Origin of the sequence: Sphingomonas sp. Ant H11 (genome assembly GCF_000797515.1) — a bacterium.
GTDB lineage: Bacteria > Pseudomonadota > Alphaproteobacteria > Sphingomonadales > Sphingomonadaceae > Sphingomonas.
Genome location: NZ_JSBN01000061.1, coordinates 1 through 49,261 on the forward strand (window position 1 = coordinate 1; position 49,261 = coordinate 49,261).

Sequence of the window (49,261 nt, forward strand, 5' to 3'; positions counted from 1 at the left end):
CGCCGCCCGCAGCGGCTCCGGCCGCCACCGGCAACAGCGTGGGCTGAACCGAACTGCGCCGTTCCGGCCGCGCCAGGGCAGGCGATCAACCCGCCTTGCGCGCCGGAATGGCGGGTGTCGCAGCGGCGAGCCGGTCAAGGTCGAAGGCTTCGAGAAATTCGAGACCGGCCTTGCCGTCCGCCGCCCAGCGCAAGCGCGCCGGGAGCATCTGGCCTTCCAGCAACTCGATCATGACGTCGAGCGCGCCCGCGTCGTCCTCGACATCGATCCCGTCGATCATCGCGCCGCCGCTGGAAATGTTGCGGATGCGCACGTCGCCGTAGACGTCGCCCGCTCGGATGCGCGCCTTGCGCAGCAGCGAGGTCCGGGGTGAGCGGCTGCTGCGGAAGCCGCAGGCGGTGGCCATATCGCCTGCCAGGGCCAGACGCTCCCGCACCTCCGCCGCGCAGGTAGGTTTGCCATAGACATACCCCTGGATGTGGCTGCAGCCGAGTTCGACAATCAGCGCGATTTCGTCATGCGTTTCCACCCCCTCGGCAGTGGTTTCCATGCCGAGCGTATCGGCCAGCGTGACGATCGCCTTGATGATCGCGGCGTTGCGATTGCCCGCGATTGCCGCCCCGCGCACGAAGCTCTGGTCGATCTTGATCTTGTCGAACGGGGCCTTGCGCAAATAGCCGAGCGACGAATAGCCGGTGCCGAAATCGTCCAGCGCCAGCCGCACGCCGCATCCCTTCAGCGCCTTGAACATCTGTTCGGTGGCGGGGCTTTCATCGACGAACACGCCTTCGGTGATCTCGAGCTCGAGCCGGTCGGGCTTGATCCCCGATGTCGCGAGCGCCGAGGTGACGATGGTGGACAAAGCGGGGTTGGCAAACTGGATCGGCGACACATTGACCGCGACGCGGATGTCATGCGGCCATTCCGCTGCTTCCATGCACGCAGTGCGCAACACCCATTCCCCGATCGTTTCGATCAACCCGCACTCTTCCGCGACCGGGATGAATTCGCTCGGGCTGACCAGCCCGCGCGTCGGGTGTTGCCAGCGCAACAGTGCCTCAAAACCGACAATGCGTTGGGTGCGGGTGCTGACCACCGGCTGGTATGCGACGAAAAACTGGTCGGCGGCGAGCGCCCCGCGCAAATCGTCCTCAAGCTGTTTGCGGCTTTGCGCGCCGATCAGCAACTCGCTGCGGAAGAAGCGGTGCACGCCGCGGCCGTCGCCCTTGGCGGCATAGAGCGCGAGATCGGCGTTGCGGACAAGTGTCTCGGCATCGGTGCCGTCGGTCGGCGCGATCGCCACGCCGATCGAGCAGCCGATGCTGATCGCCGAACCATTGATGCTATAGGGTTGCGAAAGTTCGCTGATCACCCGCCGCGCGAGTTCGGCCAGCGCCTCGCGGTCGGGCGCGAAGGGGATGATGACCTTGAATTCGTCGCCGCCGAGTCGTCCGACCAGCCCGACCTCCCCGATCGTGCGTTGCAGTCGCAAGGCGACTTTCTTGAGCAGCGCGTCCCCGGTCTGGTGGCCCAGCGTATCGTTGACGCTTTTGAATCGGTCCAGATCGAGCAGGAAGAGCGCGGTCTTGCGCGGCACGGAGCCTGGCTGATGGAGGGTCTGTTCGAGCGAGAGCCGCAAACGCTGACGGTTGGCAAGCCCGGTCAGGCTGTCGAACAGCGCCAGGCGGGTGATTTCCGCATCGACGCGGCGGCGCTCGGTCAAATCGCTGCCGCTGCCGACAAAACCCAGAAAACGCCCGTCCGCATCGGATATCGGGCGCCCCGAAATCGACCACCAGCGGTCTAGCGTCGTGTCGTTCGCCGGCCGGACCGAATAGTTGGAAAAGGCGGTGCGCGAGGCGAGATGAAAGGCGAGCGTTCGCTCGGTTTCGGGCGAAGCGCTATCCATGCGGAACAGCTTGTTCAGCAATTGTCCAAGGGCGGGGGCATCGGGGCGATCGAGGCCGCGCGCCACCTTGTCGGAAAGATACAGCACGTGACCGTCGGCGTCGGTTTGCCAGAACCAGCCATTGGTATGCGCTTCGAATTCATGGATCAGCAATTGCGCCCGCTGACTTCGTGGTTCGGAAAGGTCGGCATCGCGAATCCGGCGCGACGATTGCGCGCGCGCCCAGGCCGCTGCGGTTACGCCGATGACCATGAAGGTGCCCGATGCGATCAATATAAGAAGGGTTCCGAAGTTCATACGCCCCCGGGTAAGGGGGCATCCTTTCTGAATTCCTTGTATCGCGGCGACCTCACCCAAAATGAGTATGCGGCGGCGGGGCGACGGACGCGGTCACCCCCCGCGCTTGGCGTGGCCGCAACATCGGCTTAAGGCGCGGCGCAAGACAGGAGTTCATCATGACCACCATCATCCGCGAAGCCGATCTGATCGAGAGCGTGGCCGACGCGCTGCAGTTCATCTCTTTCTATCACCCGATGGATTATATCCGTGCGCTCGGCGAAGCGTATGAGGCCGAGCAGGGCCCCGCCGCCAAGGATGCGATCGCGCAGATCCTGACCAACAGCCGGATGTGCGCCGAGGGGCACCGCCCGATCTGCCAGGATACCGGCATCGTCAACGTCTTCATCAAATGGGGTATGGATTGCCGGTTTGACGACACCAGCCGATCGCTGCAGGAGATCGTCGATGAAGGCGTGCGGCTGGCGTATCTGAACCCCGACAACAAATTGCGCGCCTCGGTGCTGACCGACCCCGCTTTCACCCGCCGCAACACCAAGGACAATACGCCGTGCGTGCTGCACGTCGAGATGGTGCCGGGTAGCCGCGTCTCGGTCGATGTCGCGGCCAAGGGCGGCGGCAGCGAGAACAAGTCGAAGTTCAAGATGATGAACCCGTCCGACTCGATCGTCGACTGGGTGATCGAGATGCTGCCGCAAATGGGGGCTGGCTGGTGCCCGCCGGGGATGCTGGGCATCGGCATTGGCGGCACGGCCGAACATTGCGTACTGCTCGCCAAGCAAGCGCTGATGGAGCCGATCGATATGGGCCCGCTGAAGGCGCGTGGGGCCAAGACCGATATCGAGGCCTTGCGCATCGAGATTTTCGACAAGGTCAACGCGCTCGGCATCGGTGCGCAGGGGCTGGGCGGCTTGTCGACCATCCTCGACGTCAAGATCCTCGACGCGCCGTGCCATGCTGCGGGCAAGCCTGTCGCGATGATCCCCAATTGCGCCGCGACGCGCCACGCGCATTTCGTGCTCGATGGTTCGGGCCCGGCCTTCCTCGAAGCGCCCAAGCTCGACGAATGGCCGAAGGTGGACTGGAAGCCCGACAGCGCTGCGATCCGCGTCGATCTCGACACGCTGACGCCCGAGGTGGTGCAGGGCTGGAAGCAGGCGACCGGCTGTTGCTCAACGGAAAGATGCTCACTGGCCGCGATGCCGCGCACAAGCGCATCAAGGACATGCTCGACGCGGGCGAGCCGCTGCCGGTCGAATTCAAGGGCCGCGTGATCTATTATGTCGGCCCGGTTGATCCGGTCGGCGAGGAAGTGGTCGGCCCGGCTGGCCCGACCACCGCGACGCGGATGGACAAGTTCACGCGCATGATGCTGGGCCAGGGCCTGCTGGCGATGGTCGGCAAGGCCGAGCGTGGCCCCGATGCGACCAAGGCGATCGCCGAGGGCAAGAGCGCCTATCTGATGGCGGTCGGCGGGGCAGCCTATCTCGTCGCGCGCGCGATCAAGGGCTCGAAGGTCGTCGGCTTTGCCGATCTCGGCATGGAAGCGATCTACGAATTCGACGTGGTCGATTTCCCGGTGACGGTGGCGGTCGATTCGACCGGCGCCAACGTCCACCAACTCGCGCCCTTGGTGTGGAAAGAAAAGATCGCGCGCGAGGGGTTGCTGGTGTGATTGGCGATCGGGTTTGATCGCTCCGATCTGGCTCCCCGCCGCGCTGATCGGCGGGGCGCTGCAGGCGTGGCGAACGGCGGTGCAACGGCGTGTGTCGCGCACGCTCTCGATCAACGCCGCCGGCTTGGTGCGCTATCTCTACGGCCTGCCGGTCGCGGTTTTGTTGGTGATAGCCTATGAAGCGGTGTTTGCGCGCACGCCGTTTCCGGCGTTGGGCGTGTGGTTCGTGCCCTTCTGCCTCGGCGGGGGACTGGCGCAGATCATCGCCACCAATTTGTTGCTGATGGCGTTTGGCGAGCGCAATTTCGTCGTCGGCACGGCCTATTCCAAGACCGAGGCGGTGCAGAGCGCGCTGCTGTCGGTGTTTCTGCTCGGCGATCATCTGAGCCTGCCGACCTGGGTCGGCATCGGCTTCGGCGTCGCCGGGGTGATGGTCCTTTCAACTGGCGGCAAGCGGATGGCAGCGGGAGCGTTTCTCCGTGCGCTCGGGCAACCGGCGGCGCGCTATGGCATCGCCTCCGGCTTCATGTTCGCATTGACCACGATCGGTATTCGCGCGGCAACGCAGGCGGTGGCCACGCCAGACCATATCCGGGCCGCGCTGATCGTGCTCGCCACGACCGTTGCGGCGCAGACGGTGGCACAGGGGGCGTATCTCCTGCTGCGGGAACGGGATCAGGTCGCGCGCGTCTTTTCGGAATGGCGCGTGGCAGGGCAGGTCGGGTTGATGTCTTCGGTCGCGTCGGCGTGCTGGTTCACCGGCTTTGCGTCGGCACCGGTGGCACTGGTGCGGATCGTCGGCCAGATCGAAGTTGCCTTCACCATGGCGTTTGCCCATTTTTATCTCGGCGAGAAGACCAGCCGGAGCGAAATCTTAGGGCTCATATTGGTGGCGATCGGCGTCGTCTTCGCGCTGGTCGGCAGCCTGTGAGGCGCGCAGGCTTGCGCCGCGCAGGGTCATCCCACAAGGAACGCTGATGCGATTTTTCCGTCTCCTGGGTAAGGCGATCCTGTGGATCGTCATCGTGCTGTGCCTTGCGGTCACGATCATCCCGCGCTTTCTGGATGCGCGCTATTATGCGGGTCTCCCGACCGCGCACTATAATGGCGAGCGCTTCTTCAATCCCGATGGGGCCGAGGACGACATCGCCCCGCCCAACGGTGGCCGCGGGAATTTCCTGTGGCGCTATCTCACCAATAGCGACGGACGGCCGGAATGGCCCGATCATGTCGCCGTCCACCCGGTTGCACCGCCCGCGCGGGTCGAGGGTGCGCGGATGGTCGCCACCTGGGTCGGCCATGCGACGGTGCTGGTGCAGACGCAGGGGCTTAACATCCTGACCGATCCGGTGTGGAGCCGCACCGCCGGGCCGCTCGGCGTCGGCCCCGCGCGCGTCGCGGAGCCGGGGATCGCGTTCGATAAACTCCCCAGGATCGACCTCGTGCTCGTCAGCCACGATCACTACGATCATATGGACCTGACCACGCTGAAACGGCTGTGGGAGCGTGACCGCCCGCTGATCGTCACCAGCCTCGGCAATGACAGCGTCATCGGCCAGGTGGGCGTGCCCTCCAAGGCGCTAGACTGGGGCGGGAAGATCGCCGTGAAGCCAGGCGTCGAGGTGGTGGTCACGCGCAATCACCATTGGGGCAGCCGCTGGTTCTCCGATCGCAACCGCGCTTTGTGGTCGAGCTTCGTCGTGCGCTTGCCCGGCGGCAATCTGTTCTTTGCGGGTGACACCGGTCCGGGGGACCTCAATTGGGCCAATCAGGCGGCGGCGTACGGCCCGGTTCGGCTTGCGCTGCTGCCGATCGGCGCCTTCCGCTTCGCGCCGGGGCAAATGGTCGCGGGCAGCCATATCGGGCCGATCGACGCCGCCGAGGCGTATCGTCGGCTGGGCGCATCGAGCGGGATCGGGATCCATTGGGGCACGTTCCGTTTGTCCTACGAAGGCTATGACACGCCGCCGCGCCTGTTGGCGGCGGTGACGCAGGTTACGGGGCTGCACGGTTTCGGCACGGTTGCGCTTGGCCACCCTACGGAAATCGCTCCCTTCCACCCCGCGCTGCCGGTCGTGCCGATCGAGCGCGGGCCAATCGAACGCGCGTTGCCGAAGGCTGCCCTGGCGCTGCCATGAGACCAAGGACGCGGCGTTCCGCCCCTGCACGCCGCTCGAATGGCGGACTTGGGAGGTCTGCCGCGCGATGCTAAGACCCCGCCCCGGGGAGAATCGGGACGTGGCGTCGAAGGGGAGTTTGTACCGTTACGAGGCGACGCTGGACCGGGCGGGGCTGGCGCTTACCGCCGGTGGCCTGGTCGGCGGCGTGTTCGCGACCGTGCTGGTGTTGATCGGCAGCGGTGCTGCACCGCTTGAGCTGTTGGCCGGATTCTTGGTCGGTGCGGTGATTACGGCGATGGCGGCGGTGGCGATTGGTGGCCCGGTCTGGCTGCTATGCCACGCCTTTGGCCAACGCGGACCGTGGATGGCGATTCTGGTCGGCGCGCTGGCCGGGTTCGCGCTGTTCCTCGGCGGGCAGACCTATGGCTTTGGCGTGTTCGCAATGCCGGTCACCGACAGCGAGACGCTGCTGTTCCGCTGGATCAGCGCGGTCGCGACGAGCCTGATCCTGGCCCTGGTCGCCGCGTTGATCGGCTGGACGATGTGGCGCGTGGCGTATAGGCGGGTGGCGTAACTATACTTTTCTTTTTGTTCTCAAAATTGCTGTAAAGTTCTGTGCCGATTTGGGGTAGGCGCGGCACAGGAAGTCTCGACGAAACGGAGAAGTTTCAAGACGCGATCGATCCGGGTGCCAAGAACCTATAGGTCAGGAAACAGCCTTGCTGGGAAATGATTATCCGATTGTGGTTCAAAATGCGGGGCTCGTGCTGCTTGGTCCGTTTCTTTACACGCTGTTCAATCGCCTCGACATGTTGACAGATGATGGCGATGGCTCAGCTCATTTTGTCGGGATCGAAGGTGCGTCCCGCGCTGTCCATCTGCTGCAATATCTAGTGGACACACGTCTCGATGCACCGGCGGAGGCGTTACCGCTCAACAAGCTGCTATGCGGACTATCACCAGATGCACCGGTCTGGCCCTCACTGACCCCGGCCCAGGCGGATCTCGATGTGTGTGATCAGCTTTTGGAAGCTGTGCTCGGGCAATGGCAGTCCATCGGCCACTCTTCCGTGCCAGTGTTGCGAGAGAGCTTTCTGCAACGTGGCGGATCGTTGTCGCCGGACGGCGGCAAATGGAACCTGACGGTGCAGAAGCTATCGTTTGACATTCTCCTGGATCGGATTCCCTGGCAATTCTCCGTGATCGCGGGATCGTGGATGCCGAAGCCGCTACATGTTACGTGGTAAGAATTTTGCAACGGGAAGCGCTGGCCCCATTCTTTCGGAAATAGCTGCGCGTGTATCGAAAATTGCTGGGCCCGGGGCGGGGGGATGCATTTCTATATGCCGAGGCTGATGACGGGTGGGTTGCTCCGTTCGTTTTCAAGGATCTGGCGGAAAGCGTCGCGTACCGAATGTTGGAAGAAGACACTCTCTGCGCCGAGCTATCGGGTGAAATTCTGAACCTCTGGTACTCGGCACCGCCCGACCAGAAATGGAACGCCGTGATTATGACGGTGTCGGGCAATACATTCGACGCGCGTTTCCAATATGCGGAAGGTTGGGACGAGTCCGAGGACGAGGCCGACCGGTGCAACCGCATGGTCAAGGCGAAATTCGGCGACAAGCCGATCACATATCCGACCGATCCGTTATGAGGGCAAAGAGGATGGCGGGCAAATTCGACATGATGGGCCCGATTTTCGAGCAGATCGGCCACGAACTGGGTCGGATTGTGGGTGGCGACCCCGATAAAACATATCTCTACGCCGAGCTGCAGGAGGGTGTGGTCGGTGCCGGAGTCTTTAAGGACGAAGGAAACCACGTCCGCTATTTCGACCCAAGTCGCGCGTTGATCGATTTGCTCGTCGAGGCGTGGGAAACGGAAGAGCCGAGCAAGCGCTGGGAAGTGATCGAGTATGAGGTGCTCGGGACGAAATTCAACGCAGTGTTCAAGTTCCCGGACGAGCTGAACCCCGATGACTATGAAGACGAGCGTCGAGACGTGGCTCTCCACGCTCGCTATGGCGACAAGCCAGTGATCTATCCGCCGATCCCATATCCCACTCGCCCGCTTTAAGGGGCGAGAAGACGCACCGGATCCCATAGCGCGCGGGTCCGGTGCGTCCCTTCGCGTTTACGGCTTGGCCGGTGCCGGGCCGGTCGCGGGCGCTTCGGGCGGGGTGACGTCGGTCGGCTTGCACTCGCCGTTGCGCGTCGATTTGACGTGCATTTCCATCGTGCCTTCCTGCGTGCCATTGGCGGCGAAGCCTTCGGTCTTCATCGTCATGTCCTGCGCGGTCGCGCTATTGGTGCCGGTCATCATCATTTTGACCGTGCCGCCATTGGGCTGCTTGCAGGTCGCGTCGATCGCGATGCTGGCGCCGGTCACGTCCTTCTTGGCGAAGGTGCAATTCTGGCCGCGCGCGGACATCTGTTCCATCGCCTTGCCCATGTCTTCTTTCGCGGCCGCGGCCGGGGGTGAGGCACACCGACATCGTGCTCATCGCATCGAACATCTTCTGCATCTGCGTCTTGGTTTCGGGGGTTGCGCCCTTGCCTTCGAACTTCACGATCTCGATCTTCTGCGACCAGCTCCCCGCTTGGCGCTTGACCGGCGCGTCGGGGGGAACAGGCGCTCGCGGCGAGCGGCAGCGCGAGCAGCGCCATGATACGGAAAGTCATGTGGAAAGAGTCCCCCGGGGATGTGCGCTGCGGGCGCCGGTGTGTGATTGTGTGTGGCGCATTCCTTCCCATATTGACGAGCTATGGCAATCCAGATTCGCACCACGCTCGACGAACCTGAAACCGGCGTCAGCTTCGTGCCGCACCGCCCGGCGCGCCCGCCCAAGGCGGAAGGGGGCAAGCCGTTCAAGCTCGTCTCCGAATATCAGGCAGCGGGCGACCAGCCGACCGCGATCGCCGAACTCGTCGCGCAAACGCAAGCGGGCGAGCGCGACCAGGTGCTGCTCGGCGTCACCGGCTCGGGCAAGACCTTCACTATGGCCAAGGTGATCGAGGCGGTGCAGCGCCCCGCTTTGATCCTCGCCCCCAACAAGATCCTGGCGGCGCAGCTTTATGGCGAGATGAAGTCGTTTTTTCCCGGAGAATGCGGTCGAATATTTCGTCAGTTATTACGATTATTATCAGCCCGAGGCCTATGTCGCGCGCTCGGACACGTACATTGAGAAGGAAAGCTCGACCAACGAGGCGATCGACCGGATGCGCCACGCCGCCACCCGCTCGCTGCTTGAACGCGACGATGTGATCATCGTCGCCTCGGTGTCGTGCCTTTACGGCATCGGCTCGGTCGAAACCTATTCGGCGATGATCTTCGACCTCAAAAAGGGCCAGACCGTCGACCAGCGCGAAATCGTGCGCAAGCTCGTCGCCTTGCAGTATAAGCGCAACGATGCGGCGTTCCAGCGCGGCAATTTCCGCGTGCGCGGCGATGCGCTGGAGGTGTTCCCGTCGCATTATGACGACACCGCCTGGCGCGTGTCGTTCTTCGGTGATGAGATCGAGGATATCGTCGAGTTCGACCCGCTGACCGGCAAGAAGGTGGCGAGCCTCGACTCGATCCGCATCTACGCCAACAGCCACTATGTGACGCCGGGGCCGACGCTCAAGCAAGCGATGGAGGCGATCAAGTTCGAGCTGCAGGAGCGGCTCAAGGAACTCGTGCCCGAGGGCAAATTGTTAGAGGCGCAGCGGCTGGAGCAGCGCACCAATTTCGACCTGGAGATGATCGCGGCGACCGGTTCGTGCGCGGGGATCGAGAATTACTCGCGCTTCCTCACCGGCCGCATGCCGGGCGAGCCGCCGCCCACTTTGTTCGAATATCTGCCCGAGAACGCGCTTTTGTTCGTCGATGAGAGCCACCAGACGATCGGCCAGATCAACGGCATGTCGCGCGGCGATCACCGCCGCAAGCTGACGCTTGCCGAATATGGCTTCCGCTTGCCGTCCGCGATCGACAACCGGCCGCTGCGCTTCAACGAATGGGACGCGATGCGCCCGCAGACGACCTATGTCTCGGCGACGCCGGGCGCGTGGGAGATGGAGCAGACCGGCGGCGTGTTCGCCGAGCAGGTCATTCGCCCGACCGGGCTGATCGACCCGCCGATCGAGATCAAGCCGGTCGAGGAGCAAGTGCAGGATCTGATCGTCGAGGCGCGCAAGACCGCCGAGCTTGGCTATCGCACGCTGGTGACGACGCTGACCAAGCGCATGGCCGAGGATCTGACCGAGTTCATGCACGAGGCGGGGCTCAAGGTCCGCTACATGCACAGCGACGTCGAGACGCTGGAGCGTATCGAGTTGATCCGCGATTTGCGGCTTGGCGTGTATGACGTGCTGATCGGCATCAACCTGTTGCGCGAGGGATTGGATATTCCCGAATGCGGGCTGGTCGCGATCCTCGATGCCGACAAGGAAGGGTTCCTGCGCTCGGAAACCTCGCTGATCCAGACGATTGGCCGCGCGGCGCGCAACGTCGATGGCCGTGTGATCCTCTATGCCGATCGCATGACGGGCTCGATGGAGCGCGCGATCAACGAAACCAACCGCCGCCGGGAAAAGCAGCGCGCCTATAACGAGGCGCACGGCATCACGCCGACGACGATCAAGCGCAACATCGGCGACATCATCCAGGATGTGTCGAGCCGTGATCAGGTGACGGTGGAGATCGATGAGGACCGCCCGCACATGGTCGGCCACAATCTGCGCGCCTATATCGAGGACCTCGAAAAGAAGATGCGCGCGGCGGCCGCGGACCTGGAGTTCGAAACCGCCGGTCGCCTGCGCGACGAGATCCGGCAGCTGGAGCAGGAAGAACTGGGATTGCCGGTCGACCAGCAAAAAGCCCCGGTGATGGGCCGCTCGAACGAGGGGAAGCCTGGCACGCGCAAGACGCGCTACGGCAAGAGCCAGAAGATGCGCGCTGGGATGGCAGGGAGTTCGCGGCGGGCGAGGTGAGGGCGATCAAGGTATGGCCAGCTTTTGTGGTTGTGACGCGATGGTGTAATCTCGGATGATCTCGGGAAAGGAGCTTCCCGGTGACCGACGACTTTGACAGGCGCAAATCTGTCCTTTATAAAGGACAGATAAATGAGGTTTGGCAAACTTCCGAATTCCACGAATGGCTCACATCCCTGCGCGACCTTCGAGGTCGGGCGCGGATTTTCGATCGACTGCTGCGCGTTGCCGATGGCAATTTCGGCGATGCCAAGTCGGTCGGTGAGGGTGTCGAGGAGTTGCGGCTGCATTTTGGCCCAGGGTATCGGGTCTATTTCAAGCGGCAGGGTAGCGCGATCGTTCTATTGTTGGCAGGCGGTGACAAAAGCGGACAACGCCGTGACATTGCAACGGCGATCGAACTGGCGAGGCGAGAAGAGTATGGCGCTGAAAACGACGATCTTTGATCCGGCCGAATATCTCGACACCGAAGAGGAAGTGATTGCCTTCCTCGACGCATCGATGGACGGTGGGGACGCCCAACATATTGCGCGCGCCCTTGGCATTGTTGCCCGTTCCAAAGGCATGACCGAAATCGCGCGGAAGACAGGTGTTGGACGGCAGGCGCTGTATGCGGCGCTCTCCGAAAACGGAAACCCGACGCTGGAAACACTGACGGCGGTGCTGGGCGCAATGGGCTTGCGATTGAGCGTTGCGCGCGACGCCGCTTAGCCCAGCGACAGATCCTCGCCCGCCACATCATAATATTTCGACACCCGGTCGGCATAGGCCTGGTCGAATTCGGGCGGGTTGGCTGCCCAGCTCGGGCCGCCTTCCAGCACGCGGCGGTCGATCGTCACGATATAGGTGTCGTTGACCGGGTCGAACTGCAGCAGCGAAAAGGGCAGCGGATAATAAGCGCGCCCCATGCCGAGAAACCCGCCGATCGTCAGCACGGCATACAGCGTGTGCCCGGTGCGCTTGTTGACCATCATCGCATACACGCTGCCGATCTTGTCGCCATCGCGGCTCCGCACCTGCATCGTGTCGGTCTTGTTCGATTGCAGCAGCAATTGCGTGGGTTCGGTCTGGGCCATGGTGGTTCCTTTGATGCGCAACCGAAACGGCGCAATGGCCCTGAGAGTTCCCTCAATCCTCCACGATCAGGCTGGTCTGCCGCGTTTCCGGCAGCAGCCAGAAACACACGCTGGTCAGCGCCAGCATCCCGCTGACATACCAGTAGAAGGCGCTTTCGATGTGCCAGCCCTTCAGGCTCAATGCGACATATTCCGCCGTGCCGCCAAAGGCCGCGTTGCCGATCGCATAGGGAAAGGCGACGCCGAGCGCGCGGATGTGCGCGGGGAACAGCTCGGCTTTCACCAACGCGCTGATCGAGGTGTAGGCCGCGAGCAGCAGCAGCGGCACCAGCACGATGGCAAAGGCGGCACCGGGCGTGTGCACGTTTTCCAATGCGCTGAACACCGGCACCGAGACGATCGCCCCGCCAATGCCGAACAGCAGCAGCATCGGCTTGCGCCCGACGCGATCGGCCAGCGCACCGAAGAGCGGCTGCACCAGCATGAACACCACCAAAGCGGCGGTCATGATCGCGGTCGCGGTCTGCACCGAAAAGCCGACGGTGTTGGCAAGGAACTTCTGCATGTACGTGGTGTAGGCATAGAAAGCGAGGCCACCGCCCGCGCTGATCGCACCGACCAGCAGAAATTCGCGCGGATGCGCGCGCCACAAGGCCGCCATGCCCGAGGCCGGGCGATCCACCGCCAGCGCCCGGAAGGACGCGGTCTCCGCCAATCCACGCCGCAGCAGATAAACGCCAAGCGCCAGCGCCGCGCCCAGCGCAAAGGCGATGCGCCAGCCGAAACTGTCCATCTGCGCCTTGGTAAAGACCGCCTGCAGCAGCAGTGTTACCGCCAGCGCGCTCAGCATCCCGCCGATCAGCGTGACATATTGGAAGCTCGACCAGAAACCGCGATGCCGCCGCGTCGCCATTTCGGAAAGATAGGTCGCGCTCGCGCCATATTCGCCGCCGACCGACAGCCCCTGCAGCAGCCGCGCGACCAGCAGCAGGATCGGCGCGGCGATCCCGATCGTGGCGTAGGTCGGCGCAAACGCGATCATCAGCGAGCCTGCACACATCAACGCCACCGACACCGCCAGCCCGGCCTTGCGCCCATGCCGATCGGCATAGCGGCCCATCAGATAAGCGCCGATCGGCCGCATGAAGAAACCGACTGCGAACACCGCCGAGGTGTTCAGCAATTGCGCTGTCGGATCGCCCTTGGGGAAGAAAGAGGCGGAGAAATAGAGCGACAACGCGGAATAGGCGTACCAGTCATACCATTCGACCAGATTGCCCGCCGATCCGCCGATGATGGCGCGCAGCCGCTTCGCCTCGAGTGCCATGCGTCTCTCCTTGCCGGGCACCAGAGGCGAAATCGCGACGGGGTGCAAGACCGGCGGTTGAGCGCGGCCTCCGCTTCGCGCATACACCGTTACATGCCCAAATTTTCCGTTCGTTCCGCTGTTCTTGCCGCCGTGCTGGCGGTGGGCGGTTGCGTCAGCCCGCCCGCGTCGCCGCCCTCGCCGCCAGTCGCGGTGCCGCGTCCGGTGCCCGTGCCGCCCACGCCGTCCGCGCCGCAACCGCTCGACTGGCGCGATTGGGCGGTAACGCCCGGCGATTGGAGCTATCGCGCCGATGTCGCCGGATCGGTGGCCGCTTTCGGCCGATCCGGGGGCGAGGCGTTGCTGACACTGCGGTGCGATCGCGGGTCGAGTATCGTGTCGCTGTCGCGATCAGGATCCGGGACCGCGCCGCTGCTGGTACGCACTACCAGTCTTGCACGCACTTTGACCGCGCTTCCTGCCAACGCCGATTCTGCGCAGGCAACGGTCGCGCTGGAAGCGCGCGACCCGCTGCTCGATGCGATGGCGTTCAGTCGCGGGCGTTCATTGTCGAGCAACCCAGTGCACCGACCCTGGTGGTGCCCGCCTGGGCCGAGATCGGCCGGGTGATCGAGGATTGCCGTCGCTGAGCAGGGCTCTCGGTCGGCCGTGGAACCCGCAATCGATGTCCTTCGGGCAGGCGAAAGAGAATCGTCGAAATCTTCGAACATTACAAGACTTGTTTCGTAAATTTATATGATTCAAACACGAGTCGTGACCGGTCTTGGTCACGCTGTTTTCAACTAGCGAAAGGAGGTGATCCGATGTCTCATGGTTCAGCAATGGGGTCGGTTCAGTTCGTTCGGGGGACGCACCGCTAAGCTTTTCGGGGTAACCCGTTGACGGTAGGGGCGGGGGGTATTTTCCCCCAGACAACGCCATCCCCGTCGAAGCTGATGCGGTCCGCATGGTCTCCCAAGCTGGAGCTTCCGGCCGCTGACCATGTCAGGAGGTTGCCGGGGTGCCGTGAGGCCCCCGGCAGCCTCTTTTCATTTTGGGTAACGCCGAGGGGCGAGTGTCCCGTAATGGCCCTCCAAATCGTATATCTTAACGCGACCGAAACCATGATTTTCGCTAGATGCTGCGCTGCAACGTGTTGCGTGTGAGTCGTTGGGGGCGTAAATATGGCTATCTTTGCGGGTATAGCTGCCTGTGTAATTGCGTTCGCGGTTTGGGAGGTGTTGCAGCTGCTGAAGCAGCGTCGCGCTGCCGTCAGGCGGGGTAAGCGCAGGCAACGCAACCTCGCTTACCAACAAGCGTGGGACGCCGTGTTCGGGCGTGGCGGACAGCGCCGCCTGACGGTCCAACCACCCGAGGCCGACAAAGAGTGATCTATAGAGTGAGCGCTTGCCGCGTCGCCTGAGCGACGGCATGATCCAGGGTGCGTTCGGTTGGATCGCGGCCCTGGAGAAACTGATGCGGATCCCTATCGCTTCGTTGGTGCTGTGTGCGTTTGCTGTCGCACCGGCGACCGCCCAGGTTTCGAAGGAGGCGTTGCCAACGATCGAAGAGGTTTCGATCGAGCAGTTGCAGGCGCTGATGGCGCACGGGACGGGCAGCGCCGCAATCACGCAGGCGTATCTGGCGCGGATTGCGGCGATGGATCGCAGTGGACCGAAACTCCGCGCGGTGATCGCGATCAACCCCGATGCGCTGGCGCAGGCGCGCGCGAGCGACGCGCGGCGTAAGGCGGGCAAGGTGCTGGGCCCGCTCGATGGCGTGCCCGTGCTGATCAAGGACAATATCGAGACCAAGGATCCGATCGCAACCACTGCGGGCAGCCTGGCGCTGAAGGACAATGTCGGCTTGCGCGACGCGCCGCTGGTGGCGGGGCTGCGGCGGCAGGGCGCGGTGATCCTGGGCAAGACCAATCTCAGCGAATGGGCCAATATCCGCTCGAGCAATTCGATCAGCGGGTGGAGTGCGGTCGGTGGGTTGGTGCGCAACCCCTATGCGCTGGACCGGACCGCGTGCGGCTCGTCGAGTGGATCCGGCGCGGCGGTCGCGGCCAGCTTTGCGGCGGCGGCGGTTGGAACGGAAACCGACGGATCGGTGGTGTGCCCCTCCTCGATGAACGGGCTGGTCGGCCTCAAACCCACGCTAGGTCTGGTCAGCCGCACCTATGTCGTGCCGATCAGCCACAGCCAGGATACGCCGGGGCCGATGGCGCGCAGCGTACGCGACGTGGCGATCCTGTTCGACGCGATGGTCGGCTACGATCCCGCCGATGCAGCGAGTATCAATATCGCCTATGCGATCGCGCACAGTTATGCGGGCGACCTGGCGCGCGCGTCGCTGAAGGGCGTGCGGGTGGCGGTGCTCCATCCCGAGATGCCCGATCTTCTCAAGACCAAATATGAGGCCGCGCTCGCCGTGCTGAAGGCGCAGGGCGCGGTGCTGGTCGATGTCGAAGCACCGAAACTATCCGGGGTCGGCGAGGCCGAGTCGCTGGTGCTGCACACCGAATTGAAGGCAGATCTGAACGCCTATCTGAAGACGACGCCGCCTGCGGTAAAAAACGCGCACGCTGGCCGATGTGATCGCCTTCGATACTGCCACTGCTGCGACCGAAATGCCGTTCTTCGCGCAGGAAACCTTTGAAGCGGCGGAGAAGACGCGCGGCCTCGCCGACCCCGAATATCTCGGTGCGCGCGCGAAATCGCTGCGGCTGGCGGGCAAGGAGGGCATTGATGCGATGCTCGCCAAGGCGCAGGCGACGATCCTGGTGGAGCCGACTTACGGTATGCCGTGGCTGTCCGACACGGTCTATGGCGATCAGTTCAGCGGCCCAAGTGCCAGCGAGCTGCCCGCGATCGCTGGCTATCCGCACCTGACGGTGCCGATGGGCCTGGTGCGCGGCGTGCCGGTCGGGCTTTCCTTCATCGCGACGGCGATGGGGGATTCGACGGTGCTGCAGGCGGGCTATGTCTATGAACAGGCGGCCAAAGCACGGGTTGCGCCCACCTATGCCGCGACCAACGATGCCGGGCCGGGGCTTGATGGCGCGCGTTAGCGCCTAGCGTTCCAGCAATTCCGGGCGGATGTGGATCGCGGTCAGCGACATGCGCACTTCGATCAGGAACGACACCAGCGCCGAGATCAACAATCCCATCGCCAGGATGAAGGATAGCGCGACGATGGTACCGATGTGGAGCTTGATCAGCACCGCGACGAACAGCAAGGCCACCACCAGGCACGTCATTACCGCGCTCGACACAGCCATCACCAATGCCGCGTTGATTACCGACATGCGGCGGTCGAGCAGCCGCAATTCCCAGACGTGGCGGTCATGTTCGGGCCCGACCGAGCGGGGGTGAAGGTCCTCCACCGCGCGGGCGCGATCGACCACCCGGGAAAGCCGTCCGGCCAGCACGTTGAGCAAGGCACCGATTCCGGCCAGCATGAACACCGGGGATAGCGAAAGCTGGATCGTCTGCGCGATCGTGTTGACAGCGGGGATCGAGAACATCGTTCGACATTGGGGGGTGTCGCCGCGCGACGCAAGCGGTGCTCTGCACCGAATGGTAACCCAGTTGCGCTAACGCCGTGCGCCATGACCAAGCCGATGCTGCTCGCGGAGTTCACGCGCCTGCCGTCGCCGACCCGGGCGAGCGTGCTCGATGGCCTGTCGGGCGCGATCGATGCAGTGGCGGAAGCCGCCCCTGCCGCGCAACGTTTCCTGCGCTATCAATGGTATGCGGCGGCGCTGGAGGCTTATGGCGGCGCGGCGCGCACGATTGTGGTGGAAGACGACGACGAACCGGTGATCGCTCTGCCGTTTGTCGGTGTCGGGCCGACGTTGGCGCGCGTCGCGATGGTGCCGGGCTGTTATTGGCCGTTCCGCGGCTTTCCCATGCACGCGCGGGTTGCACCCGCGCGGTCGATGCGCTGCTTGACACGCTCGGGCGCTCGGTCAACGCGCTGCGGATCGGGCCAGTCTGCGACGGCGATCCGACGATCGAGGCGTTGCTCGCGCGGGCCCGGGCGAAAGGGTGGGCGGCGCTCGACCGCTTCGTCGCCAACAGTTTCGTGCTCGATTTGACGCAGGACGATTGGCCGCGCGGATCGACGCTGCGCAAGAATCGCTTCCATGAAAAGCATTTGGCCGAACATGGTGTGCTCGACTGGCGCTTTGTCGGCGCTGGAGAGTGGGAACTTGCCTTCGATGCCTTCGCGCAGGTCGAGGGACGGAGCTGGATCGGGGCGAAGACTGACGGGCGCGATGCCAAGTTCACCCGCACCGGCCATGGCCGGTTCTGGCGCGCGGCAGCGCGCGATCCGATCCTGGCGGGAATGATGTCGGCGGCGCTGCTGACCATCAAGGGTGTGCCCAGCGCCTTCTCCTTCGATCTCGATTGCGGCCCGACGCGCTACGCCATCGCCAACAGCTATGACCCTGCTGTCGCCAGACATTCGCCGGGCAAGCTGCTCGCGTATCGCAATCTCATGCATGCACGGGGAGCGGGGATTCGAATGGTCGATTGGGGCGCGGGCGACAGCGGATACAAACAGACGCTGGGTGCCGTGCAAGGTCCGGCGTTGCGCGATTGGCTGCTGGTGCGGCCCGGTGTCCCGGCGGCGTTGGCGCGGCTGTTGAAAGGGCGTTGGGCCGCCAGCGGGCAGGGGTGACGGATCCCCGGCGCTGCGCACTGCGTTGAACACGGATGGACGAACTGGCCGATCTTCAGGCACGGATGGAAGCAGCGGCGGCGGCGCTGGATTTCGAGGAAGCGCGGAGGCTGCGCGACCGCATCAGCTTGCTCCGCGGCGGTGCGGATGCCGCTGCAGCGGCATCGGCCGACACCGCAGGTCTGACGCGGCAACAGCCGGGCGCAATGGGGCTCGGTTCCAGTCAGCAGCGCGTCAGCCCACCGCCCGGATGGACGCCGCCGCGTAAGCCCGATCCGATGACGCAAGGACGATCGCGCAAGCGGTGATGCCGGACGAGTCGGTGTACTGACAGCCGCCTTTTTCGAAACGAGAAGACTGGACCCAATACGGTTTCCCGAAGATTGCGTCTGAGAGGTAGCCGCACTCCCTCCCACGTCTCCTTTGCGAATATACGCAGGCTTTCTCGTAAAAATTCAGCGATGTAGTTGAAATATACAGTCGGCGATCGTGGTACAAGAAAAGTCATGAGGACATAGACGGCGTATCGTCCCACTCCTCCTATTTGCGTTGTGGGCGTGTAGAATATAAGTGATATGGCGTTAAGGTTAATATTGTGCGGTCGCAAATCTTCCGGTCCAGTGTGGCGTTGGTCAGGACTAAAAATGAAATCCGCGATTTTCAGGTCTAGGTTTGCAGCCGCGCTACCCGGGTTATGCGTTTTTTTGGGCGTGCTCTGCGGAAGCTCCTATGGCAGATCTGGGCCGAGGTGTCGGGTAAGGCTCCCCCGCTATCGTTTTCACTGGGCATTGGCGTCGCATCGCTTATTCTTGTCGGTCTGCGATATTGGCCGGTGGTGGCAATCGCGGCGATCGGGACAACGGTGTTCGCCGAACCGGTGCATCCCGTTCTGCAAAATGTCGCGCATGGTGCGGGTCTCACGCTTGGTGCGGTCATCTCCGCATTCCTTATCGAGCGGTGGCGGATCAGGCCAAGTGACCTCCTGGATCCAAAGTCGGTGTGGCGGACCTTGGCGGCGGTCGTCGCGGGGACGTTCGCGGGTGCAGTGTCGGCGACTACGGTGGTAATGCTCGTCGGCGGGCCTGGTACTTTTGCGGCGGGCGTCGAGGATCGTGCGGCGCGCGTTTTGGATTGGGCTTAATTCTCGCGACGCCGCTGGTCTTGTCATGGGCAGCGCCTCCTGCGGAGCGCTGGACGCGCGTCGCGTGGTTTAACTTCGTTGCGTTGATGGTGCTTTGCGCCGCCGTCGCTGCGGCCATCAATTTCGGTTCGGGGACTGCTTCCTTCGCGTGGGTTATGTTTCCGCTCATCATCGCCGCCTTGCGCTTTCATTTGCGCGGAGCTGCCACATCGATGGTGCTTGTCGCGGTCATCACGCTGTGGGCCGCCGGACAAAATTCTTTCCAAGCCGTGGGGGAGCTGGCCAGTGGCCAGGTGCGCCTGGCGCAGTTGCTGGTCGCCGTGACCGCCGCGACGATGTTTGTCCTCGCCGCGACCGCCGACAAGCGTCGCGAACAGGAGCGCGCTCGGGATGCGGAGCAACGCTATCGCGCCATTTTCGAACAGGCCGGTGTCGGCGTGGCGGTCCTGTCGGCCGATGGCGAGTATCTCGCGGCGAACGAGCGCTATCTCGAGATCGCGGGATATGGCCGCGATGAGCTGCTTGGAAGCCACTATACCGCGATTCTCGACGACACCGAGGCAAGCGCGAGCCGAAACGTTCTCGCCCAACTTTCGGGTGGCACACCCCCCATCATATCGCGTGATCTGAATATCCGAACCAAGGGTGGCGAAAAGCGGTGGATTCGGGCGACGTCGAGCAAGATTGTCGGGGCTGCGGGCGCGGTCGATCAGGTCGTGACCGTGGTCGAGGATATCTCGGAGCGCGTAAAGGCAGAGGTTGCGCTTTCGGAGAGTGAAAAGCGTTTCCGCCTGGCCCAGCAATATGCGGGCGTCGGTGTGTTCGACATCAACCTGACCGAAGAAAGCGCGCTGCATTCGCCGGAAAGTGCGGCACTGTTTGGAGTGCCCTGGCATCCCGGCGCATACAGACTTTCGGAATTTGTCGACCGCATCGGTCAGTCGCAATTGCACGAGATGCGGGCAAAATTGTTCCGGTCTGCGGTCGACGAAGCCCCGTTCGAAATGTCCCTGCGCGTCTCCATGCCGGATCGCCGCATTCGCTGGATCCGTTTGCACGGCCGATACGATCCTTATGAGGAGCGACCTCGTCTTCTCGGCCTGGTCATCGATATCACCAGCGACGTTGAAGCGAAGGCGCAATTGCGCGAAGCAAATGAGAAGTTCCTGCGCGTTACCCGCTTGAGCGCGATGGGTGCGATGGCCTCGACCCTGGCGCATGAGTTGAATCAGCCGCTATCGGCCATCACCAATTATGTCGAAGCGGGACGCTACAAGCTCTGCGACGCTGAAGCGGTCGACGGGAAGCTGCTCGCGATCCTCGATTCCGCGCGTGATCAAGCGCTGCGCGCGGGCGAAATCATCCGCAAGATGCGGGCCTTTGCCGTAAGTGGCGAGGTCGTGTTCGAACGGGTGTCCCTGGGGCCGGTCCTCGCGGCGGCGTGCGCTGGTGTGCAGCAACTCAAAATGGCCGATGATGTGACCCTCATTTGCCATCCCGTGCGGCCCGACCTCTTGGTGGTTGGCGATCCGGTGCAGCTCGAGCAAGTGATGTCGAATCTGGTCCGCAACGCTGTCGAGGCAACCGAGGGGGGTGGCGCGTCGGGAAATCGTGGTGTCCACCGATATCCGTCAGCGCGACGTATTGATCACAGTGTCCGACAACGGGTGCGGTCTTCCCCAGGGGATGCTCGAAAACCTGTTTGCACCGTTTCGGACGAGCAAATCGAACGGTGCCGGCCTGGGACTGGGCCTACCGATTTGCCGAACTATCGTCGAGGCGCATGGCGGCAAATTGTGGGCGGAAAACAATCCGCAGGGTGGCGCGACCTTCAGCCTTGTCCTGCTCTTGGAAGAGGGCTGGGCGCATCTCGGGAAAGGCGAGATCGCGTCCGAGCCATACGGGCAACGCGACGACCGGGCCGCCTAGAGCCGCAGATTGCGGAAGGACCGTCCTGTTTTCGCGTGAATGTCGCGTTGTTGTAAGAATGCCGTCCTAAGCGCGCTCCGAGCCGTTTGGAGCATAGGTTGAGCTGGCTGCGTGACATCGATCGCTGGTTCATGGCCGAGGTGCTGCCGCACGCAGCCGCTTACCGGGCCAAGGCGGCGCATTTTTGCGGTCGTGACGATGCCGATGATCTGGTGCAGGAAGCCTATGCGCGCGTCCTGAAGACGCCGGACTTTCGGGCGATCGTCAGCGCGCGCGGGTTCGTCCTCACGATCGTGCACAATCTCGCGCTGGAGCGGCTGCGGCGGGCGAACGTGGTGCGGATCGAACTGTTGGCATCGCTGGACATGCTTGATGTGGCGGATCCCGCACCCGACGCCTTTGCGGTTGCAGCCGGGCGTTCCGACTTGCGACGCCTGCTCCAGCTGATCGATGACTTGCCGCCGCAATGCGCGCGCGTCCTGCACATGCGCAAAATTCAGGGCATGCCCCCGATTGCAATCGCCGAGGCGCTTTCAATATCTGTCTCGACGGTGGAAAAGCATATCGCTAAGGGGCTTGCCCTCGTAACAAAGGCCCGTCGCGACAGCGAAACCCAGGTGGAGGAAGTTTGTCCGGCCTTTCCGAAATCCCGCAGCGGCACGCTGACCTGACCGACGAGGCGGCCGCCTGGCTGGCCGCGCTGGACGCGGGATCGGCGGACATAGCGGCATTCGAGGCCTGGCGTGACGCGGATATCCGCCATGCCGTTGCCTTCGTCGAGGTGGCCGGCACGTGGCGCGACATGGACGCTTTGCGCCTGGCAAACGGGGACATGCAACGCGGCAACGTCGCCGAACCGATCGCCGCGGAGCGACCGAGCCGACGCCACCTCCTGCGCGCTGCTGCCTCGGTTGCGGTTGTAGTGGTCGTCGGCGGCGGCTTCGCATACCGCGCCGCTGCCCGCGCTTCGGCAACGACTGCCGTCGGCCAGCGCAAGACCGTCGCCGCTGCACCCGGACTGTCGCTCGATCTTAACACCGACACGAGTGTCTCCTGGAAAGACGGCATGCCTGCGCGGGCCTGGCTGGAACGGGGCGAGATCGCAGTGCGCCTGGCTGCGTCGCACCGGCTGGAGTTGTTGACGCCCGGCGGCCGGTTTCTGCTCGAACCGGGCGCGTACAATGCTCGGGTGCGCGGTGCTGGCTGCGAACTGGCGATCCTCGCCGGAGGCGGTACGTTCGAGGGTACTGGGCGGCGCATCGGCTTGGGCACGGTCGCGCTGGCGAACGCAGGCCAGTTGGCGCTGCGAGACGCGCCCGATCTCGGTCCGATCAGCGCATGGCAGCACGACACGCTCGTGCTGAACGGGCAAAGCCTCGATTACGCGGTGTCGGAGATGAACCGCTATCTGCCCGAGAAAATCGTGATCGGTGATCCCGATCTGTCGCGCCTGCGCCTCGGCGGCACTTTCGCCACCACCGACCCCGCCGAATTTCTGCAGGCGCTGCGCACGTCGTTCGGTGTACGGGCGACCACGGGTGCGAACGGCGGCATCGTTCTCACCCGGATTTGAACTTTTTTTACACGGCGAATGGCGGTTCGTCCGCGCTGATCCATCCTTGCCCCGACAATCGCATAGAGTGTGGGGACTTCCATGATACGATATTTGACGACGACCGCCATCGTGGCGGTCGCGATGACCAGTGCTGCATCCGCGCAGGCCGAGCCGGCGCGCATCCGCTTCGATATCAGGTCGTCCGATACGGCCACCGCGCTGAACGGCTTTGCGCGGCAGGCCGGTGTGCACCTTGTCTTTCCGTACGACGCGGTTGCCGGTCGCCGTGTTGCCGCGCTGCACGGCAGCTTCACCCGCGACGAGGCGCTGCGTCGCTTGATTGCGGGGCAGGGACTGGTGATTGCGGAGCAAACCGCATCGATGATCTCGCTGAAGGTCGCGCCGGTCGAACCCCCAAAGGAAACCGCAAGCACGACCGGAGCGGACATCGTCGTGCTGGGGCAGGGCCAGTCTCGCCAGGTGCAGACCGTCTCCGCCAAGGCGATGGAAAAGACGACGGCGGGCTCGTCGCCGCTGCGCTCGCTCAGTCGACTGCCAGGCGTCAATTTCGACTCGTCCGACGCGCGCGGCACCTATGAGGCGGCGACCCAGCTTTCGATCCGCGGCTTCCTGACCGACCAGATGGGGTATACGCTCGACGGCGTCCCGCTCGGCAATATGCAGTATCGCAACAATAACGGCCTTTCGATCAACCGCGCGCTGCTGACCGAGAACAACGGCGCTGCCACGCTCTCCCAGGGCAGCGGCGCGCTGGGCACGGCGTCGACCAGCAATATCGGCGGCACGGTGGACTTCACGTCGATCGACCCGACCGCACGCTTCGGTGTCGATCTCGAGGCGAGCTACGGCAGTGCCAATTCATGGCGCACCTTCGTTCGCCTCAACAGCGGCGATCTGCCATGGGGCGGACGACTGGCGCTCTCCTATGCGCACGACCGGCAAGGCAAATGGAAGGGCTGGGGCAAGCAGGTTCAGGACCAGATCAACGCCAAATACGTCCAGCCGCTGGGCGATAGCGTGACCTCGACCACCTTTCTCGACCTGATCGACCGGCGCGAAGACGATTATAACGACACCTCGCTGGCGCGGCTGAAGACCTATGGCTGGGATTTCGACAATATCCCGACTTTCGCGCTGGCTGAACAACTCGCCACGATCACCCAGAATGGCGGCACACCGCCCGCGCCTTATGTGAACGCGGACGACAGCGTGTATCAGGGTGGCGGCGTTCGGCGCGATCTGCTCGCCTATGAAAAGCTCGGCTATCAGCTTTCGTCGCGCCTGTCGGGCTTCACCACCGGCTATATTCACCTCGACAAGGGTATCGGCACCTGGGCCGATCCCTATGATCCCACGCCCGCAGCCTATGGCGGCTCGCCGATTTCGGTTTCGGCAAACCGTTACGACATCGATCGCAAGGGCATCATCTCGCGCCTCACGTTCAAGGCCGGTGACCACAAAATCGAGGGCGGCGTGTGGTATGAGCGCAACGCGTTCAACCAGGCGAACTATCTCTACGGACTTCAGGCGGGCGTCGCGCCGCAGGAGTTTCAAAAGTTCTACACCAACCCATTCCGCACGACTTATTCGAACCAATATACCACCGACACCGTGCAACTCGACATCAGTGACACCTGGCAGGCGACGGACCATCTTCGCCTGAACGCGGGCGTGAAGGGTGTCGTTTCCACCAATCACGCGCACAGCATCGTCAGCACCAAGCCGATCGACGGCTCGATCAAGGCGGAGAACTGGTTCCTGCCGACCGCCGGCCTTCTTTACACGCTGGACGGCCACAACGAACTTTTCGCGGATTACACCCGCAATATGGCGGCGTTCGTCGCGTCCACATCGAGCGGCCCCTTTTCCAGCAGCTCGCAAGCCGGTTTCAACTATATCCGCAGCGACCTGAAACCGGAGATGACCAACACGTTCGAGGCCGGTTACCGCTTCCACAATCGCGATTTGCAGCTTTCGCTGACCGGCTATTACGTGAAGTTCACCAACCGCCTGCTCGCGTCTTCGATCAGCGCGACCGTCGTCGGCAACCAGAACGTGTTGCAGAATGTCGGCAGCGTCTCGTCGCGCGGCGTCGAGGCGGCGGCGAACTGGCGGTTCGCGCCGCATTGGTCGCTGTACGGCAGCTGGGCTTATAACGATGCGACCTATGACGACAATGTCCAGCCGCTGGGCGGGGCCGTTGTCGCCACCAAGGGCAAGCAGGTGGTCGCGTCGCCGAAGAACGTCGCAATGCCGAGCTGAATTATGACGATGGCACATTATGGGGTGGGGTGACTGCGCATTATCGCAGCGCGCGCTACTACAGCTATCTGAACGATGCTGTGCTGCCCGGCGCGGTCAATTTCAACCTTTCGGCCGGCTATCGCTTCAGCCGCCTGCTCGACGTTCAGGTCAACGTGATGAATCTGTTCGACGCGCATTATATCGCTTCGACCGGCACCGCCGGTTTCGTGACCTCCGATCCCAACGGCACCTATACCACGCTGCAGGCCGCTGCCCCGCGACAGGTGTTCGCGACGGTGCGCGCGCACTTCTGAGCCGTTTCTCCGGAAAGGGGCGCTCCCTCGTATCGGGAGCGCCCCTCGACCGTCTTTTCGATGGAGGCCTTATGGACCGTCGCACGCTTCTGAAGCTCTCGATGGGCGCGCCGCTTCTGCCGCTGGCGGCGCGGGCGGCGTCGGCCGCGCCGACGCAGACCGCCGACGCGTTCCGTTTCGTCCTGATGGGCGATTGCCATATCCGGCCTGAACTGGACGCCGCCCGCGCCTGCGCGATGTGTTTCGAACAGGTCTCCGCGTCCGACTGCGATTTCGTGATCCAGGGCGGCGACCATATCGAGGACGCGTTGGAAACCGGACGCGATCGCGCGACGATGCTGATGGATCTCTATCAACGGACCGAGCGCGCGCATCTGCGCAAACCGGTGCATCACGTCATCGGAAATCACGATTGTCTCGGCGTCTTCCCGAAGAGCGGGATCGATCCTTCCGCGCCCGATTATGGCAAGCACTTCTACATCGATCGCTTCGGACCGCGATATTACGCCTTCGACCATAAGGGCGTGCATTTCGTCGTGCTCGATTCGATCGGCCTGACGGCCGACCGAAATTACGAGGGGCGCGTCGATGATGAGCAACTGGCCTGGCTGCGCGGCGATCTCGCGGCGCAGCCCAAAGGTGCTCGCATTGTCGCCGTGACGCACATTCCGCTGGTTACCGCGATGCAATGCTATGAGCCGGAATCCTGGCTCGACACGCCGCACAACTGGACGTTCGTGGTCAATGGCCGCGACGTGCTGCGGGTCCTGCGCGACCACGATGTTCTCGCGGTGCTACAGGCACACAGCCACGTCTATGAGCGGATCGAGCTGAACGGCATGTCCTTCATCACCACGGGTGCCGTCGCAGGCGCGGATTGGCGCGGATCATTCCTCGGCACGCCGGAGGGCTATACCGAGATCGCCGTCTCCGGCCGCACCGTGACGAGTTGCTATCGAACATACGGCTTTTCCAGCGTCGCTCGGCAAGACGTGCCGATCTGAATGCCGATCAGCGACAGCGTCGACCGTCCGGGCACTTGCCGCAGGCGCTGACAAAATCGGGGATGTCGAATGTGCTCTCTGTTATCGGCAGGGAGGGGCGCGACCCTGATCTTTCCGGAGAACGATGGTCACCCATCTACGCCGGTCAGGCCGGGATAGTCCTGCGGGCGCGGCGCGGGGGCATTCCAACGGAAGCGGCGCTCCTGCTCCGTGATCGCCAGATCGTTCACCGACGCCTCGCGGCGGCGCATCAGCCCGTTTTCGGCGAACTCCCACTGCTCATTGCCGTAACAGCGATACCACCCACCGGCGATGCGGCATTCGTACTGAAACCGCACCGCGATCCGGTTGTCGGTAAACGCCCACAGGTCCTTGACGAGGCGATACTCCTCTTCGCGCGCCCATTTGGCCCTCAGCAACGCGACAATGGCGGGCCGACCCGTGACGAAGCAGTCTCGGTTCCGCCATTCGCTATCGATCGTATAGGCCAGGGCCACACGCTCGGGGTCGCGGCTGTTCCAGGCATCTTCCGCGGCGCGCACCTTGAGCAAAGCGGTCTCGCGAGTGAAGGGCGGCATCGGCGGCCGAGGGATTTTGAGCGGGCTCATGCTGGGATGTCCTTTTCGGCGAGCGCTGTGCGCAGCGCGGCGTTTTTCGGCCTCGAGCGCGGCGAGTCTGGCGTGGAGAGGAGCCGAGGCTGCAACGATCTCGGCCTCGGTAAAACGCGGGGTGATGTGTTGCGGGCAATTCCAATCGAATGCCTCAAGGTGCAGCAGGAAGAAGCGTTCGGGCAGGCCGCGATAGTTTGCGAGCTCGAGTTTCGTCGCCAGTGCGGCATCGGCGGAGAGATCGCGCACCTCGATCCGGGCATAGAGCTTCAACCGGCGACGGCGCGGATAGTCCATCAGGAAGATCGCGACACGGTCGTTCGCCGCGATATTGCCGAGACTGATATATTGGCGATTGCCCCGAAAATCGGCGAAAGCGAGCGTGGTCTCGTCCAGAACCTTGAGGAAGCCCCGGGGGCCGCCGCGATGCTGGACATAGGGCCAGCCGCTTTCCGATACGCTTCCCAAGTAGAAGCTGTCGCGGCTGGCGATAAATTCGACTTCGGCTGGTCCGAAGCGGTCCGACGGGCGGTGCCCGCCGACTGCGTCGTAAAGCCCGGCACTGCCGTTTGCCAGCTGTGCCGCTAGCACGCTCGGCGTCGTTGCGAGGGTGAGGAAGGCATTGGCCATGATCCGACTCCCGGAGGGCTGGAAAAGGGGACATCGTTGGCGGGCGCACGGTGCGCGGCCCGCAACGGGGGCGTCACGCGGCCTGGGCGGCCAGGACGACCGGGAAGTCAATGTCGGTTTCGGCGACATTGTTGATGTAGTTGGTCAGCACGTTGAGCGCGACCGACGCCACGATCTCGATCACCTGGGCGTCGCTAAAGCCGGCCAGACGCACTGCGGCGAGGTCGGCGTCGCTGACGCGGCCGCGCGCGTCGAGCACCTTTCGCGCGAAGACAAGGGCGGCGTCGGCCTTGGCGTCGCCCGAATGACCGGTACGGTTCAGCGCGACCTCGGCGTTGTCGATCTTGGCGAGGTTGAGGCCGAGATAGGTGTGCGCCGACAGGCAGTAATCGCAGCCATTTGCCTGCGCGATTGCGAGCGCGATGCGTTCGCGGGTCTTGGCGTCGAGCGTGCGGCCCAATGCGCCGTTGAGGCCGAGATAACCCTCGAGCGCTGCGGGGCTGGTGCCGACGAGACGGAAGAGGTTGGGGATCGTGCCGAGCTGTTTCTGGACGGCATCGAGCAGCGGCTGCGACTTTGCGGGGGAATCTTCGCGCGTGGGGATAGCGATGCGGGACACGTCTTTTCTCCTGGGTAGGCGGCTGGGTGCGGCCTGCCCAATTAAAATGCCCTTTCGAGCCGTCTGTGATAATCGGTTCAATCGACACTTCACTCATGCGAAGATCGGGATAATCATGGATCGGCTGGAAATGTTGCGCACCTTCGTTGCGGTGGCCGATCATGCGAGTTTTGCCGAGGCCGCGCGCCGCCTGCGCGTCTCGCCCACGGCGGCCAGTCGAGCGGTGGCGGCGCTGGAACTGTCGCTCGGAACCCCCTTGTTGCGGCGGACGACGCGATCGGTGCGGCTGACAGACGAGGGCGCCGCCTATCTCGAGCGCTGCCGTGCCGCGCTGATCGAACTCGACGATGCAGCGCTGGCTTTGCAAGGTGCGGGCGCACTGCCGGGGGGCAGTCTTGTCGTCACCGCGCCGGTTACCTTTGGGCGTCTCCATATCCTGCCGATCGCCACCGGCCTGCTGCGCGATCATCCGCGTCTGGATGTAGAACTCACCTTGATCGATCGCGTCGTGCGCCTGGTCGATGAAGGGATCGATGTCGCCGTGCGGATCGGCGATTTGTCGGACAGTTCGCTCCATGCCCTCAAGGTGGCGGAGGTACGGCGGGTTCTTGTCGCCAGTCCTGGCTATCTGGCGGCGCATGGAGCGCCCGGGAACGTGCCGGCGCTACATGGACACGCCTTGATCTCTTTTACCGAGATCGACCGCGCGCACGAGTGGCGCTTCGGAACGACCGGCAAGACCGCCATCCGGATCGAGCCAAGGTTGACGGTCAACACCGCCGATGCGGCCATTGCGGCGGCGACCGATGGCGTGGGGATCGCGCGCGTTCTGTCCTATCAGGCGCTTGCGGCCATCGCGTCGGGGCGGTTGGTCACGGTGCTCGACGGGGCCGCGCCGCCGCCCGCACCGGTTCACCTGGTCTATCAGGCCAACCGACGCGCTTCGGTCAACGTACGCGCCTTCATCGATGCAGCGCGGGCGCATTTCAGTGGGTTGGATCTGACAGGTGGCGCGGCGTGACCAGTACGGCCGATCCGCCAGCGTTCGCTCACCAGCTTAGCCCAAGAGTTCCCCGCAATGGGGCAAGCTACGAACCGGCAAGGCCTGTTCTCCGCTCTCCACCGCTTGGCGCTGTTCGCGGCGCGCCATTGGGACTCCCAAACCAGCCATAAGCGGGAGCCGAACGAACGGCAGGTTCCAGCCGCGTCGGGCGCGCAGCCCGATCAGCGTTGCTTCTTGGCCGTAGTCGCCGTGAAATCGGGAGCCTTGTTTGCTACCCAATCGACGAACTTGCGCACATTGGGGTTGGCCAGCAAGGCCTCCACATCGGCTCCATGGCGCTGGAGCTCGGAGTTGCTGAAGTTGGCGATCAGCGTTTGCTGGCAGATGGGGTGCATGGGGACAACATCGCGCCCGCCCCGGCTCTTGGGTACGGGATGGTGCCAGACTATGGTCTTGCCGGTGGGCCGACCGCAGAGCCAGCAGGGCACTATGGCCGGTGGGGCGTCATCGTCTCGATCCGAATCCAGATATGGATCATGCTTGGAATGTTTACGTGCCATGCGTCTATCGTGTCTGTCTGAAATCGCGCTGCCCCAAGCAGCAGTGCGTCAGGCTTGATAGCGCAACGTGTTCGAAAACCCATCATTCGCCTTTGTCATCTTCGCGATTTTTCGAAGGTTGGCTCGGATGTTGCGATCAAAGCGGCGGTCGTCATAGATGCCCGTGATCGGATACTCGTCCTGGGCGAGCAGTGTCTTGATGCGCGCAGCGAATGCCGCCTGGTCATCGGTGCCCCCAGGGGCATTCAGGCGGCGGCAGACCCATTCCTCGGCGGCGGCTTTGTCATAGTCGTCTTGGGCCTCATATCCTCGCTTATCCGCAGCCGCTTGCTCGAGCGTCGCAGCCTTGAGGCGGCTTTCCAACCACTTGCGAACGAGTTCGCTATCCCATGCCTTTGTCGAACTGCTCATCCTGCTTTCCAATCCTGATCCCGCGCTGAACCGGATCGCATCGAGTCGGGCGCGCCAGCCGCCGCTATAGACGTTCCAGCATGGCATGGTGAGGCAGGGGACCAGAGGACGGCATCCCTTGCTTTTCCGTCAGCAGGTGCGCGGCGTTCGGCGGTTGTCATCGGAACCAACATCATGGCAACCGCCTGCTTCAACAGTCCCTCACATCAGCGTGTCGGCTCCGGAAAGCGCGCAAGCTTCCCAACGTCTGCCGGGTCGTGCTGCACAATGATGGTCGCGCCGGTATTTGCTGCGAGCCTTTGCAAGCGATCCATCGACGCCAGGCTATCGGCGCGCTCGGTGTTCCAGATCGGCACTGCCGAAAGCGGCCATTGGGCTTCCAGGTGCACGACATCGCCGGTGAGGATCACGGCACCGGTCCTGGGGAGACGCACCAGCAGCGAGGATTCGCCGGGGGTGTGCCCCGGCGTGGCAAGCATCACGACCGAGCCGTCCCCAAAATATCCCGATCGCCTTCGATCAGGTCGACCTTGCCCCCACCGGTAAACCAGGGAGCGAGCAGGTGCGGGTCGGCGAACGGGATCGTGCCCCTATGCAGCGCCGCCCAATCCCGCGCGCGATCAGCAGCGTTGCTTTTGGAAAGCTCGCTGCCTGTCCGACATGGTCGAAATGATAGTGGCTGATCGCCAGCCGTCCAATATCGTCCGGGCGAATGCCGATCCGCGCAAGCTGGGTCGGCAAATCGACCGCGAGCGTCGGGCTGATCGGTTGCGCGTCAATCGGCGCGCCGCGTACGGTGACGGGCAACCCTGCGTCCCACAACAACAGCTCTTTGCCGTGGCGGATCAGGTAGCAACCGTCGGTCAGTCGGCGTGATTTCCCGGCATAGCTGCCGGCATCGGATAACGGCGAAGCGTCGTTCATTTCGATCTCGCCGCAATCCAGTCGCCACAGCTCGACCTCGGGAGCGGTCGGAGCGGCTTGAACGGGGGCGCTCGGCAGGAGCGAGACGCAACTGGCCAGCACATGCCACAACGTGAATTTCATGACGTGATCCTCGATTGATAGATGTCCGGAATGACGGCGCGTGCTCAGGGGCGTGGACCCGAACCGCTCGGTGATGCGCCCGAAACGCTCTGTCGGCCCTTGTTCGTGTCGCGGCGGACGCCGATGGTCAGCCCATGACGAATTACGACCCCACCCAGGAGGCACAGCGCGGCGATGTCGCACAGCGTTTTCCGCGCGGTGTGCCCTTCGCGATCCCCGCAGGTCTGAAAATCGATCTGGTCAACATTCCCGATCCGCAGAGCGGGCGGTACGAATCGATTTGCATCACGGTCGATGCGCCGCTGCGCCAGTCGCTGCGCGCCAGTCTGAACGGCTTGCCCGATGGCCCCAGCATCCCGGGCAGCTTTGGCATTGCGCTGTCCGCCGATCTGGTGGAGGCCTATGGACATGCTGCGAGCGCGCTGGCGGCCCCAGAGGCGGCCACGGCCGAAGCCGTGGCGCGCCATCGTATCGTGGAAATTCTGTTGTTGCTCAGCGGCACGCATGTCGGGCGGATGCTCGTCGCTGTCGATCGCGCCGAACAGCTCGAAGCCATCGTATATGCGGACCCTTCCTATGCCTGGCGGGTCGAAGAGGTCGCCGGTATGCTTGGCATGGGGGCCTCTACGTTGCGCCGTCACCTGAAACAGGCAGGCACGTCGTTTCGCCAGGTCTGCCTGTCCGCGCGCATGGCGACGGCGGGATCGCTTCTCAGCGCGCCGGGCTATTCGGTGACCCAGGCCGCCCAGGCTGCGGGCTATGCGTCACGCTCGCATTTCGCGCGTCAGGTTCGGGCCGCGCACGGAGTGGCACCGGGGCGGTTGCGCAGCGTGGCTTAGCGCGAGCAAGCGGCCCTCGGGACGATTTGCCCCGCCATCGGCGCCGTCACCGGGATGGGCGGTCCCGTTCCCGCCGCTTTGGGGAGTCGCCGCGCCGGTGTTGCCGGTGCCACTGCCGGGCCGACTGCGGCTCGCGCGGTGGTCGCGGCATTCTCGACCTCGACCTGCGGGCTCCGGCAAGCTTGGCGGATCTTGGCAACCTTACACCCGGCGATTTCGCGGTGGTGGCGCGTCAGCAAGGCGGGAACTTGTCGTATGGCTATGATATAATTACCAAAATCCTGCGATATTGCAGCCTTATTTACGTCGAAAGGTGAAATACCACACCTCGCGCCCCTGGCGGCGCGCCTTGCGTTCGTAGCGGGTCTCGGGCCAGTCCTCGGGGCGGTTGAGGAAGTCGGCGGGCTCCCGCGCGGTCCACACGAAATCGCGGCGTTGCCCCATCACCATCATCGCCCAGCGGCAATAGGTCGGGTCGTCGGTGCCGAGGCGGAACTCCATGCCCGGCTTCAGCTTGGCCGCGATCAGATCGAGCGGGCCGTGATTGACCATGCGTCGCTTGGCGTGGCGGGCTTTGCGCCACGGGTCGGGGTGCAACAGGTACACGCGCGACAGCGAGGCATCGGGCAGGCGCTCGAGCACGTCGAGCGCGTCGCCCATGTGCAGGCGGACATTGTCGAGATCCGCGTCGCGGACGTGCCCCAGCGCGCCGACCACGCCGTTGAGGAAGGGTTCGCAACCGATAAAGCCCGTGTCGCGCCGCGCGGTCGCTTGCCCGGCGAGATGTTCGCCCGCGCCAAAGCCGATTTCGACTTCGAGCGGGCGATCGCTGCCGAACAGCCGTGTCGCGTCGAGCGGCCCGTCGGTCGGCACGCTGATTTGCGGTAGCAGGGTTTCCACCAGGTCGGCCTGGCCCAGGCGCAGTTTATGGCCCTGGCGGCGGCCATAGAGGCGGCGGGTCGTCATCGGATCGGTCATCGGCGCAGGCTCTAGCGAGCGCGCAGGCGGCTGGAAAGCGCCGTTTCCTTCGCGGGCGCGGTCGCGGTCAGGCTGCGTGCGCGAGCTCGGGGCGAACGAGGCGCCCGATCTGCGGTCGCGCGAAATAATAACCCTGCATGTAGCGCACACCGATGCCGCGCAATTTGTCATATTCGGCGCGCGTCTCGACCCCCTCGGCAATCACCTTCACGCCCAGTCGCGAAACCAGATGGAAGGTTTCCTCCACCACCAGCCGCCGCGCCCAACTGCCGCACAAACCGCGGATCAGATCGGGCTGGAGCTTGACGGCATCGGGCAGGAAGCGGCTCATCAGCGTCAGCCCCCAATCGCCCGATCCAAAATCGTCGATGATGGTGGTCATTCCCATCTTGCGATAGGCGCGCGCGACACGCTCCAGATGCGCATCGTCGAGCCGCTTGCACTCGCTGAATTCGAAGGTCAGTCGCTCGGGCGGGAATCCCGTCTCGCGCGCTGTCCGCAGTGTGCGCTCGCTGTCGGCGACCGGATCCTCGATCGCCTCGGGCAGGAAGTTGATCGATAACAATGCGCCGGTGGACATGATCCCGGCGGCCACGGCCTGGCGGATCGCAGCCACGCGGCATTGCTGGTCGAAGGCATAGCGGGTCTCGGGCGTCACCCGCGCCAGCATTTCCGGGGCACCTTCGCCGTTGGGACCGCGCACCAGCGCCTCATAGGCACAGGTACGGTTCGCCACGACATCCATGATCGGCTGGAACGCCATGACGAGGTGAAAGTCATGCTCCTGCTCTGCATTTGGACGTGCGTGTTGACCGGACAAGAGACGTTTCCTCTGGTGACCCTTGTCTATTGATAGACGCTACGACGCCGTAACGGTCGGCTCGTGCGGTGGTTATTTTCGGGGTAAGTTTGCAGTACGCGACGATCGGCGGATATTTTCGGCGATCGCGGTGCCCAAAGACGTCGGCCGAGAACAGGCCGGCGATATTAAGATAATCTTCATCGTGAACGCTAAGTATTGGTAGAATAAGTAAGTATAAGCCCGTCGGTATTGGCAACGGGGGCTTATCGATGAAATTTTCCCATTGGGCGGGAATCGTGTTCGCGTCATGCGCACCCGCGATTGCCGAGGCGCAATATACGGTACAGTGGGCGGCTCCGGCTGCGGTCACCTCCACCACGGCGTATTTACCGATGGGAACGCCGCTGCAATTGACCACGCGCACCGAGCTTAACACCAAGGACAATCATGCGGGCGACCGCTTCTATCTCGAAGTGGCCGAACCGCTCGTTTATCGCGGGCAAGTGGTGGTGCCGGTCGGGTCGATCGCGGTGGGCGAAGTGATGCGCGCCGAACGCAACGGGCATTTCGGCAAGCGCGGCCAGCTCGATATCCGGCTCGATTATGTGCAGACGCCGAACGGACCAATCCGCTTGTCGGGCCGCACCGCGCGGCAGGGCAACGGGCAGGGCGCGCTGGCAATTGGCGGTGCGCTGTTCATTTCCTGGCCGATGCTGTTCATTCACGGCACCAGCGGCAGGATGCCCGCCGATACGGTGGTGACAGCGTACCTCGCGGACGATCTGCGTTTCAATGTGCAGGCAGCCTCGACGCAAGCGGTGGCGGTCATGCCGGATAGCGAGCAACAGGCGCGCCGAGCGCCGCCCGCGCGGTTTGATCCGTCGGTTTTTTCGTCAAACCGACCGTAGGGGCTTAACCGGGGCTATTTCATCACCCCGCTATCGATCTGAATGTCGCGCTTTTCGCCCCAGGTCGTGGCCTTGCTTGCGAAATGTTCCTTGCCGACGATTTTGAGGGCTTGGTCGGGGGGCGGCAAGCGATCGCGCGGGATGTAGCTGCCCGCCGCGGCAACTTCATATTCGGTCACCGACCAGGATGCCTTCGCTTTGGTGTCGAGCAGCGCCGAGAGCGTGTCGGGCTCGACCATCAGGCCGCGACCGGCATCCTGATAGGCGATGAGATAGCGATCGGTGGTGCCAACCGGGCGATACACCCCGCTGCTGCCCATGCCGATCGAGGCGGCGAGGTCGCGGCACCAGGTCACGGGCGGTGGCGGAGGTTCATCCTTCGCCATCTTCTGCTTCTCGTCGGTCGATGCGCTCGACAGCAAGGCACCGAACAGCAGCGCACTGCCCATCGCCTTGCTACGGTTGATCGGTTTCGCGTCGCCCGACAGCGCGAGCGCGGACGTACAATCTGCGACCGGCACGGCGGCGGGCTGTGGCGCGATCTTCTGCGGCCAGCCGAGCGCCGCGACGACCGCGCGGATATGCGTTTCCAATGTCGCGCCGTCCAAGGTCTTCGACGAATAGCGCACCGACACGTACCAGTCGGCCCCCAATGGCATGAAGGCGATTGCCGTGCTGCGATACGGGCCCTTGCTGACGCTGTAACTGTCGATCAAGCCGCTGGCAGTGCCCTGGCCGGGCGGCGTGAACGCGGTCGGGGTGTGCAGCGGCACCAGCCCGCCATAGATGTCGCGGTGGCTTGCGACCCAGTCGATCCGGTCGAACCACAGCGGCACCGATCCGCTGACATTGCGGAACACATAGACCGTCAGCGTATCGCTATTGCTGGGATTGTCGAAGCTCAGCGCCTCGTCGAGATCGGGGACGTAAGCGACCGCAGACGTGCGCTGCAAGCCATCGAGCGTGGTTGGAACCGACAGGCCGGAGGGTTTGTGACGATAGGGCTCGGTCGCGCCGAGCGTCAATTGCGGGGGCTGTTGGGCGATTGTGGGCGAAGCGACGCACAGCGCGATTGCAGCCAGTAAAAGGCGCATGAAAAACTCCCCCGGAATCGCCAAGCGATACCGGGGGAGCCTAAAGTCTCAGCGATTTACCGCAAGCTGTTACGCGACAGCGGCCTTCAGGGCGTCGACCAGATCGGTCTTTTCCCAGGTGAAGCCATCGGCGTCGGGCTCGCGACCGAAATGGCCGTACGCCGCGGTGCGCTTGTAGATCGGGGCGTTGAGCTTCAGATGCTCGCGAATGCCCTTCGGTGTCAGGCGGACGAGCTGCGGCAGCACTTCCTCGATCTTGGCTTCGGTAATGCCCTCGGCACCGGTGCCATGCAGGTCAACATAGAGCGACAGCGGCTCGGCAATGCCGATCGCATAGCTCAACTGGATCGTGCAGCGGCGCGCAAGGCCAGCGGCCACGACGTTCTTCGCCATGTAGCGCGAGACGTATGCTGCCGAGCGATCGACCTTGGTCGGATCCTTGCCCGAGAATGCGCCGCCGCCATGCGGCGCTGCGCCGCCGTAGGTGTCGACGATGATCTTGCGGCCGGTGACGCCCGCATCGCCATCCGGACCGCCGATTTCAAACGCGCCGGTCGGGTTGATGTAGATCTTGGTCGCGTCGGTGACGAAGCCCTCGGGCAGCGTCTCGGTCAGCACGCGCGAAACGTACGCATGCAGTTCATCGTACAGCGCCGGGTTGGCATTGTCGCCCTGCAAGCAATAGCCCGCCTTATGCTGGGTTGAGACGACCAGCGCGGTCGCGCGCACCGGCACTTCATTCTCATATTCCAGCGTGACCTGGCTCTTGGCGTCGGGCTCCAGGAACGGGGCCGCGCCCGAATGGCGGTCAGCCGCCATGCGCTCGAGGATCTTGTGGCTGTAATAGAGCGTCGCGGGCATCAGGCCCGGCGTCTCGTCGGTGGCGTAGCCGAACATGATGCCCTGGTCGCCAGCGCCTTCGTCCTTGTTGGCACCTTCGTCCACGCCCATCGCGATTTCCGCCGACTGGCCGTGCAGATTGTTGTGGAAGGCGAAGGTTTCCCAATGGAAGCCCGACTGTTCGTAGCCGATTTCCTTGACCGTGTTCCGCACGGCAGCTTCGATCTCGGCGAGCGCGCCCTCGGCCCATTCGCCATTCTCGTACACGCCCTTGCAGCGGATTTCGCCGGCCAGCACGACGAGATTGGTGGTGGTCAGCGTCTCGCACGCGATGCGCGCATAGGGGTCCTTGCTCAGGAACAGATCGACGACGGTGTCGCTGATCTGGTCGGCGACCTTGTCAGGATGGCCTTCCGAGACCGACTCGGATGTGAAGAGAAAACTGGAACGCATGTGTTGAGATCCTCAATGGTTGAGGAGAGCTTTGGCCGTTGCCATGCCTGATATAAAGCTTTCCTTATATGATGCCCTATCGTGCGAAACGTCGCAATGCAATTGCCGACAGGAGGAATGCGGCACCAACAATTAGTGCTATCAGGTTGCCCAACCGCGCGAACAGGGTGGGGGGAGCCGCAGGCGGGATCGGCCGTTCGATCGCGCCCGGCCTGTCCGCCGGGATCGACGCGAGCACGCGGCCCTGCGCATCGATGATCGCCGAAATGCCGGTCGGCGTGGCGCGAATGACGGGCAGCCCCTCCTCGATTGCGCGCATCCGCGCTTGCGCCAGATGCTCGGCCTGGCCCCAATAGCCGAACCAGCTGTCGTTGGACGGCTGGAACAAAAAAGGCCGGGCGGTGGCCGGGCTCGACCACCGCGCCCGAAAAATGATCTCGTAGCAGATCTGGAACCCCACCCGCCCGAAGGCGGGCAGGTCGAGGCCGCCAACGCCCCTGCCTGCCGAAAAATCGAAATCGCCCGGCACGAGGCGCGCGAGGCCGATCGCCGAGAGCAGCGGTCGCGCGGGCAAGTATTCGCCGAACGGCACCAGATGCCCCTTGTCGTACCGCCCGAGGATGCGCGCGTGCGCGTCGAGCGCGAAGATCGCGTTGGTCGCGCTGGACAGCGTCCCCGCCGAGTCGAACATCAGCGCGTTGCCACCCGTCAACACCACGTCCTTCGGGCCGAGCAGCGCCGCGATACGGTGGCGCGTCTCATACGGCGTTGCTTCCCAATAATATTGGCGGGGATAGCCATCCTCGGGCAGGAAGCGCAGCGCGCCCTCGGGCCACACGATCAAGCGCGGGGCGGGGCCGGGCTTGCCGCTCAGCCGCGCGAGCTGGCGCAAATTGGCCTCGGCATAATCGTCGCGCGGTCGCTGTTCCTGGTCGAGATCGGGCTGGACGACGCGCACGCGCGGGGCGGTGGCGGTCATGCGGGTGGGGGCGGGTTGCTCCAGCGCGGCCATGCCGAGGAGTATCGGCAGCGCGAGCATGGCCGTGCTCGTCCGCCACTGCCGCGTGACGGCGAGCAAAACGGCACCCGCCGCGAGGACAGCGACCCCCGACAGGGCGTAGGTGCCGAGATAACGCGCGCTCGCCGCGATTGGGGTCGGCAACCACATCTCCGACAGCGGATTCCACGGATAGCCGGTGAAAAGCGTCCCCCGCAGATATTCGGTGGCGATCCAGGCGGCGGCGAAGCTCAGCACATAGGGCGCATCCGGGCGAGCCCCGCGAAAGCGCCACGCCACCCCCGCCGCCGCCATCGGAAAGATGCCGAGATACAGCGCCATAAGCCCCGGCGCGATCCAGCCGAGCGCGTGCGGCATCGCGTCCTGATAGGTAAAGGCTTTGGCGATCCAGTTATTGCCGATCAGGAAATGCCCAAAGCCGAACAGCCACCCGCGCCACAGCGCCGCGCGGATGCCGCGAGCCGCGTGGACGATCCCCATCACAGCGCCAGGCAGCCAAGCGTTACCGGCCATAGATCCAGCGGCGCGAAGCCGACTGCGGCGATCCCGCCGAGCAGGAAGGAGAAAAGCGCGGGGCGTTCGGTCATGCCTGCGCTATCGCGTGATCGCGAGAGCGACGCAACCAATCCTCCCTGGAAACGGGGAGGGGGACCGCTCGGCTCCTTCAGCCGAGTGGTGGAGGGGGCGTGCCACGGGCACAGCGCGTGCGGAGGCCCCCCTCTACCCTTCGCTACATGCTCAGGGTCCCCCTCCCGTGCCGGGGAGGATTTGGTACGGTCCCTCCATGACTCGCCCCTTCCACCTCGCTTTCCCCGTCCACGATCTCGCCGCCGCGCGCGCCTTTTACGGCGGCATTCTCGGCTGCGCCGAGGGGCGCAGCTCCGACGCCTGGATCGATTTCGATCTCCATGGCCACCAGATCGTCGCGCATCTCGATCCCGCCGCGAAACCCGTCACCGTCTCCAACCCGGTCGATGGCCATGACGTACCGGTGCCGCATTTCGGCGTGGTGCTGACCATGGCCGACTGGCAGGCGCTCGCCGATCGGCTGACGGCAGCGGGGACACGCTTCGGCATTGCGCCGCATATCCGCTTCGTCGGGCAGCCGGGCGAGCAAGCGACGATGTTCTTTTATGATCCCAGCGGCAACGCGCTCGAGTTCAAGGCGTTTGTCGATGACGCGATGCTGTTCGCGACGTAAAGGACCGGACATGAGCGAACCGATCATCGTCGAATTTCCCCACCACCTCGGGCTTGAGGCGGCGCGCGCGCGCGTGGATGGCGGCATCGGCAAATTGGCCGCGATGTTTCCCGGCGGCGCGGCGGTCGATCACCGCTGGGAGGGCGACACGCTCCACTTCACCGTCGCGGCGCTCGGGCAGCGCGTCGCCAGCCGCCTGACCGTGGCCGCGGACAAGGTCCGCGCCGAAATCGACTTGCCGCCCTTCCTCGCGCTCTTCGCCGACAAGATCCGCGCGAAACTCGCCAAGGAAGCGCCCAAGCTGTTGGAATGATCCGTCACTTCGGGCTCGTCCCGGCATCCACCGCGACGCATCTCCTGCGGGGGATCGTCTTGGCGCTCGGTGGGCCCCGGCACGAGGCCGGGGTGACCGGGGTGAGGGGTTACTTCGCGCTGACCCGCCAGATCGTGTTGCCCACATCATCCGCCACCAACAGTGCGCCCGTCGCATCGGTGATAACCCCAACCGGACGCCCCTGCGCCTGGCTCTTGGCGTTGAGGAAGCCCGTCAGCACGTCGACCGGCTTGGCACCCTTTTTGGGGAAGCCGAGATCGCCGAACGGCACATAGGCGACCTTATACCCCGACACCGGCACGCGGTTCCACGATCCATGCTCGCCGACGAACGCGCCATTGGCGAAGTTCGGGCCCAGCTTCGCGTCATTCGCGAAGGTCAGGCCCAGCGCCGCTACGTGCGGGCCCATCGCGAAATCGGGGCGTTTGGAATATTCCTGCAGCGCCGGGTTTTCGGGCTTCACCCGCGCATCGGGATAGCCGCCCCAATAATACCAGGGCCAGCCGAAATTGTCGCCCAGGCCAACGCGGGTGATGTAATCGGGCACGATGTCCGAGCCCAGCATGTCGCGTTCGTTGACCGCGACCCACAGTGCCCCCGATTTGGGCTCGAACGCCATCCCCTGCGGGTTGCGCAAGCCAGCCCCGAACACGCGGAAGCTCTTGGCGACCGGATCGACCTGCAGGATGTTGGCGCGGTATTTTTCGGCGTCGAGCCCATTTTCGGCGATGTTGGTCGAGGAACCGACCCCGACATAGAGATATTTGCCCGCCGGATCGGCCAGCAAGGTGCGCGCCCAATGGTTGCCGCCGCCGCTCAGCGGAATGACCTGTTCGGGCTTGGCGGTGATCTTGGTCTCGCCCGGCGTGAACGGCACGCGCAGCAGCGCATCGGTATCGGCAATGTAGAGATAGCCGCCCATCAGCGCCATGCCGGTGGGGGAGTTGAGCCCGCCGATCAGCACCGTCTGCAGCTCGGCCACGCCATCGCCATCGGTATCGCGCAGCAAGCGGATGCGGTTGGGTGAGGCGACACCGGCACCGCCCTTTTTCAACAAATACCCCATCACTACGTCGGCGATGCCAGCGACCTTGCGCGGCGGCGAGTTGGTTTCCGCAACCAGAATGTCGCCATTGGGCAGCCGATAAAGCCAGCGCGGATGGTCGAGCCCATTGGCGAAGGGCACCACCTTAAGCCCCGGCGCTGCCACCGGCGTGGCACCGTCCTTCCACCCGACCGCATCGGCAACGGCAACGGTCGGGATGGTCTGGTCGCGCGGGGCGGAGATGGTCGGGCGTTCGCCCTCGACCTTGGCGATCGGCAGCGTCGCCACGTCGGGCTGCACCGCCCACCAGATGACGGCTCCCGCGAGGACGATGACGATCGCGAGGATGATGAGGATGTGTTTGCGCATGGCCCCAAACTAGGGGGTGGAGCGGGGGAGGGGAAGGCGATTCTGCCCGCTTGAACGGGAAAGGGCCGCCGACGTGTGGTCGACGGCCTTTCTCGGTTCAGCGGATCGACCGGATCACGCCACGTCGAACCGGTCGAGGTTCATCACCTTGGTCCACGCCGCCACGAAGGCGCGGACGAACGCCGCCCCAGCATCGTCGGTGGCATAGGCCTCGGCCAGCGCGCGCAGTTGCGAGTTGGAGCCGAAGATCAGGTCCACCCGCGTGCCCGCCCATTGCTCGGCTCCGGTTTTGCGGTCGCGCGCGACGAACACACCGTCCTCGCTTGCGGTCCACTTCATCGCCGTGCTGGTCTTGAGCAAATTGACGAAGAAGTCGTTGGTCAGCGTCTCCGGTCGATCGGTGAACACGCCGTGGTTGGAGCCACCGAAGTTCGCTCCCAGCACGCGCAGGCCACCGACCAGCACCGTCATTTCCGGCGCGGACAGCGTCAGCAATTGCGCGCGGTTGACCAGCAATTCCTCCGCCGAATATTGCGAAGGCCCGCCGACATAGTTGCGGAAGCCATCGACCTTGGGCTCCAGCGGCGCGAAGGAATGCGCGTCGGTCTGTTCCTGCGACGCATCGGTGCGCCCCGGCGTGAAGGGTACGGACACGTCATGCCCGGCCTTTTTAGCCGCCGCCTCCACTGCAGCATTGCCGCCCAGCACGATCAAATCGGCCAGCGAGACGGTCTTGCCGCCCGCATTGAACCCCGCCTGGATCGCCTCCAGCCTGGCCAGCGTCTCGGCCAGCTCGACCGGCTCGTTGACCGCCCAATCCTTTTGCGGAGCGAGCCGGATACGTGCGCCATTCGCCCCGCCGCGCTTGTCGGTGCCACGGAAGGTCGAGGCCGAGGCCCACGCCGTCTTCACCAGCCGCGAGATCGACAGGCCCGAGTCCAGGATCTGTGCCTTCAATGCCGCCGCATCGGCTTCGTCGATCAGCGGATGCGTAGGCGCGGGCACCGGGTCCTGCCAGATACGCGGCTCGGCGGGGACTTCCGCCCCCAGCATGCGCACGTGCGGCCCCATGTCGCGGTGGGTCAGCTTGTACCACGCCTCGGCAAAAGCGGTCGCGAACTGGTCGGGGTTTTCGTGGAAGCGCTTCGAAATTGGCCCGTAAATGGGGTCCAAACGCAGTGAGAGGTCGGTCGTCAGCATCGTCGGGCGATGCTTCTTGCCCGCGATATGCGCGTCGGGCACGTCTTCCGCCGCATCCTTGGCGACCCACTGATGCGCGCCCGCCGGGCTTTTGGTCAGTTCCCACTCATGGCCGAACAGGTTGTCGAAAAACAGGTTGGTCCATTTGGTCGGCTGCTGCGTCCAGGTCACTTCCAGGCCGCTGGTGATGGTGTCCGCGCCATTGCCGGTGCCATAGCTGTTGGCCCAGCCCAGGCCCTGCTGCTCGATCCCGGCACCTTCGGGCTCGGGGCCGACATATTGGTCGGGCACGGCGGCACCGTGCGTCTTGCCGAAGGTGTGGCCGCCCGCGATCAACGCGACGGTTTCCTCGTCATTCATCGCCATGCGCGCGAACGTCTCGCGAATGTCGTGCGCCGCGAGCACGGGGTCGGGGTTGCCGTCGGGGCCTTCGGGATTGACGTAGATCAGCCCCATCTGCACCGCCGCCAGCGGATCGGCGAGTTCGCGTTCGCCCGAATAGCGGCCGCCGGGCTTGTCGCTGGTCTGCAGCCACTCGCGCTCGGCCCCCCAGTTCACGTCGGTGGCGGGTTCCCACACATCGACGCGGCCACCGGCGAAACCGGCGGTCTTGAAACCCATGGATTCCAAGGCGCAATTGCCGGTCAGGATCAGCAAATCGGCCCAGGACAAAGCCCGCCCGTATTTCTGCTTGATCGGCCACAACAGGATACGCGCCTTGTCGAGATTGGCATTGTCCGGCCAGCTGTTGAGCGGGGCGAAGCGCTGCTGCCCGCTGCCCGCGCCACCGCGCCCGTCGCCAATGCGGTACGTGCCCGCGCTATGCCACGCCATGCGGATGAACAGCGGCCCATAATGGCCGAAATCGGCCGGCCACCAGTCCTGCGATTCGGTCATCAGTGCGAAGATGTCGGCCTTCACCGCCGCCAGATCGAGGGCCTTGAACGCCTCGGCATAATCGAAATCGGGGTCCATCGGGTCGCCGGCTGGCGGGTTCTGGTGGAGCACGGTCAGGTCAAGCTGGTTCGGCCACCACAGGCGGTTGGTCATTTCGAACAGGACGGCATTGCCATCCACCTTGCCCCCACCCATCGGGCATTTCGTTTCGGCATTCATGGCAGTCTCCAATGCGGCTTCTGGTTGGCTTTCGCAGAGGATGGCATGGCGCGCTTGATCGGAGAAATGGATTAATCCGCGTAGAGTGATCGGGCGGCTAATATAAACGCGGGCGCGGTGGCATCATGCACTGGTCAAGATGCGAACCGGGCTCGGCTGCGCGGCGGCCGGCGGCGCGTCTTCGATCGGCCGCTTGGCATAACGACGCGCCAGCGTCGCGCAGACGAACAATTGCGCCTGGTGGAACAGCATCAGCGGCAACACGATCAAGCTGACCGCATGCCCGGCGAACAGGATCGTCGCCATCGGAATGCCGCCCGCCATGCTCTTCTTCGATCCGCAAAATACGATTGCGATCTCGTCCTCGGTTGAAAATCCCAGACGGCGGCTGAGCAGGGTGGTCACGGCGATGATGATCGCCAGGATTATCAGGTCGACCGCCAGCACGATCACCAGGTCGGACACCGACAGGCTGGTCCACACGCCCGCGACGACGCCGGCGCTGAACGCGGCATAGACCACCAGCAGGATAGATCCGCGATCGACCACTGCGGTCAGTGTGCGGTGGCGCAACAGCCACGCCCCGATCCACGGCCGCACCGCTTGCCCGGCGACGAACGGCAGCAGGATCTGCAAGGCGATGCCCTCGATCGCCGTGATCGAAAAGCCGCCCCCGGCCGTGGACAGCAGCACCGCCACCAGCACTGGGGTCAGCACCACGCCAAGCAGATTGGAGAGCGAGGCACTGCACAATGCGGCGGGCACATTGCCGCGCGCGATCGCGGTAAAGGCGATCGAGGATTGCACGGTCGAGGGCAACAGGCACAGATAGAGCAGGCCCACGCCAATGTCGGGCGGCAGCAAGCCCCGCACCGCCCAGGAGGCCCCCAGCCCGATGATCGGAAAGATCACGAAGGTGCTGGCGAACACCAGCGATTGCAGTCGCCAATGCGAAATCCCCGCCCAGACCGCTGCGGGCGACAGCGCGCGCCATAGAGGAAGAACAGCAACCCGACGGCCACCGTCACTGCGCTTTCCGCCAGCGGCTGGGCGGTGCCGCGCGCGGGCAGAAGGATGGCGAGCCCGACCGTGCCGATCAACAGCAGCAAATACGGGTCGATCGGGGAACGCGCGATTAGCGAGCGGACAGTGGGCATGGCAAACATCCTGAAGGAGGCCCCGCCGACTTAGGCGGCTAACTGCTTACGCACAATTGTGATGGCAGCAATAACAGTTATCATCTATCATGATGACTATGGATGCCGTCCACCCCGATTTGCTGGTTGCTTTCGTGACCGTGGCTGAGACGGGCAGCTTCACTGCGGCGGCGCGCGTGCTCGGCACGCGCCAGTCGACCGTCAGCCAGCAAATCAAACGGTTGGAGGCGACCCTGGGGCGCAGCCTGTTCGCGCGGGACACCCACAGGGTGGCGCTGACGGTCGATGGCGAGACCTTGATCGATCCTGCCCGACGCATTCTCGATGCCTATGGCGCGCTGGAGCGGCAGGTATCCGGCACCCCGTTGCGCGGGCGCCTGCGCTTTGGCGCGTCCGAGGATTTCGTGCTGTCGGCGCTGCCCGATGTGCTGGCCAGTTTCGCGCGGCGCCACCCGGAGGTGGATTTGGTGGTGACCGCAGGGCTCAGCCAGAATCTCTACGATGCGTTCGACGCCGGCACGCTCGATATCATCTTCGTCAAACGTCGCTCGGGCGATCCGCGCGGCGTGACGGCGTGGCGCGAAGCGGTTGAATGGGTATCGCGCCCCGGCTATCAGCCGGATGCGGAGGGTGCGCTGGCGCTGTTGCTCTATCCGCCCCCCAGCGTCACCCGCGCCATGGCGATCGCGACGCTCGATCAGGCGCGGCGACCGTGGCGCGTCGCCTTCACCAGCGCCAGCCTCAGCGGCTTGACCGCCGCCGCGCGCGCTGGCCTCGGCATGATGCCGCATTCGCTGCGCTTGCTGCCAGCGGGCTTGGCTAGAATTACCGCCGATGCCGCGCTCCCCATATTGCCCGAGATGGAATTCGTGATCATCGGTCCTGGGCGCGGCGAGCCCGTGGCGGAAGCACTGACCAAATCGATCCTGTCCTGGGCAAGCGCCGGATAAGGCATGGCGCGGCGGTGCCGGGCGGCTCTACCCCTGTCCTACATCGCGGCGCTTATGCCATGCTCCCCCGGCAATGATGGACCCCGCAGACAGCCTGTAACCATCGCCCCGGAGGGAGGACGAACGATGGCGTTTACGCCTAACTTTCCCCTAACTTTCCGGCTTGCGGTGGGGCGCGGGGCAGGGGGCCTGGTTAGGCGTGCTCTGGCTCGGCCTTGGGCGGATGCAGTCGCACGCCCAGCACGCGGCGCGTGTCGGCGGCGGTGATTTCCAGCGTCCAGCCGCTGTCGTGCACCAGGCATTCGCCGACATGCGGCATGTGCCCGGCAAGCACCGCAGCGAGGCCGCCGATGGTGTCGATGTCGCCATCCACCTCGGCCAGGCGCGGGTCGATCGTCTCGCCGACATCCTCCAGCTCGGCGCGGGCATCGGCCTCCCATGCGCCCCCATCCAGCGGCACGAGCAGCGAATGCGGCGCATCGTCATGCTCGTCCTCAATGTCGCCGACGATCTCCTCGATCAGATCCTCGATCGTAACCAGCCCCTCGGTCCCGAAATACTCGTCGAGCACGATCGCAAGATGCACGCGCTTCTGGCGCATATCGGCCAGCAGATCGAGCGCACCACGCGACATCGGCACATAGAGCGGCTCGCGGATCAGCGCGGCGATGCTCGCCGGATGCTCGGCCCCGGTGGCGAGGATCGCGAACACGTCCTTGATATGCACCATGCCGATGATCGTATCGAGCTTTTCGCGATAGACCGGCAGGCGGCTATGCCCGGCCTCGGCGAACAGCCGCACAAGATCGGCGAAGCTGGTCTGCTCCTCGACCGCGACGATGTCGGCGCGCGGCACGCCGACATCGCCCGCATCGCGCTCGCCGAAATGGAGCAGGTTGCGCACCATCGTGCGTTCGAGCGGGGAGAGGTCGCCCTTGGCGTCGGGTGCCGGGTCGTCCTCATGCGCGTCGATCGCTTCTTCGAGCGTGGCGCGGAGCGACTCGTCGCCCGAATGACCCGAAATCCAGCTGCGGAAACTCCGCCAGATGCTGGTTTCGTTATGCGGGGCACCGCCGAGATGGCTGGCGGTGCCGGTCGTACTTTGGCCGTCGGGCATGGCGGTCGTTTAGTCCTCTTCGAGACAATAAGGGTTGGCGATCCCAAGGGCGGTGAGCGCGTCGATTTCGATCGCCTCCATCGCATCGCCCTCCCGATCGTCGAGATGATCGTACCCTAGCAAATGCAGCGTGCCATGCACGATCAAATGCGACGCATGATCATCGACGCTCACGCCTTTTTCGGCGGCCTCGCGCACGCACGTCTCATAAGCGAGCACGATGTCGCCGAGCAGCACCTCGCCATCGTCGCTATTCTGGTCGATCGTGTCGAGCAGATCGGCCTGCACCATCGGGAAGGACAGCACGTTGGTCGGCTTGTCCTTCTGGCGATACTGCGCGTTGAGCGTCTGCACCTCGGCATCGTCGGTCAGCCGGATCGAGATTTCGACCGTGGCGGTGACGGAGAGCAGGGGGTCGTGCGGCGTGCGCTCGATCGCCGCCGTCGCGGCACGGGTGGCAAGCGCCTCCCAATCCTGCTCGGGCCAGACATCTTCGCGCGAAAGGGCGATTTCAAGCATCAGGCCATGTCCGTATTTGCAAAGTCGTTGCCCGTGTAGAGCAATTTGGCGTCGTTGGTTTTGGCGCAGGCATAAGCGAAGCAATCGCCCATGTTGAGCTCAGCGGGATGTCCGCTGCCCTTGCTGCAATTTTCGTAAGATCATGCGAGGTCCGTTAGGGCGAAATCATTGCCCTTATAAAGAAGTTCGGCTCCGCTCGTCGTCGCCGAGGCATAAGCGAAGCAATCACCCATATTCAGGCTCGCGGGGCTGCGGCCTTTTCCATAGCGTGCGTAGGCGTCTATCGCGACTTGCGTCTCTGCAAACGAGACGGGATTGATACGTATCACGCGCTTGTCGACGAAGTTTCGCACGACTTGGTTGGCCACATCGGGGGCATATCCATAGGAGCGGCAAAGCGCCGCGACCGTTTCCCAATAGGCAATTGCGGACGCATTCGCTCGACATGACTGTCGACCCGCTCGGCCAATGCGACGGCCTCCTCCTCACCCGCGATCATGGCCACAAGGGCCGATGCGTCGATCAAAATGCTCACAGATCGCCCGATAATTCGTCAAAAAACGTCTTGTCTGCCAACAGTCCGGTAGGGGGCGGAAGGGGGTGGTCCCGCCAAAACTGCTGTAACCACTCGGGCGCATTCGGATGACGATCGGCGCGGTTCATATTGGCCTCAATCGCCTGCAAAGCCTTCTTTACCGCGCCCGTTTTACTCAGGCCGAGTCGAGTTGCGACCCGTGCTGCCAATGCTGTCGTGTCCGGATCCTTGATGTAGAGCGATGCCATCGTGCGTCTCAGTATATCCGGGATATTGAAATAGTATATCCTAAGGTGCCCCAAAAATCAAGCATCCTTCCCCTCATACGCCTCGACGATGCGCCCGACGATCGGGTGGCGCACCACGTCGCCGCTGCCGAAGCGGCAGATCGACAGGCCTTCGACGCCCTCCAGCCGACCGACCGCGTCGTTCAGCCCCGACGCGTTCATCCCGCCGGGAAGATCGGTCTGCTTGGGATCGCCGCACACCACCATGCGGCTGTTTTCGCCAAAGCGGGTGAGGAACATCTTCATTTGCGCAGGCGTGGTGTTCTGCGCTTCGTCGAGGATGATGAAGGCATCGGCCAGCGTGCGCCCGCGCATGAAGGCGATCGGCGCGATCTCGATTTCACCGCTGGCGATGCGCCGTTCGACTTGCTCGGCGGGCAGGCAGTCGTTGAGCGCATCGTAGAGCGGGCGGAGATAGGGATCGACCTTCTCCTTCATGTCGCCGGGCAGGAAGCCGAGCTTTTCGCCCGCCTCCACCGCCGGACGCGACAGGATCAGCCGCTGCACGCTGCCGGTGATGAGCTGCGCGACGGCTTGTGCGACCGCGATATAGGTCTTGCCGGTGCCCGCTGGCCCAAGCGCGAAGATGATGTCGTTGTTCAGCAATTGCCGCATGTAATGCGCTTGCGCGATGGTGCGCGGCACGATCGTCTTCTTGCGCGTGCGGATCATGATTTGCGGCACCGCGCCGCCACCGGCATCGGCCTGGATGATCCCGGCGAGCGTCGGCTCGCTCGACATGGCGATGACCGCGTCGATCAGGCCGGGATCGACCACTTCGCCGCGCACGATGCGGTTGTAGAGCCCGTGCAGCACATCGCGCGCCTGCGCCACCGCTTCGGCGCTGCCCTCCAGCCCCACCTTATTGCCGCGCGCGGTGATATAGACGCCGAGCTTGTTCTCCAGCGCGAGCAGATTCTGGTCGAACTCCCCGAACAGTTGCGCCATCAATTGGGGCCGGTCGAACACCAGTTCAGCGCGACTACGATCACCGGATTGCGCGGGGACAGGCTTGCGGCTCATGCGTTTCCTTTGCTCTGTTGGGTGGGCAACACTTTAGGAAGACAATGCGAGGCCGCGGATCGCGTGCTTGATCGGGGGGCGGGCAGATATCAGCGTCGCAGCCCGATACGCTCGAGCACGATGCGTCCGCCCGACAGCAGGATCATGCCGACACCCGCCGCGATATAAACCCACAAGGCCACCGGATTGCGCTTCCATTGCGGCGGAACGAGATCGGTTGGCGCGGGCTTCGACATGGCCCCTATTTGGGCTTTTTGTTAGGCGGTGTCGAGGGGTGTGTGCGGCTCCCCTCCCTGAAAGGGAGGGGCTGGGGGTGGGTTGGGTTTGAGGCGGGCGTCCGGG

The 49,261-nt window shown here is 64.1% G+C and carries 49 protein-coding genes and 5 pseudogenes; 28 read left to right on the top strand and 26 right to left on the bottom strand.

Features of this window, described 5'->3' with window-relative positions; translation table 11 throughout:
• Window positions 1–85: 85 nt before the first annotated feature.
• Window positions 86–2,206, bottom strand: a complete 2,121-nt coding sequence (locus NW75_RS12080; protein WP_033965478.1) for a putative bifunctional diguanylate cyclase/phosphodiesterase — start codon at window positions 2,204–2,206, stop codon at window positions 86–88.
• 158 nt (window positions 2,207–2,364) lie between these two features.
• Here NW75_RS12080 and NW75_RS12085 point away from each other — a divergent pair.
• From NW75_RS12085 to NW75_RS12115, 7 genes and pseudogenes are all read left to right on the top strand, one after another.
• Window positions 2,365–3,881, top strand: a pseudogene (locus NW75_RS12085) (fumarate hydratase).
• A gap of 13 nt (window positions 3,882–3,894) precedes the next feature.
• A complete protein-coding gene (locus NW75_RS12090) occupies window positions 3,895–4,812 on the top strand; it encodes an EamA family transporter (RefSeq protein WP_033965479.1) in 918 nt (305 codons plus the stop codon).
• Window positions 4,813–4,858: 46 nt separating this feature from the next.
• Complete coding sequence (locus NW75_RS12095; protein WP_033965480.1) at window positions 4,859–6,019, top strand: MBL fold metallo-hydrolase; 1,161 nt, start codon at window positions 4,859–4,861, stop codon at window positions 6,017–6,019.
• A gap of 100 nt (window positions 6,020–6,119) precedes the next feature.
• Window positions 6,120–6,575: a hypothetical protein gene (locus tag NW75_RS12100; protein ID WP_033965481.1), complete on the top strand. Its 456-nt coding sequence runs from the start codon at window positions 6,120–6,122 to the stop codon at window positions 6,573–6,575.
• 145 nt (window positions 6,576–6,720) lie between these two features.
• On the top strand, window positions 6,721–7,248 hold the full coding sequence (locus NW75_RS12105; protein ID WP_033965482.1) for a contractile injection system tape measure protein: 528 nt from the start codon (window positions 6,721–6,723) through the stop codon (window positions 7,246–7,248).
• A gap of 50 nt (window positions 7,249–7,298) precedes the next feature.
• Window positions 7,299–7,658, top strand: coding sequence for a hypothetical protein (locus NW75_RS12110; RefSeq protein WP_033965483.1), 360 nt, complete (start codon window positions 7,299–7,301; stop codon window positions 7,656–7,658).
• Window positions 7,659–7,669: 11 nt separating this feature from the next.
• On the top strand, window positions 7,670–8,080 hold the full coding sequence (locus NW75_RS12115; RefSeq protein ID WP_033965484.1) for a hypothetical protein: 411 nt from the start codon (window positions 7,670–7,672) through the stop codon (window positions 8,078–8,080).
• A 57-nt stretch (window positions 8,081–8,137) separates the two neighbouring features.
• On the opposite strand, the gene NW75_RS26500 is transcribed toward NW75_RS12115, so the two are convergent.
• The gene (locus tag NW75_RS26500) at window positions 8,138–8,443 is read right to left on the bottom strand and encodes a DUF3617 domain-containing protein (RefSeq protein ID WP_231565169.1); all 306 of its coding nucleotides are present in this window, start codon (window positions 8,441–8,443) and stop codon (window positions 8,138–8,140) included.
• Between the two features lie 325 nt (window positions 8,444–8,768).
• Between NW75_RS26500 and uvrB the strand changes: the two are divergent.
• The 3 genes and pseudogenes from uvrB (at window position 8,769) to NW75_RS12135 (ending at window position 11,688) form a co-directional block, all read left to right on the top strand.
• Window positions 8,769–10,977, top strand: a pseudogene (gene uvrB / locus NW75_RS12125) (excinuclease ABC subunit UvrB).
• Between the two features lie 80 nt (window positions 10,978–11,057).
• On the top strand, window positions 11,058–11,423 hold the full coding sequence (locus tag NW75_RS12130) for a type II toxin-antitoxin system RelE/ParE family toxin (RefSeq protein ID WP_231565170.1): 366 nt from the start codon (window positions 11,058–11,060) through the stop codon (window positions 11,421–11,423).
• A complete protein-coding gene (locus NW75_RS12135; RefSeq protein WP_033965485.1) occupies window positions 11,398–11,688 on the top strand; it encodes an addiction module antidote protein in 291 nt (96 codons plus the stop codon). The genes NW75_RS12130 and NW75_RS12135 overlap by 26 nt, the downstream gene beginning before the upstream one ends.
• On the opposite strand, the gene NW75_RS12140 is transcribed toward NW75_RS12135, so the two are convergent.
• Window positions 11,685–12,053, bottom strand: a complete 369-nt coding sequence (locus tag NW75_RS12140; RefSeq protein WP_033965486.1) for a PRC-barrel domain-containing protein — start codon at window positions 12,051–12,053, stop codon at window positions 11,685–11,687. The two genes, NW75_RS12135 and NW75_RS12140, sit on opposite strands and share 4 nt — an antisense overlap.
• A 52-nt stretch (window positions 12,054–12,105) precedes the next feature.
• Window positions 12,106–13,380 carry an MFS transporter gene (locus NW75_RS12145; protein WP_033965488.1) on the bottom strand — a complete coding sequence of 425 codons (1,275 nt, stop codon included), beginning with the start codon at window positions 13,378–13,380 and terminating at the stop codon, window positions 12,106–12,108.
• A 93-nt stretch (window positions 13,381–13,473) separates the two neighbouring features.
• On the opposite strand from NW75_RS12145, the gene NW75_RS12150 reads away from it, so the two are divergent.
• Window positions 13,474–13,989 (top strand): hypothetical protein, encoded by a 516-nt coding sequence (locus NW75_RS12150; RefSeq protein ID WP_331386139.1) that lies wholly within the window; start codon window positions 13,474–13,476, stop codon window positions 13,987–13,989.
• An 846-nt stretch (window positions 13,990–14,835) separates the two neighbouring features.
• Window positions 14,836–16,432, top strand: a pseudogene (locus NW75_RS12160) (amidase).
• A gap of 3 nt (window positions 16,433–16,435) precedes the next feature.
• On the opposite strand, the gene NW75_RS12165 reads toward NW75_RS12160, so the two are convergent.
• On the bottom strand, window positions 16,436–16,888 hold the full coding sequence (locus tag NW75_RS12165) for a DUF2721 domain-containing protein (protein ID WP_033965490.1): 453 nt from the start codon (window positions 16,886–16,888) through the stop codon (window positions 16,436–16,438).
• 84 nt (window positions 16,889–16,972) lie between these two features.
• Between NW75_RS12165 and NW75_RS26510 the strand changes: the two genes are divergently transcribed.
• The 10 genes from NW75_RS26510 (at window position 16,973) to NW75_RS12205 (ending at window position 26,256) form a co-directional block, all read left to right on the top strand.
• Window positions 16,973–17,461 (top strand): hypothetical protein, encoded by a 489-nt coding sequence (locus tag NW75_RS26510; protein WP_231565171.1) that lies wholly within the window; start codon window positions 16,973–16,975, stop codon window positions 17,459–17,461.
• Window positions 17,386–18,048 carry a GNAT family N-acetyltransferase gene (locus NW75_RS26515; RefSeq protein ID WP_231565172.1) on the top strand — a complete coding sequence of 221 codons (663 nt, stop codon included), beginning with the start codon at window positions 17,386–17,388 and terminating at the stop codon, window positions 18,046–18,048. The genes NW75_RS26510 and NW75_RS26515 overlap by 76 nt, the downstream gene beginning before the upstream one ends.
• Before the next feature lie 35 nt (window positions 18,049–18,083).
• Window positions 18,084–18,356, top strand: a complete 273-nt coding sequence (locus NW75_RS12175; protein WP_033965491.1) for a UvrB/UvrC motif-containing protein — start codon at window positions 18,084–18,086, stop codon at window positions 18,354–18,356.
• A 527-nt stretch (window positions 18,357–18,883) separates the two neighbouring features.
• Window positions 18,884–19,189: a hypothetical protein gene (locus tag NW75_RS25175; RefSeq protein ID WP_197057800.1), complete on the top strand. Its 306-nt coding sequence runs from the start codon at window positions 18,884–18,886 to the stop codon at window positions 19,187–19,189.
• Between the two features lie 20 nt (window positions 19,190–19,209).
• Window positions 19,210–21,174 carry a PAS domain S-box protein gene (locus NW75_RS12185; protein ID WP_197057801.1) on the top strand — a complete coding sequence of 655 codons (1,965 nt, stop codon included), beginning with the start codon at window positions 19,210–19,212 and terminating at the stop codon, window positions 21,172–21,174.
• A gap of 42 nt (window positions 21,175–21,216) precedes the next feature.
• Window positions 21,217–21,789: an RNA polymerase sigma factor gene (locus NW75_RS12190; protein ID WP_033965496.1), complete on the top strand. Its 573-nt coding sequence runs from the start codon at window positions 21,217–21,219 to the stop codon at window positions 21,787–21,789.
• Complete coding sequence (locus tag NW75_RS12195; protein ID WP_052192379.1) at window positions 21,747–22,691, top strand: DUF4880 domain-containing protein; 945 nt, start codon at window positions 21,747–21,749, stop codon at window positions 22,689–22,691. Before NW75_RS12190 ends, NW75_RS12195 begins: the two co-directional genes overlap by 43 nt.
• Window positions 22,692–22,772: 81 nt before the next feature.
• Complete coding sequence (locus tag NW75_RS12200; protein ID WP_052192380.1) at window positions 22,773–24,956, top strand: TonB-dependent receptor domain-containing protein; 2,184 nt, start codon at window positions 22,773–22,775, stop codon at window positions 24,954–24,956.
• 29 nt (window positions 24,957–24,985) lie between these two features.
• On the top strand, window positions 24,986–25,252 hold the full coding sequence (locus NW75_RS27370) for a TonB-dependent receptor (RefSeq protein WP_052192381.1): 267 nt from the start codon (window positions 24,986–24,988) through the stop codon (window positions 25,250–25,252).
• A gap of 71 nt (window positions 25,253–25,323) precedes the next feature.
• On the top strand, window positions 25,324–26,256 hold the full coding sequence (locus NW75_RS12205) for a metallophosphoesterase family protein (protein WP_033965497.1): 933 nt from the start codon (window positions 25,324–25,326) through the stop codon (window positions 26,254–26,256).
• 128 nt (window positions 26,257–26,384) lie between these two features.
• On the opposite strand, the gene NW75_RS12210 is transcribed toward NW75_RS12205, so the two are convergent.
• From NW75_RS12210 to NW75_RS12220, 3 genes and pseudogenes are all read right to left on the bottom strand, one after another.
• Window positions 26,385–26,864, bottom strand: a complete 480-nt coding sequence (locus NW75_RS12210; RefSeq protein ID WP_033965523.1) for a nuclear transport factor 2 family protein — start codon at window positions 26,862–26,864, stop codon at window positions 26,385–26,387.
• Window positions 26,865–27,149: 285 nt separating this feature from the next.
• Window positions 27,150–27,623, bottom strand: a pseudogene (locus NW75_RS27790) (pyridoxamine 5'-phosphate oxidase family protein); the annotation flags it as partial.
• Window positions 27,568–28,113, bottom strand: a complete 546-nt coding sequence (locus NW75_RS12220; protein WP_033965498.1) for a carboxymuconolactone decarboxylase family protein — start codon at window positions 28,111–28,113, stop codon at window positions 27,568–27,570. The gene NW75_RS12220 and the pseudogene NW75_RS27790, both read right to left, overlap by 56 nt.
• Before the next feature lie 115 nt (window positions 28,114–28,228).
• Between NW75_RS12220 and NW75_RS12225 the strand changes: the two genes are divergently transcribed.
• Window positions 28,229–29,134: a LysR family transcriptional regulator gene (locus NW75_RS12225; RefSeq protein ID WP_033965500.1), complete on the top strand. Its 906-nt coding sequence runs from the start codon at window positions 28,229–28,231 to the stop codon at window positions 29,132–29,134.
• 203 nt (window positions 29,135–29,337) lie between these two features.
• On the opposite strand, the gene NW75_RS12230 is transcribed toward NW75_RS12225, so the two are convergent.
• The 4 genes from NW75_RS12230 to NW75_RS26525 form a co-directional block, all read right to left on the bottom strand.
• Window positions 29,338–29,676, bottom strand: coding sequence for a hypothetical protein (locus NW75_RS12230; protein ID WP_033965502.1), 339 nt, complete (start codon window positions 29,674–29,676; stop codon window positions 29,338–29,340).
• A 48-nt stretch (window positions 29,677–29,724) separates the two neighbouring features.
• Window positions 29,725–30,039 (bottom strand): hypothetical protein, encoded by a 315-nt coding sequence (locus NW75_RS12235; RefSeq protein ID WP_310304392.1) that lies wholly within the window; start codon window positions 30,037–30,039, stop codon window positions 29,725–29,727.
• A 254-nt stretch (window positions 30,040–30,293) separates the two neighbouring features.
• Window positions 30,294–30,497, bottom strand: a complete 204-nt coding sequence (locus NW75_RS26520) for a hypothetical protein (protein WP_231565173.1) — start codon at window positions 30,495–30,497, stop codon at window positions 30,294–30,296.
• Between the two features lie 109 nt (window positions 30,498–30,606).
• The gene (locus tag NW75_RS26525) at window positions 30,607–31,134 is read right to left on the bottom strand and encodes an MBL fold metallo-hydrolase (protein WP_231565174.1); all 528 of its coding nucleotides are present in this window, start codon (window positions 31,132–31,134) and stop codon (window positions 30,607–30,609) included.
• 134 nt (window positions 31,135–31,268) lie between these two features.
• Here NW75_RS26525 and NW75_RS12245 point away from each other — a divergent pair, with 134 nt between their 5' ends.
• Window positions 31,269–31,973: a helix-turn-helix transcriptional regulator gene (locus NW75_RS12245; protein WP_052192382.1), complete on the top strand. Its 705-nt coding sequence runs from the start codon at window positions 31,269–31,271 to the stop codon at window positions 31,971–31,973.
• A gap of 297 nt (window positions 31,974–32,270) precedes the next feature.
• On the opposite strand, the gene trmB is transcribed toward NW75_RS12245, so the two are convergent.
• Both trmB and NW75_RS12255 read right to left on the bottom strand, forming a co-directional pair.
• On the bottom strand, window positions 32,271–32,951 hold the full coding sequence (trmB, locus tag NW75_RS12250) for a tRNA (guanine(46)-N(7))-methyltransferase TrmB (protein WP_033965504.1): 681 nt from the start codon (window positions 32,949–32,951) through the stop codon (window positions 32,271–32,273).
• A gap of 67 nt (window positions 32,952–33,018) precedes the next feature.
• On the bottom strand, window positions 33,019–33,771 hold the full coding sequence (locus NW75_RS12255) for an EAL domain-containing protein (protein ID WP_231565175.1): 753 nt from the start codon (window positions 33,769–33,771) through the stop codon (window positions 33,019–33,021).
• 251 nt (window positions 33,772–34,022) lie between these two features.
• Between NW75_RS12255 and NW75_RS12260 the strand changes: the two genes are divergently transcribed.
• Window positions 34,023–34,661 carry a hypothetical protein gene (locus tag NW75_RS12260; RefSeq protein WP_033965506.1) on the top strand — a complete coding sequence of 213 codons (639 nt, stop codon included), beginning with the start codon at window positions 34,023–34,025 and terminating at the stop codon, window positions 34,659–34,661.
• Between the two features lie 14 nt (window positions 34,662–34,675).
• Here the strand turns inward: NW75_RS12260 and NW75_RS12265 are convergent, their stop codons facing one another.
• The 3 genes from NW75_RS12265 to lnt form a co-directional block, all read right to left on the bottom strand.
• Window positions 34,676–35,755, bottom strand: a complete 1,080-nt coding sequence (locus tag NW75_RS12265; RefSeq protein WP_033965507.1) for a hypothetical protein — start codon at window positions 35,753–35,755, stop codon at window positions 34,676–34,678.
• A 69-nt stretch (window positions 35,756–35,824) separates the two neighbouring features.
• On the bottom strand, window positions 35,825–37,048 hold the full coding sequence (gene metK / locus NW75_RS12270; RefSeq protein ID WP_033965508.1) for a methionine adenosyltransferase: 1,224 nt from the start codon (window positions 37,046–37,048) through the stop codon (window positions 35,825–35,827).
• A gap of 76 nt (window positions 37,049–37,124) precedes the next feature.
• Window positions 37,125–38,546, bottom strand: a complete 1,422-nt coding sequence (lnt, locus tag NW75_RS12275; protein WP_331386145.1) for an apolipoprotein N-acyltransferase — start codon at window positions 38,544–38,546, stop codon at window positions 37,125–37,127.
• Between the two features lie 304 nt (window positions 38,547–38,850).
• Between lnt and NW75_RS12280 the strand changes: the two genes are divergently transcribed.
• Together NW75_RS12280 and NW75_RS12285 are read left to right on the top strand one after the other, a co-directional pair.
• Window positions 38,851–39,267 carry a VOC family protein gene (locus NW75_RS12280; RefSeq protein ID WP_033965509.1) on the top strand — a complete coding sequence of 139 codons (417 nt, stop codon included), beginning with the start codon at window positions 38,851–38,853 and terminating at the stop codon, window positions 39,265–39,267.
• 10 nt (window positions 39,268–39,277) lie between these two features.
• The gene (locus NW75_RS12285) at window positions 39,278–39,580 is read left to right on the top strand and encodes a polyhydroxyalkanoic acid system family protein (protein ID WP_033965510.1); all 303 of its coding nucleotides are present in this window, start codon (window positions 39,278–39,280) and stop codon (window positions 39,578–39,580) included.
• Window positions 39,581–39,689: 109 nt separating this feature from the next.
• Here the strand turns inward: NW75_RS12285 and NW75_RS12290 are convergent, their stop codons facing one another.
• The 3 genes and pseudogenes from NW75_RS12290 to NW75_RS12300 all read right to left on the bottom strand — a co-directional run bounded on the left by NW75_RS12290 (window position 39,690) and on the right by NW75_RS12300 (window position 44,488).
• A complete protein-coding gene (locus tag NW75_RS12290; protein WP_033965512.1) occupies window positions 39,690–41,015 on the bottom strand; it encodes a PQQ-dependent sugar dehydrogenase in 1,326 nt (441 codons plus the stop codon).
• Window positions 41,016–41,129: 114 nt separating this feature from the next.
• A complete protein-coding gene (gene katG, locus NW75_RS12295) occupies window positions 41,130–43,331 on the bottom strand; it encodes a catalase/peroxidase HPI (RefSeq protein WP_033965513.1) in 2,202 nt (733 codons plus the stop codon).
• 123 nt (window positions 43,332–43,454) lie between these two features.
• A pseudogene (locus tag NW75_RS12300) lies at window positions 43,455–44,488 on the bottom strand (bile acid:sodium symporter family protein).
• Window positions 44,489–44,586: 98 nt separating this feature from the next.
• Here NW75_RS12300 and NW75_RS12305 point away from each other — a divergent pair.
• On the top strand, window positions 44,587–45,438 hold the full coding sequence (locus tag NW75_RS12305; protein WP_033965515.1) for a LysR family transcriptional regulator: 852 nt from the start codon (window positions 44,587–44,589) through the stop codon (window positions 45,436–45,438).
• A gap of 193 nt (window positions 45,439–45,631) precedes the next feature.
• Here NW75_RS12305 and NW75_RS12310 read toward each other — a convergent pair whose 3' ends face one another.
• From NW75_RS12310 to NW75_RS24485, 6 genes are all read right to left on the bottom strand, one after another.
• Window positions 45,632–46,555 (bottom strand): hemolysin family protein, encoded by a 924-nt coding sequence (locus tag NW75_RS12310; RefSeq protein WP_033965516.1) that lies wholly within the window; start codon window positions 46,553–46,555, stop codon window positions 45,632–45,634.
• Between the two features lie 9 nt (window positions 46,556–46,564).
• A complete protein-coding gene (ybeY, locus tag NW75_RS12315; RefSeq protein ID WP_033965518.1) occupies window positions 46,565–47,074 on the bottom strand; it encodes an rRNA maturation RNase YbeY in 510 nt (169 codons plus the stop codon).
• Window positions 47,075–47,214: 140 nt separating this feature from the next.
• Window positions 47,215–47,544, bottom strand: coding sequence for a type II toxin-antitoxin system VapC family toxin (locus tag NW75_RS12320; protein ID WP_197057803.1), 330 nt, complete (start codon window positions 47,542–47,544; stop codon window positions 47,215–47,217).
• Between the two features lie 61 nt (window positions 47,545–47,605).
• Entirely contained in the window at window positions 47,606–47,857 is a 252-nt protein-coding gene (locus NW75_RS12325) for a type II toxin-antitoxin system VapB family antitoxin (protein ID WP_033965519.1), read from the bottom strand.
• Window positions 47,858–47,914: 57 nt separating this feature from the next.
• Window positions 47,915–48,919 (bottom strand): PhoH family protein, encoded by a 1,005-nt coding sequence (locus tag NW75_RS12330; RefSeq protein ID WP_033965520.1) that lies wholly within the window; start codon window positions 48,917–48,919, stop codon window positions 47,915–47,917.
• 89 nt (window positions 48,920–49,008) lie between these two features.
• Window positions 49,009–49,155, bottom strand: coding sequence for a hypothetical protein (locus NW75_RS24485; protein ID WP_156143031.1), 147 nt, complete (start codon window positions 49,153–49,155; stop codon window positions 49,009–49,011).
• Between the last annotated feature and the right edge of the window lie 106 nt (window positions 49,156–49,261).

Bases quoted from the DNA above. Each gene is read 5' to 3' on its own strand.
- NW75_RS12080 (WP_033965478.1), bottom strand. From the start codon at position 2,206: ATGAACTTCGGAACCCTTCTTATATTGATCGCATCGGGCACCTTCATG.
- NW75_RS12095 (WP_033965480.1), top strand. From the start codon at position 4,859: ATGCGATTTTTCCGTCTCCTGGGTAAGGCGATCCTGTGGATCGTCATC.
- NW75_RS12115 (WP_033965484.1), top strand. From the start codon at position 7,670: ATGGCGGGCAAATTCGACATGATGGGCCCGATTTTCGAGCAGATCGGC.
- NW75_RS26500 (WP_231565169.1), bottom strand. From the start codon at position 8,443: ATGGAACAGATGTCCGCGCGCGGCCAGAATTGCACCTTCGCCAAGAAG.
- NW75_RS12135 (WP_033965485.1), top strand. From the start codon at position 11,398: ATGGCGCTGAAAACGACGATCTTTGATCCGGCCGAATATCTCGACACC.
- NW75_RS12140 (WP_033965486.1), bottom strand. From the start codon at position 12,053: ATGGCCCAGACCGAACCCACGCAATTGCTGCTGCAATCGAACAAGACC.
- NW75_RS12145 (WP_033965488.1), bottom strand. From the start codon at position 13,380: ATGGCACTCGAGGCGAAGCGGCTGCGCGCCATCATCGGCGGATCGGCG.
- NW75_RS12150 (WP_331386139.1), top strand. From the start codon at position 13,474: ATGCCCAAATTTTCCGTTCGTTCCGCTGTTCTTGCCGCCGTGCTGGCG.
- NW75_RS12165 (WP_033965490.1), bottom strand. From the start codon at position 16,888: ATGTTCTCGATCCCCGCTGTCAACACGATCGCGCAGACGATCCAGCTT.
- NW75_RS26510 (WP_231565171.1), top strand. From the start codon at position 16,973: ATGACCAAGCCGATGCTGCTCGCGGAGTTCACGCGCCTGCCGTCGCCG.
- NW75_RS12175 (WP_033965491.1), top strand. From the start codon at position 18,084: ATGGACGAACTGGCCGATCTTCAGGCACGGATGGAAGCAGCGGCGGCG.
- NW75_RS12200 (WP_052192380.1), top strand. From the start codon at position 22,773: ATGATACGATATTTGACGACGACCGCCATCGTGGCGGTCGCGATGACC.
- NW75_RS12205 (WP_033965497.1), top strand. From the start codon at position 25,324: ATGGACCGTCGCACGCTTCTGAAGCTCTCGATGGGCGCGCCGCTTCTG.
- NW75_RS12210 (WP_033965523.1), bottom strand. From the start codon at position 26,864: ATGAGCCCGCTCAAAATCCCTCGGCCGCCGATGCCGCCCTTCACTCGC.
- NW75_RS12225 (WP_033965500.1), top strand. From the start codon at position 28,229: ATGGATCGGCTGGAAATGTTGCGCACCTTCGTTGCGGTGGCCGATCAT.
- NW75_RS12230 (WP_033965502.1), bottom strand. From the start codon at position 29,676: ATGGCACGTAAACATTCCAAGCATGATCCATATCTGGATTCGGATCGA.
- NW75_RS26525 (WP_231565174.1), bottom strand. From the start codon at position 31,134: ATGAAATTCACGTTGTGGCATGTGCTGGCCAGTTGCGTCTCGCTCCTG.
- NW75_RS12245 (WP_052192382.1), top strand. From the start codon at position 31,269: ATGACGAATTACGACCCCACCCAGGAGGCACAGCGCGGCGATGTCGCA.
- trmB (WP_033965504.1), bottom strand. From the start codon at position 32,951: ATGACCGATCCGATGACGACCCGCCGCCTCTATGGCCGCCGCCAGGGC.
- NW75_RS12260 (WP_033965506.1), top strand. From the start codon at position 34,023: ATGAAATTTTCCCATTGGGCGGGAATCGTGTTCGCGTCATGCGCACCC.
- NW75_RS12265 (WP_033965507.1), bottom strand. From the start codon at position 35,755: ATGCGCCTTTTACTGGCTGCAATCGCGCTGTGCGTCGCTTCGCCCACA.
- metK (WP_033965508.1), bottom strand. From the start codon at position 37,048: ATGCGTTCCAGTTTTCTCTTCACATCCGAGTCGGTCTCGGAAGGCCAT.
- lnt (WP_331386145.1), bottom strand. From the start codon at position 38,546: ATGGGGATCGTCCACGCGGCTCGCGGCATCCGCGCGGCGCTGTGGCGC.
- NW75_RS12280 (WP_033965509.1), top strand. From the start codon at position 38,851: ATGACTCGCCCCTTCCACCTCGCTTTCCCCGTCCACGATCTCGCCGCC.
- NW75_RS12285 (WP_033965510.1), top strand. From the start codon at position 39,278: ATGAGCGAACCGATCATCGTCGAATTTCCCCACCACCTCGGGCTTGAG.
- NW75_RS12290 (WP_033965512.1), bottom strand. From the start codon at position 41,015: ATGCGCAAACACATCCTCATCATCCTCGCGATCGTCATCGTCCTCGCG.
- katG (WP_033965513.1), bottom strand. From the start codon at position 43,331: ATGAATGCCGAAACGAAATGCCCGATGGGTGGGGGCAAGGTGGATGGC.
- NW75_RS12305 (WP_033965515.1), top strand. From the start codon at position 44,587: ATGGATGCCGTCCACCCCGATTTGCTGGTTGCTTTCGTGACCGTGGCT.
- NW75_RS12310 (WP_033965516.1), bottom strand. From the start codon at position 46,555: ATGCCCGACGGCCAAAGTACGACCGGCACCGCCAGCCATCTCGGCGGT.
- ybeY (WP_033965518.1), bottom strand. From the start codon at position 47,074: ATGCTTGAAATCGCCCTTTCGCGCGAAGATGTCTGGCCCGAGCAGGAT.
- NW75_RS12325 (WP_033965519.1), bottom strand. From the start codon at position 47,857: ATGGCATCGCTCTACATCAAGGATCCGGACACGACAGCATTGGCAGCA.
- NW75_RS12330 (WP_033965520.1), bottom strand. From the start codon at position 48,919: ATGAGCCGCAAGCCTGTCCCCGCGCAATCCGGTGATCGTAGTCGCGCT.
- NW75_RS24485 (WP_156143031.1), bottom strand. From the start codon at position 49,155: ATGTCGAAGCCCGCGCCAACCGATCTCGTTCCGCCGCAATGGAAGCGC.